The 43,718-nt window shown below is 61.7% G+C and carries 43 protein-coding genes (1 of these 43 cut by a window edge); 24 read left to right on the forward strand and 19 right to left on the reverse strand.

Annotated features, from left to right (window positions below):
- The 3 genes in view from mpl to ACXR0M_RS22875 are tightly spaced (each overlapping or abutting the next) and all read left to right on the forward strand, a layout consistent with a single transcriptional unit that may run on beyond the window.
- Positions 1–963, forward strand: partial view of a UDP-N-acetylmuramate:L-alanyl-gamma-D-glutamyl-meso-diaminopimelate ligase gene (mpl, locus tag ACXR0M_RS22865; RefSeq protein ID WP_458833947.1) — the 3' portion only. It extends 387 nt beyond the left edge of the window; the window shows 963 of its 1,350 coding nt (coding positions 388–1,350); its start codon lies off the left edge, out of view; it ends in the stop codon at positions 961–963.
- The gene (gene ubiX / locus ACXR0M_RS22870) at positions 960–1,607 is read left to right on the forward strand and encodes a flavin prenyltransferase UbiX (RefSeq protein WP_458833948.1); all 648 of its coding nucleotides are present in this window, start codon (positions 960–962) and stop codon (positions 1,605–1,607) included. The genes mpl and ubiX overlap by 4 nt, the downstream gene beginning before the upstream one ends.
- Positions 1,600–1,884, forward strand: coding sequence for a YceK/YidQ family lipoprotein (locus tag ACXR0M_RS22875; RefSeq protein ID WP_458833949.1), 285 nt, complete (start codon positions 1,600–1,602; stop codon positions 1,882–1,884). Before ubiX ends, ACXR0M_RS22875 begins: the two co-directional genes overlap by 8 nt.
- 196 nt (positions 1,885–2,080) lie before the next feature.
- Here the strand turns inward: ACXR0M_RS22875 and ACXR0M_RS22880 are convergent, their stop codons facing one another.
- The 3 genes from ACXR0M_RS22880 to ACXR0M_RS22890 all read right to left on the reverse strand — a co-directional run bounded on the left by ACXR0M_RS22880 (position 2,081) and on the right by ACXR0M_RS22890 (position 5,045).
- Positions 2,081–2,722, reverse strand: a complete 642-nt coding sequence (locus ACXR0M_RS22880) for an oxidoreductase (RefSeq protein ID WP_458833950.1) — start codon at positions 2,720–2,722, stop codon at positions 2,081–2,083.
- A gap of 27 nt (positions 2,723–2,749) precedes the next feature.
- Positions 2,750–4,477, reverse strand: coding sequence for a C13 family peptidase (locus ACXR0M_RS22885; protein WP_458833951.1), 1,728 nt, complete (start codon positions 4,475–4,477; stop codon positions 2,750–2,752).
- Between the two features lie 112 nt (positions 4,478–4,589).
- Positions 4,590–5,045 (reverse strand): MaoC family dehydratase, encoded by a 456-nt coding sequence (locus ACXR0M_RS22890; RefSeq protein ID WP_458833952.1) that lies wholly within the window; start codon positions 5,043–5,045, stop codon positions 4,590–4,592.
- Positions 5,046–5,224: 179 nt separating this feature from the next.
- Between ACXR0M_RS22890 and ACXR0M_RS22895 the strand changes: the two genes are divergently transcribed.
- The 3 genes from ACXR0M_RS22895 to ACXR0M_RS22905 are packed head-to-tail and all read left to right on the forward strand — an operon-like array spanning position 5,225 to position 6,904.
- Complete coding sequence (locus ACXR0M_RS22895; RefSeq protein WP_458833953.1) at positions 5,225–5,587, forward strand: CidA/LrgA family protein; 363 nt, start codon at positions 5,225–5,227, stop codon at positions 5,585–5,587.
- Positions 5,587–6,303 carry an LrgB family protein gene (locus tag ACXR0M_RS22900; RefSeq protein ID WP_458833954.1) on the forward strand — a complete coding sequence of 239 codons (717 nt, stop codon included), beginning with the start codon at positions 5,587–5,589 and terminating at the stop codon, positions 6,301–6,303. Before ACXR0M_RS22895 ends, ACXR0M_RS22900 begins: the two co-directional genes overlap by 1 nt.
- Positions 6,304–6,313: 10 nt before the next feature.
- Positions 6,314–6,904 (forward strand): LON peptidase substrate-binding domain-containing protein, encoded by a 591-nt coding sequence (locus tag ACXR0M_RS22905; RefSeq protein WP_458833955.1) that lies wholly within the window; start codon positions 6,314–6,316, stop codon positions 6,902–6,904.
- A 115-nt stretch (positions 6,905–7,019) separates the two neighbouring features.
- Here ACXR0M_RS22905 and ACXR0M_RS22910 read toward each other — a convergent pair whose 3' ends face one another.
- Together ACXR0M_RS22910 and ACXR0M_RS22915 are read right to left on the reverse strand one after the other, a co-directional pair.
- Positions 7,020–8,336 carry a bifunctional DedA family/phosphatase PAP2 family protein gene (locus ACXR0M_RS22910; RefSeq protein WP_458833956.1) on the reverse strand — a complete coding sequence of 439 codons (1,317 nt, stop codon included), beginning with the start codon at positions 8,334–8,336 and terminating at the stop codon, positions 7,020–7,022.
- 125 nt (positions 8,337–8,461) lie between these two features.
- A complete protein-coding gene (locus ACXR0M_RS22915; protein WP_458833957.1) occupies positions 8,462–9,157 on the reverse strand; it encodes a DNA-3-methyladenine glycosylase in 696 nt (231 codons plus the stop codon).
- 177 nt (positions 9,158–9,334) lie between these two features.
- Between ACXR0M_RS22915 and ACXR0M_RS22920 the strand changes: the two genes are divergently transcribed.
- The 13 genes from ACXR0M_RS22920 (at position 9,335) to ACXR0M_RS22980 (ending at position 21,869) form a co-directional block, all read left to right on the forward strand.
- Entirely contained in the window at positions 9,335–10,606 is a 1,272-nt protein-coding gene (locus ACXR0M_RS22920; RefSeq protein ID WP_458833958.1) for a glutamate-5-semialdehyde dehydrogenase, read from the forward strand.
- Entirely contained in the window at positions 10,575–11,297 is a 723-nt protein-coding gene (gene nadD / locus ACXR0M_RS22925; protein WP_458833959.1) for a nicotinate-nucleotide adenylyltransferase, read from the forward strand. Before ACXR0M_RS22920 ends, nadD begins: the two co-directional genes overlap by 32 nt.
- A gap of 72 nt (positions 11,298–11,369) precedes the next feature.
- Positions 11,370–11,864: a ribosome silencing factor gene (gene rsfS / locus ACXR0M_RS22930; protein ID WP_007960601.1), complete on the forward strand. Its 495-nt coding sequence runs from the start codon at positions 11,370–11,372 to the stop codon at positions 11,862–11,864.
- Between the two features lie 9 nt (positions 11,865–11,873).
- Positions 11,874–12,341 (forward strand): 23S rRNA (pseudouridine(1915)-N(3))-methyltransferase RlmH, encoded by a 468-nt coding sequence (gene rlmH, locus ACXR0M_RS22935; protein ID WP_003185785.1) that lies wholly within the window; start codon positions 11,874–11,876, stop codon positions 12,339–12,341.
- A 10-nt stretch (positions 12,342–12,351) separates the two neighbouring features.
- Positions 12,352–14,247, forward strand: coding sequence for a penicillin-binding protein 2 (gene mrdA / locus ACXR0M_RS22940; RefSeq protein ID WP_458833960.1), 1,896 nt, complete (start codon positions 12,352–12,354; stop codon positions 14,245–14,247).
- Positions 14,248–14,278: 31 nt separating this feature from the next.
- Positions 14,279–15,382 carry a rod shape-determining protein RodA gene (gene rodA, locus ACXR0M_RS22945; protein WP_458833980.1) on the forward strand — a complete coding sequence of 368 codons (1,104 nt, stop codon included), beginning with the start codon at positions 14,279–14,281 and terminating at the stop codon, positions 15,380–15,382.
- A 17-nt stretch (positions 15,383–15,399) separates the two neighbouring features.
- Positions 15,400–16,410, forward strand: a complete 1,011-nt coding sequence (mltB, locus tag ACXR0M_RS22950; RefSeq protein ID WP_458833961.1) for a lytic murein transglycosylase B — start codon at positions 15,400–15,402, stop codon at positions 16,408–16,410.
- On the forward strand, positions 16,410–17,420 hold the full coding sequence (locus ACXR0M_RS22955; protein WP_458833962.1) for a septal ring lytic transglycosylase RlpA family protein: 1,011 nt from the start codon (positions 16,410–16,412) through the stop codon (positions 17,418–17,420). Before mltB ends, ACXR0M_RS22955 begins: the two co-directional genes overlap by 1 nt.
- A 185-nt stretch (positions 17,421–17,605) precedes the next feature.
- Positions 17,606–18,763, forward strand: a complete 1,158-nt coding sequence (locus ACXR0M_RS22960) for a D-alanyl-D-alanine carboxypeptidase family protein (protein WP_458833963.1) — start codon at positions 17,606–17,608, stop codon at positions 18,761–18,763.
- 86 nt (positions 18,764–18,849) lie between these two features.
- Positions 18,850–19,125, forward strand: a complete 276-nt coding sequence (locus ACXR0M_RS22965; RefSeq protein ID WP_003228544.1) for a DUF493 domain-containing protein — start codon at positions 18,850–18,852, stop codon at positions 19,123–19,125.
- On the forward strand, positions 19,125–19,772 hold the full coding sequence (gene lipB, locus ACXR0M_RS22970) for a lipoyl(octanoyl) transferase LipB (protein ID WP_458833964.1): 648 nt from the start codon (positions 19,125–19,127) through the stop codon (positions 19,770–19,772). The genes ACXR0M_RS22965 and lipB overlap by 1 nt, the downstream gene beginning before the upstream one ends.
- A 25-nt stretch (positions 19,773–19,797) precedes the next feature.
- Positions 19,798–20,796: a lipoyl synthase gene (lipA, locus tag ACXR0M_RS22975; protein ID WP_160768663.1), complete on the forward strand. Its 999-nt coding sequence runs from the start codon at positions 19,798–19,800 to the stop codon at positions 20,794–20,796.
- Between the two features lie 125 nt (positions 20,797–20,921).
- Positions 20,922–21,869, forward strand: coding sequence for a S66 peptidase family protein (locus tag ACXR0M_RS22980; protein WP_458833965.1), 948 nt, complete (start codon positions 20,922–20,924; stop codon positions 21,867–21,869).
- A gap of 82 nt (positions 21,870–21,951) precedes the next feature.
- On the opposite strand, the gene ACXR0M_RS22985 is transcribed toward ACXR0M_RS22980, so the two are convergent.
- The 5 genes from ACXR0M_RS22985 to leuS all read right to left on the reverse strand — a co-directional run bounded on the left by ACXR0M_RS22985 (position 21,952) and on the right by leuS (position 28,052).
- Positions 21,952–23,274 (reverse strand): lytic murein transglycosylase, encoded by a 1,323-nt coding sequence (locus tag ACXR0M_RS22985; RefSeq protein ID WP_458833966.1) that lies wholly within the window; start codon positions 23,272–23,274, stop codon positions 21,952–21,954.
- A 61-nt stretch (positions 23,275–23,335) separates the two neighbouring features.
- Positions 23,336–23,500 (reverse strand): alternative ribosome rescue factor ArfA, encoded by a 165-nt coding sequence (gene arfA, locus ACXR0M_RS22990; RefSeq protein WP_458833967.1) that lies wholly within the window; start codon positions 23,498–23,500, stop codon positions 23,336–23,338.
- Between the two features lie 174 nt (positions 23,501–23,674).
- On the reverse strand, positions 23,675–24,712 hold the full coding sequence (holA, locus tag ACXR0M_RS22995; RefSeq protein ID WP_458833968.1) for a DNA polymerase III subunit delta: 1,038 nt from the start codon (positions 24,710–24,712) through the stop codon (positions 23,675–23,677).
- Between the two features lie 39 nt (positions 24,713–24,751).
- Positions 24,752–25,357, reverse strand: coding sequence for an LPS-assembly lipoprotein LptE (locus ACXR0M_RS23000; RefSeq protein WP_108183904.1), 606 nt, complete (start codon positions 25,355–25,357; stop codon positions 24,752–24,754).
- Between the two features lie 88 nt (positions 25,358–25,445).
- Positions 25,446–28,052, reverse strand: a complete 2,607-nt coding sequence (leuS, locus tag ACXR0M_RS23005) for a leucine--tRNA ligase (RefSeq protein WP_458833969.1) — start codon at positions 28,050–28,052, stop codon at positions 25,446–25,448.
- Positions 28,053–28,307: 255 nt separating this feature from the next.
- Here leuS and ACXR0M_RS23010 point away from each other — a divergent pair, with 255 nt between their 5' ends.
- Positions 28,308–28,631, forward strand: coding sequence for a hypothetical protein (locus ACXR0M_RS23010; RefSeq protein ID WP_458833970.1), 324 nt, complete (start codon positions 28,308–28,310; stop codon positions 28,629–28,631).
- 105 nt (positions 28,632–28,736) lie between these two features.
- A complete protein-coding gene (locus ACXR0M_RS23015; protein ID WP_458833971.1) occupies positions 28,737–29,516 on the forward strand; it encodes a YdcF family protein in 780 nt (259 codons plus the stop codon).
- Positions 29,517–29,612: 96 nt separating this feature from the next.
- Here ACXR0M_RS23015 and lnt read toward each other — a convergent pair whose 3' ends face one another.
- The 5 genes from lnt to miaB form a co-directional block, all read right to left on the reverse strand.
- The gene (lnt, locus tag ACXR0M_RS23020) at positions 29,613–31,136 is read right to left on the reverse strand and encodes an apolipoprotein N-acyltransferase (protein WP_458833972.1); all 1,524 of its coding nucleotides are present in this window, start codon (positions 31,134–31,136) and stop codon (positions 29,613–29,615) included.
- Between the two features lie 14 nt (positions 31,137–31,150).
- Entirely contained in the window at positions 31,151–31,990 is an 840-nt protein-coding gene (locus ACXR0M_RS23025) for an HlyC/CorC family transporter (RefSeq protein WP_064589378.1), read from the reverse strand.
- Positions 31,991–31,995: 5 nt separating this feature from the next.
- Complete coding sequence (gene ybeY / locus ACXR0M_RS23030; protein WP_458833973.1) at positions 31,996–32,490, reverse strand: rRNA maturation RNase YbeY; 495 nt, start codon at positions 32,488–32,490, stop codon at positions 31,996–31,998.
- Entirely contained in the window at positions 32,483–33,481 is a 999-nt protein-coding gene (locus tag ACXR0M_RS23035; RefSeq protein WP_458833974.1) for a PhoH family protein, read from the reverse strand. The genes ybeY and ACXR0M_RS23035 overlap by 8 nt, the downstream gene beginning before the upstream one ends.
- Before the next feature lie 283 nt (positions 33,482–33,764).
- A complete protein-coding gene (gene miaB, locus ACXR0M_RS23040) occupies positions 33,765–35,093 on the reverse strand; it encodes a tRNA (N6-isopentenyl adenosine(37)-C2)-methylthiotransferase MiaB (RefSeq protein WP_085732939.1) in 1,329 nt (442 codons plus the stop codon).
- A 133-nt stretch (positions 35,094–35,226) separates the two neighbouring features.
- On the opposite strand from miaB, the gene ACXR0M_RS23045 reads away from it, so the two are divergent.
- Entirely contained in the window at positions 35,227–35,556 is a 330-nt protein-coding gene (locus ACXR0M_RS23045; RefSeq protein ID WP_003185742.1) for a DUF1820 family protein, read from the forward strand.
- Between the two features lie 176 nt (positions 35,557–35,732).
- On the opposite strand, the gene ACXR0M_RS23050 is transcribed toward ACXR0M_RS23045, so the two are convergent.
- The 4 genes from ACXR0M_RS23050 to ACXR0M_RS23065 form a co-directional block, all read right to left on the reverse strand.
- Entirely contained in the window at positions 35,733–36,287 is a 555-nt protein-coding gene (locus tag ACXR0M_RS23050; RefSeq protein WP_003228518.1) for a tetratricopeptide repeat protein, read from the reverse strand.
- 225 nt (positions 36,288–36,512) lie between these two features.
- On the reverse strand, positions 36,513–37,796 hold the full coding sequence (hemL, locus tag ACXR0M_RS23055) for a glutamate-1-semialdehyde 2,1-aminomutase (protein ID WP_458833975.1): 1,284 nt from the start codon (positions 37,794–37,796) through the stop codon (positions 36,513–36,515).
- A gap of 15 nt (positions 37,797–37,811) precedes the next feature.
- Positions 37,812–38,435, reverse strand: coding sequence for a thiamine phosphate synthase (gene thiE, locus ACXR0M_RS23060; protein WP_458833976.1), 624 nt, complete (start codon positions 38,433–38,435; stop codon positions 37,812–37,814).
- Between the two features lie 18 nt (positions 38,436–38,453).
- A complete protein-coding gene (locus ACXR0M_RS23065) occupies positions 38,454–39,251 on the reverse strand; it encodes a hydroxymethylpyrimidine/phosphomethylpyrimidine kinase (RefSeq protein WP_458833977.1) in 798 nt (265 codons plus the stop codon).
- Positions 39,252–39,598: 347 nt separating this feature from the next.
- On the opposite strand from ACXR0M_RS23065, the gene ACXR0M_RS23070 reads away from it, so the two are divergent.
- Both ACXR0M_RS23070 and ACXR0M_RS23075 read left to right on the forward strand, forming a co-directional pair.
- Positions 39,599–41,953 carry a hybrid sensor histidine kinase/response regulator gene (locus ACXR0M_RS23070; RefSeq protein WP_458833978.1) on the forward strand — a complete coding sequence of 785 codons (2,355 nt, stop codon included), beginning with the start codon at positions 39,599–39,601 and terminating at the stop codon, positions 41,951–41,953.
- 97 nt (positions 41,954–42,050) lie between these two features.
- Complete coding sequence (locus tag ACXR0M_RS23075; RefSeq protein WP_458833979.1) at positions 42,051–43,700, forward strand: acyl-CoA dehydrogenase family protein; 1,650 nt, start codon at positions 42,051–42,053, stop codon at positions 43,698–43,700.
- Positions 43,701–43,718: the final 18 nt, after the last annotated feature.

The raw sequence follows: 43,718 nt of genomic DNA on the forward strand, positions 1-43,718 counted from the left end.
ATGAGCCCGGGCTTTCTGATCGGTGGCGTGCCGCAGAATTTCTCGGTGTCCGCGCGTCTGGGCGGCACGCCGTTCTTCGTGATCGAGGCGGACGAATACGACAGCGCATTCTTCGACAAGCGTTCGAAATTCGTCCACTACCGCCCGCGCACCGCGATCCTGAATAACCTTGAGTTCGATCACGCGGACATCTTCCCTGATCTGCCGGCGATCGAGCGGCAGTTCCACCATCTTGTGCGGACCATTCCGAGTGAAGGTCTGGTGATTCATCCGACCACCGAGCCGGCCTTGCAGCGCGTGATCGAAATGGGCTGCTGGACCCCGGTGCAGACCACCGGTGCCGGCGGTCAGTGGCAGGTCAAGTTGCTCAAGGATGACGGTTCGGCGTTCGAGGTAATGTTCGAGGGCGTGTCCCAAGGCACCGTCGAATGGGAGTTGACCGGTCAGCACAACGTCGCCAACGCCTTGGCTGCTTTGGCGGCGGCGCGGCATGTCGGTGTGGTGCCGTCGATGGGCATCGCCGGGTTGAGTGCGTTCAAGAACGTCAAACGGCGGATGGAAAAAGTCGCCGAGGTGCGCGGCATCACCATTTACGATGACTTCGCTCACCACCCGACCGCCATCGCCACCACCCTCGATGGCCTGCGCAAACGCATTGGCGACGCGCCGCTGATCGCGATCATCGAGCCGCGTTCCAACTCGATGAAGCTCGGCGCGCACCGTGACGGTCTGCCGGACAGCGTGGTCGATGCCGATCAGGTGATCTGGTACGCCCCGGCCAACCTCGGCTGGGATCTGGCGGGCACCGCCGCGCTATGCACGGTGCCGTCGATTGTCAGCGATTCGCTGGAAGGCATTATCGAGCGCGTGAAGAGCCAGGCCCAGCCCGGCACCCACGTGGTGATCATGAGCAACGGCGGCTTCGGCGGCCTGCACGGCAAACTCGCCGAGGCGCTGAAATGAACACGTATTCCCAGAACGGCGGGCCGGAACGCATCACCCTGGCGATGACCGGCGCGTCCGGCGCGCAGTACGGTTTGCGCCTGCTCGACTGCCTGGTACGCGAAGATCGCGAGGTACATTTCCTGATCTCCAAGGCCGCGCAATTGGTGATGGCTACCGAGACCGACGTCTCGCTGCCGGCCAAACCGCAGATGATGCAGGCGTTCCTTACCGAGTACACCGGCGCCGCCGCCGGGCAGATCCGCGTGTACGGCAAGGAAGACTGGATGTCGCCGGTGGCCTCGGGCTCCGGCGCGCCGGCGGCGATGGTCGTGGTGCCGTGTTCCACCGGCACCTTGTCGGCGATTGCCACCGGCGCTTGCAACAATCTGATCGAGCGCGCTGCGGACGTGACCCTGAAAGAGCGCCGGCAACTGATTCTGGTGCCGCGCGAGGCGCCGTACTCGAGCATTCATCTGGAGCACATGCTCAAGTTGTCGAACATGGGCGTGACCATCCTGCCGGCCTCGCCGGGCTTCTATCACCAGCCGCAGACCATCGACGACCTGATCGATTTCGTCGTGGCACGGATCCTCAATCTGCTGGGCATTGCGCAGGACATGCTGCCGCGCTGGGGTGAGCATCATCTGAGCAGCGATGAATAAGCTGCTGACGCTGCTGCTGGCCCTGCAACTGGCCGGCTGCGCCACCGCGCGCACCCTGGATGCGGCCAAGCCGGGCGCACCGGTGGTGTACTCCGGGACGCGTCTGGATCTGTATGCGATGAATGGCGGTTGCTGCTCGATGGACCGCTTCGGGGCCGAGGCGCCGAGCTATCCGGGAGTGGATCTGCCGGCCAGTGCCTTGCTCGATACGCTGTTGTTGCCGTTGTCGCTGCTGACCGTGATCGGCGTGGGATTTCAGGCGACTGGCGGATTGTAAAGATCAAAAGATCGCAGCCTTCGGCAGCTCCTACAGGGCTAACAGATATCCCCTGTAGGAGCTGCCGCAGGCTGCGATCTTTTGATTTTGGGAGTACTGCGCACTCCATTCGCGAGCAAGCCCGCTCCCACAGGGCGACGCGGTGCAAATGTGGGAGCGAGCTTGCTCGCGAAAGATTTTTGTGGATTGCAGGTGATTACTTGCCGAGCTTCCTCAGCTCATCCGACTCGACAATCCGCACGCCATCCTGCTCCTCAAGCGCCAGCCGCCACATCGCCCGCGCCAGTTGGCAGGCTTCGATGCCGCGGTATTTGCCGGGAATCAATTTCGACAGCGGCCCGGCCAGTTGCTCGGCCAGGCGTGGTTCGGTGCGTTCGCCCAGCAGCAGCGACGGCCGGCAGATGGTCAGTTGCGGCCAGTTCTGCGCGCGCAGCGCCTGTTCCATTTCGCCTTTGACGCGGTTGTAGAAAATCGATGATTGCGGATCGGCACCCAGCGCACTGATCACGATCAGGTGCCGTGCGCCCATCTCCCGCGCGCGTTTGGCGAATGCCACGACCATGTCCAGATCGACCGCGCGGAACGCCGCTTCCGAGCCGGCCTGTTTGATCGTGGTGCCGAGGCAGCAGTAGGCGATATCGACGCGACCACTGAGTTGCGGCAAAAACGCCTGGGGGTCGCCCACCGGGTTTTCCAGGTGTGGATGTTCGGCCAACGGCCGCCGCGACGGGGCGAGCACGCGGGTGATCGTCGGCTCGTTGAGCAAACGGTCGAGCAGGTGTTCACCGGTCAGTCCGGTGGCTCCGGCAAGCAATACGTGCTGAGGCGTCAAGTACATAGTGTCTCTCCCTTGATACTGTTCAGCTTAGTTGCTGTTTATCGCTCCGTCGTTCAATGCAGCACTTTGCAACGCTTTTCGGGCTTGCTGTTTGCGCAGCAGTTGCCAATGTGACAGCACGGTTTTCGGCGCCCAGATCTGCGGCTCCGAGGCTTCGAAATTGTCCGCCAGTTCTCGTTCGGCAACCGTGGCCTTGGCCAGTTTGAACGCCTGTTCGAGGTCGTCGGTCTGGTTCAGCGCCTGGGCAAACAAGGCATCGCCGAAGTAAGTGAAGTTGGCTTCTTCCGAACAGCCGAACGACACCCGATCGGCCCGCGAGGCGGTCATGATCAGGGTACGCTCATCTTTCAGCGCGGGGATGAAACCGCCGGAGTAGCACGATGAAATCACGATCACCTTGTCGCGGTTTTTCAGCGGCGCGAGCACAGCGGCGAGTTCATCAGCGGGCAGGTCGGCCAGCTCCATGCGCGGCTGATCGAGCACCAGTTCGTGTTCAGCGGTGCCGTGGCTCGTCAGGTAAATGAAGATCAGGTCTTCCGGCCCGCTGCGTTCGGCCAGGGTCTGCGCGGCGCGGCGCAGGTTTTCGCGGGTGGCCATCGGCCGGTCGGCGAGATGGTCGCGGTGGTTGACCAGACGAATCTGGCCGTAGGCACCGAAACGCGTGGTGAGCATGTTGGCGACGTAGTCGGCCTCGCGCAGAAAGACGCTTTGCTTGCCGTCGCCGCCCAGGGTCAGGGTGTACAGCTCCACCGCCGGGGTCGAGGCGGGCACGGCGGCCAGTGCGTCATCCAGCAGGCGGCCTTGGGCCAGCAGGCCGAGTTCGAGGGTGTCGGGCAACAGCTTGCCATCGGCATCCCGTACGCGCTGGCCGTTGATCCAGGTGCCGCTGAGCACGCTGCCATCGGTCAGCACCAGCGTGCCGCGCCCGGAGTAGCTGTCGCTGTCGAATCCGCCGATGTAGAAACTGCCGTCGGACAGGTTCAAGCGACCCTGACCGCTGAAGCGCCAGTCATTGAAGTAACCGGTGTAATGGCTGCCGTCGGCGCCGATCAGTTCGCCCTTGCCGGTCAGCGCGCCTTCCTTGAACTGGCCGAGCCAGACATCGCCGTCGGCGTTTTCATAGCGGCCCTTGCCGTGCAACTGGCTGTTCTTGAAGCCGCCGACATAGATGTCGCCGTCGGCGCTGTTGAAAGTGCCGTTGCCTTCGAGCTGACCGTTGACGAAGTGACCGCTGAACGTATTGCCGCTGGCGTCGCCGCGCTGGCCTTCGCCGTTGGGTTTGCCGTGGGCGAACTGGCCCTGATAGGAACTGCCGTCGTCCATTTCCAGCCGGCCCAGCCCGGAATACTGGTCAGCCTTGAACTCGCCACGGTAGGTCATGGCGTTTTCCTTGAGGGTGCCTTCGCCATCGCGCCGGCCCTGTTTGAAGCCGCCGGTGTAGCTGCTGGCGTTGGTGGTCAGGCTGCCCTGGCCATCGAACAGTCCCTGCTGGAACTGGCCACGATAGACCTCGCCATTGCTGCCGTGCCACTCACCCTGGCCATGCCATTGACCCTTGTCGAACTGCCCGGCGTACCAGCTGCCGTTGGGGTAGTCGACGCGGCCCTGGCCTTGCAGCAAGCCGTTGACCAGCTCGCCACGATAGCGTCCGCCGTCCGGCAGGCGCGCGTCCGGCGGCAACAGCGATTCGCCGTCGCCGCACGCGGAGAGCATCAGGGTCAGGGCAAGCGGTGCAAGAGTAGCGAGTGGGCGCATAGCGGGATCCGGGCAATTAGGCGACCGAGTATGCCGCAGCTATGTGACCTATTGCAGCCGGTAAAAGCAGTGTTGACGCGAAACAGCGTGCGCTGCTTCGCATCCAGAACCCTCAGACGAAGCACAGCGACAGCGGTTCGGCGATATAGGCCGGTTTCTCCGAGCCCTCTATCTCCAGCGTGGCGGTGGCCTTGAGCAGCCATTGACCGGGTTTCTTTTCGGTCACTTCGGCCAGATCGACCTTCAGCCGAACCCTGGAATCGACCTTCACCGGCTGGATGAAACGCACGCTGTCCAGCCCATAGTTGACCACCATCTTCAGGCCTTGCGGCAGCACGAGGATGTCTTCCATCAGCTTCGGGATCAGCGACAGCGACAGGAAACCATGAGCAATGGTGCTGCCAAATGGCGTTTGCGCGGCTTTGACCGGATCGACGTGGATGAACTGATAATCCCCGGTGGCTTCGGCGAACAGGTTGATGCGCGCCTGATCGATGGTTAGCCATTCGGAACGTCCGAGTTCCTTGCCGACATAATCTTTGAGCTCTGCAACGGGAACATAGGGCATTGAGACTCTCCTTGGGTTCATCGGTTTTATAGTTTTTCAGGTGGGCATTCGCCCGCCCTGCGAACCACTGTAGATCATCATGGCGATTTGCTCCGGTCAACCGACCATGCTGTTGGCGAATGCCGATCCATAGCGCTGGCGTGCTTATAATGCCGGGGACTTGCGCGGGGAGATGTCTGATGTTGTTACGTGGCCTGACCATGCTGGTGCTGTTCCAACTGCTCGGCACGGCACTCAACCATTTGCTGTTGCCGGTGCTGCCTGGGCCGATCATCGGCCTGCTGCTGTTGCTGGGGTTTCTGATCATTCGCGGTGAAGTCGGTGAACCGTTGAATCTCGCGGCCGGCAGTCTGCTGCGCTATCTGCCACTGCTGCTGGTGCCGCCGGCGGTGGGTGTGATGGTGTATGCGAAAGATATCGCCGCAGATTTCTGGGCGATTGTCGGCGCGCTGGTGTTGTCGCTGATTCTGTCGATGGCCTTCGCCGGGGTGCTGATGCAGCGCCTGGTCAAGCGCCACACGCACCGGTCGGAGGAGTCCTGATGCTGTTCGACTGGCAAGGGGCGTGGGCCTCGGTGATTCATCATCCGCTGTTCGGCATCGGCATCACCCTCGGTGCCTATCAACTGGTGCTGGCGGCGTTCGAGAAAACCCGCTGGATCTTTCTGCAACCGGTGCTGGTCTCCATGCTATTGCTGATCGGCGTGCTGGTCGGCTGCGGCCTGACCTACGCCGAGTACCGCAAGAGCACCGAGATCCTCAGCATTCTGCTGGGCCCGGCGACGGTGGCGCTGGCGGTGCCGCTGTATCTCAACCTCAAGCGTATCCGCCAATTGTTCTGGCCGATTTTTACTACGCTGGTGATAGGCGGGGTGGTCGCCACGGGCATGGGCGTGTTGCTCGGCTGGTGGTTCGGTGCCGAGCATATGATTCTGATGACCATGGCGCCGAAATCGGTGACTTCGCCGATTGCCATGCTGGTGGCCGAGCAGATCGGCGGTGTCGCGGCGCTGGCGGCGGTGTTCGTGTTGATCACCGGGGTGATCGGCGCGATCTTCGGTCCGGCGCTGCTGACCCGCCTTGGCGTGCACAGCCCGGAGGCGCGCGGCATGGCGCTGGGGATGACTGCACACGCGGTCGGTACCTCGGTGGCGCTGCAGGAAAGCGATGAGTGCGGCGCCTTTGCGGCGCTGGCGATGAGTCTGATGGGCGTGGCCACGGCGGTGTTCCTGCCGTTGGCGGTGTCGATGGTGGTTTAAGGAAATGTCTATGAGTCTGCCGCTGTTCCCGCTGAACACAGTGCTGTTTCCCGGCTGCAACCTCGACTTGCAGATTTTCGAGGCGCGCTACCTGGACATGATCGGCCGCTGCATGAAGCAGGGCGTCGGTTTCGGTGTGGTGTGCATCCTCGACGGCCACGAAGTCGGCGTCGCGCCGGAAGGCTTCGCCCTGGTCGGTTGCGAAGCGCGGATCACCGATTTCCAGCAGCAGGACAATGGTCTGCTGGGGATTCGGGTGCAGGGCGGGCGCCGCTTCACGGTGTTGCGTACCGAGGTGCAGCGCGATCAGTTGATTCTCGCCGACGTCGAGTGGCTGGACGACGAGCCGGAGCAGCCGTTGCAGGATGAAGACGCCGATCTGGTAGCGCTGCTCAAGGCCTTGGCCGAGCATCCGATGGTCGAGGCGTTGGACATGGGCAACGAGGCGCTGGGGCAGCAGTCACTGGCTAATCAGTTGGCGTATCTGCTGCCGTTTGCCGAGGAAGACAAGATCGACCTGCTGCAACTCGACGATCCGCAGCAGCGGCTGGATGCGATCCAGGCGCTGCTGGATGAGCTGCAGGGCGAACTGTTCGCCTGATTGAAAAGATCGCAGCCTGCGGCAGCTCCTACAGGTTTCATCTCACACCCGCGTCATCGTACGCATGTGAAACCGAACCTGTAGGAGCTGCCGAAGGCTGCGATCTTTTCGCTTTTCAATAGGCGTAACGCAGCAGGGTGTTCGGCAAATAACGCAGCACGAACAGACTGAACAGCACCAGCAGCGCTGGCAGAATCAGCCACCAGATCTTGTACGGCATCGGCGGCAGCGGCGTCTGCCGCTGGCTCAGCCACAGACCCGACGCACACACGCACGCCGCGAGCATCGCACCGGCCAGAATATCGGTCGGCCAGTGCGCTCCCAGATAAACCCGTGACAAGGCAATCGACAACGCCGGAATACAGCCGAGCAGCAGCCAGGTCAGGCGCATGCGCGGCGGCTGGCCGCGACCGGCGAGGACCGCAAGTACCAGAAACAGCGCGAACGAACCTGAGGCATGGCCACTGGGCATGCTGTAACTGGTCAACGGATCAGTCAGCACTTCCGGACGTACCCGGGCGAAAAACTGTTTGGTGACGGTGTTGAGCAGCGCGGTGCACAGCAGCGTGCCACCGGCGAAAATCGCCTGACGCCATTGCCGGCACAACAGCAACAGACCGGTAAGCAGGGCGCTGAACATCAGCATGTTGCGGAATTCACCGATCAGGGTGAACGTCACGGCGATTTCATCCAGCATCGGCTGACGATGTTCCTGCACCAGGGTCATCACCCCCTGATCGAGGGCGGTCAGGTGTGGGTAGCCAACGAACAGGCCGATCAGTATCAACAGGCTCATGCTGCTGATCCAGACCGTCGCCCGACGATGCCGGCGCAAACTGCTGTTGACGCTGAGGCCGACCATCGCCGCGATGCTGCCGGCGACAATCCCGGCCTGCAGCCAGAAACCTTCCGGCAGCGGCAGGCGGATCGCCGCGCCCGTGGCCCAGCCCGGCAGCAGGTAGGCGACGCTCCAGCCGGCTGCGGCCAGCAGGCTGACGGCGGCAAAGCGCGGGACGGGCATGTCGCACATCCCGGCGACCATTGGCAGCATCGGCCGCAGCGGGCCAATGAAGCGGCCGACCAGCAGGCTGGCGACGCCGTAGCGCTGGAAGTAGGCTTCAGCGCCGGCCATCCACTCCGGATGGTGACGCAGTCCGGGCAGGCGGCGGATGTTCTGATGGAAATGGCGGCCGAGGTAATACGACACCGCATCGCCCAGCAACCCGCCAAGAAAGCCCAGCAAAAGGGTTTCGCTCAACGACAAGGCGCCGCTGCCGGCCATGACGGCCACGGCAAACAACAGCACCGTGCCAGGCACGATGATCCCGGCAATCGCCAGACATTCGACGAAGGCGACAATGAACACCGCCGCCGCCAGCCACTGCGGATTGGCGGCCAGCCAACCGGTCACGCTATCGAGCCATGGGCCCATACCAAAAAACTCCAAACCATTGATGATCCCCATGTAGGAGCTGCCGAAGGCTGCGATCTTTGCTTTTTAAAAGATCAAAAGATCAAAAGATCGCAGCCTTCGGCAGCTCCTACACGGGGTTGGATTTACAGCAGGAAATAATCGCGGCCTTCGACCTGACCCCGGCGCAGCGGGTTCCGCGTGCACCACTGCGCATAATCGGCGTCGACGAAGCGGTACATCAGGTGTTCGTCGCGGCCCTGGGGGATGCCCAGCCGCGTGGTCTGGATGATCTGTGAGGGCGCCGGGCCGGTGTCTTCCACCAGCAGCAGTTCGTGGTCGAAGCGCTTGGCGTCCCACACCGGCACCTTCAAGCCCAGCGCCTTGCACAGCAAGGTCTGGCCGGCGCAGAGCTTTTGCGGCGGACGCGGACGACCCTGCGCATCCGGGTTGTTCAGCAGCATCTGCGCCAGACTCGCCGGCCCGCTGATTTCATCGACCCACGGATACGCGGATTTGATCAAGACGGCGTTGCCTGGCCCTTGCGCGCTGAAGTTCAGCGAGTCGCCGCCGCGGGCGTAATACATATAGATGTGCCCGCCATCCAGAAACAAAGCCTTACGCTTTTCCGTGTAGCCGAGGGACGCGTGGCTGCCTTTTTCTGCGCAGTAATAGGCTTCGGTTTCAATGATCCGGGCGCTGAGCCACAGATCGCCGACCCGATGGCGGATGACTTTGCCGAGCAGATCGCGCGCCAGCACTTGTGCGTCACGGTCGAAAAAAGCGTCCGCAAGGCCCTGTGGCAGGCGCTCGGCGGTGGCGCGAACGGTCAGGTTGGACATGGCAAACACTGTTTATCCAGAAGGAGGAGGTCGTGATGATAACAATCCGCGGCTTAATTACGGCTGAACGTCGGCAAATTGCAGTCCATTTCGACCATCCGCCTGTCACCGCTGTTAGTCCCGGGACGCGACAGCTATAATCTGCCGCTTTCCTCTTTGCCAAGACCCCAGCAGACCATGACTGAGTCCGTTCTTGACTACATGACCCGATTGGGTCGCGCCGCCCGCGAAGCTTCCCGGGTCATCGGCCGTGCCAGCACCGCGCAGAAAAACCGCGCCCTGCAGGCCGCGGCCAATGCCCTGGACGCTGCGCGCGCCGAGCTGGCCGCAGCCAATGAACAGGACCTTGCCGCCGGTCGCGCCAATGGCCTGGAGCCGGCACTGCTGGAGCGTCTGGAACTGACCCCGGCGCGCATCGACGGGATGATCGTCGGCTTGCGCCAGGTCGCGGCACTGCCGGACCCGGTCGGCGCGATCCGTGACATGAGCTTTCGCCCGTCCGGGATTCAGGTCGGCAAGATGCGCGTGCCGCTGGGTGTGATCGGGATCATCTACGAATCCCGTCCCAACGTGACCATCGATGCCGCCAGCCTGTGCCTGAAGTCAGGCAACGCGACCATCCTGCGCGGTGGCTCCGAGGCGATTCATTCCAACCGGGCGATTGCCGCGTGCATCCAGCGCGGTCTGGCCGAGGCCGAATTGCCCGCCGCCGTGGTGCAAGTGGTCGAAACCACCGACCGCGCCGCGGTTGGCGCGATGATCAGCATGCCCGAGTACGTCGATGTGATCGTGCCGCGCGGTGGCCGTGGCCTGATCGAGCGCATCAGCCGCGATGCCCGCGTGCCGGTGATCAAGCATCTGGATGGCATCTGCCACGTCTACGTCAGTGCCCACGCCGATCTGGCGAAAGCTCAACGCATCGCCTTCAATGCCAAGACTTATCGTTATGGCATCTGCGGTGCGATGGAGACGTTGCTGGTCGATCAAACAGTTGCCAGGGATTTCCTGCCGACCATGGCGACGCAGTTCCGCGAAAAAGGCGTCGAACTGCGTGGCTGCGAGCGGACCCGGGCGATCATCGACGCGCTAGCCGCCAGCGAAGACGACTGGAACACCGAGTATCTGGCGCCGATCCTGTCGATCCGCGTGGTCGACGGGCTGGACCAGGCCATTGAACACATCAACCATTACGGCTCGCACCACACCGACTCGATCGTCAGCGAAAATCTTGCGGACACCCGGCGTTTTGTCGCCGAAGTCGATTCGGCGTCGGTGATGATCAACACCCCGACCTGCTTTGCCGACGGATTCGAATACGGATTGGGTGCCGAGATCGGCATTTCTACTGATAAGCTGCACGCCCGCGGCCCCGTGGGCCTCGAAGGACTGACCTGCGAGAAGTACATCGTGGTCGGTGATGGCCAGTTGCGTGGCCAGGCGACGGTCTGACTTGACCGACCTCAACCTGACAGCGCCGCTGCCTGCCAGCGAACATCAGCCCCGGCGCATCGGCGTTCTGGGTGGCACGTTCGATCCGGTGCACATCGGCCATTTGCGCGGTGCGCTGGAAGTGGCGGAAGCGCTGCTGCTCGACGAAGTGCGCATGATGCCCAGCGCCCGGCCGCCGCACCGCGATACGCCGCAGGTGTCGGCGCAGGACCGGCTGGCAATGGTTGAATGTGCGGTGGCCGGCGTGGCGCCGCTGGTGGTGGACGCCCGCGAATTACAGCGGGACAAACCGTCCTACACTATCGATACCCTGGAGTCGATGCGTGCCGAAATGGCCGCCGAGACCCAGGTTTTTCTGCTTTTGGGCTGGGACGCATTTTGCGGCCTGCCCACTTGGCACCGCTGGGAAGAGTTGCTCCAGCATTGCCATATCCTGGTGCTACAGCGCCCGGACGCCGACAGCGAACCGCCGGATGCCTTGCGCAACCTGCTGGCAGCGCGTTCGGTGAGCGACCCGCTGGCCCTGAAAGGGCCGAGCGGACAGATTGCATTCGTCTGGCAGACACCGCTCGCGGTTTCCGCCACCCAGATCCGTCAACTGCTGGCCAGCGGTAAGTCGGTACGTTTCCTGGTGCCCGACGCGGTCCTGGCCTATATCGATGCGCACGGACTGTACCGTGCGTCGAACTGAACAAGGCGTGCTTCACTGATACGAATCCACGTATCGCCAAGCCGCCGAATACATGAGCAAAACGAGTTTTATATGACTGACAAAGATGTAAGCAAAGTTAAGCGCAAAGGCACGTTCAAGAGCGCGCCGCTGCCGGAAGTCGCCAACACCAACGAGCCGCTCAAGGGCGACGAGCTGGTCAAGGTTGCTGTCGCAGCCCTGGAAGACGTCAAGGCGCAAGACATCCAGATCATCGATGTTCGCGACAAGCAGAGCATCACTGACTACATGATCATCGCCACCGGTACCTCCAATCGCCAGATCAACGCGATGCTGGACAAGGTCCGTGAAGAAGTGAAAAAGCAGGGCGCCAAGCCTCTGGGCGAAGAAGGCAAGGGCGACAGCGACTGGGTGCTGCTGGACCTGGACCTGGTAATCGTGCACATGATGACCGCCTCGGCGCGTCAGTTCTACGACCTGGAGCGCCTGTGGGCCGGTGCCGAGCAAAGCCGTGCGGCGGACGCCAAGCACCACAGCCCGGAAAATACCCACGAGCATTTCACCAAGCTCAACAAAGACCAGCTGTAAGGGATTGCTGTGCGACTGCGACTGATCGCCGTCGGTTCACGCATGCCCAAGTGGGTGGAAGAAGGCTGGCATGAATATGCCAAGCGTCTTCCGTCCGAGCTGGCGCTGGAACTGGTGGAAATTCCGCTCAATACCCGTGGCAAGAACGCCGACGTGGCCCGTTTCATCCGCCAGGAAGGCGAAGCCATGCTGGCCAAGGTCGGGCCGAACGAGCGGATCGTCACGCTGGAAGTCCACGGCAAACCGTGGAGCACCGAGCAACTGGCGGTCGAGCTCGATCGCTGGCGGCTGGATTCGCGCACGGTCAACTTCATGGTCGGCGGTCCCGAAGGGCTGGCGCCGGAGGTTTGCGCCCGTGCCGATCAGCGCTGGTCGTTGTCGCCGCTGACCCTGCCGCACCCGCTGGTGCGGATCCTGATCGGCGAACAGCTGTACCGTGCCTGGACCGTGCTGTCCGGTCACCCTTACCACAAGTAGTCCTGCCCTCATGTCTCAGCCGATCCGCATCAAGGACCACGAAAAGGACGCCCGCCTGGTGCGCAGTCGCGTCGTGTTCGGGGCCGTTGCGGTCATGCTGTTGATCGGCGTGCTGATTGCGCGGCTGTACTACTTGCAGGTGATCCAGTACGAGTACCACTCGACGCTTTCGGAAAACAACCGCGTCCATGTGCAGCCGATTCCGCCGACCCGCGGGCTGATTTTCGACCGCAACGGCGTGGTGGTGGCGGACAACCGCCCCAGCTTCAGCCTGAGCATGACCCGCGAGCGCTCCGGCGACTGGCAACAAGTGCTCGACGTGATCGTCGAAGTGCTGCAGCTGACGCCGGATGACCGGGTGATCTTCGAGAAACGCATGCGTCAGGGGCGTCGGCCGTTCGAGCCGGTGCCGATCCTGTTCGAGCTGACCGAAGAGCAGATCGCGCGGATCGCGGTAAACCAGTTCCGCCTGCCCGGCGTGGAAGTGGTTGCGCAACTGGTACGTCACTATCCGCAGGGCGCGCATTTTGCGCACTCGGTGGGTTACATGGGGCGGATCAACGAGAAAGAGCTGAAGACCCTCGATCCGGTCAACTACAGCGGCACCCATCACATCGGCAAAACCGGTATCGAGCGTTTCTACGAGCCGGAACTGCACGGCCAGGTGGGTTACGAGGAAGTCGAGACCAACGCCCGGGGTCGCGTATTGCGTGTACTCAAGCGCACCGATCCGATTCCCGGCAAGGACATCGTCCTGAGCCTCGACATCAAACTGCAGGAAGCGGCGGAAGCCGCGCTCGGCGGGCGTCGTGGTGCGGTAGTGGCGCTGGATCCGAAGACCGGTGAAGTGCTGGCGATGGTCAGTCAGCCGAGTTTCGACCCGAACCTGTTCGTCACCGGCATCAGCTTCAAGGCCTATGCCGAGCTGCGCGATTCCATCGACCGGCCGCTGTTCAACCGGGTGCTGCGCGGTCTGTATCCGCCGGGTTCGACGATCAAACCGGCGGTGGCGATTGCTGGCCTTGATGCCGGTGTGGTGACGGCGTCAAGCCGGGTGTTCGACCCCGGCTACTACATGCTGCCCAACTACGATCACAAATACCGCAACTGGAACCGCACCGGTGACGGCTTCGTCGACCTCGACACGGCGATCATGCGTTCCAACGACACCTACTTCTATGACCTGGCGCACAAGCTGGGCATCGATCGGCTATCGGCCTACCTGAACAAGTTCGGCATTGGCCAGAAGGTCTCGCTGGACATGTTCGAAGAGTCGCCGGGCCTGATGCCGTCCCGCGAGTGGAAGCGCGCAACCCGCAAGCAGGCGTGGTTCCCCGGCGAAACCCTGATTCTGGGGATCGGCCAGGGCTACATGCAGTCCACGCCGCTGCAACTGGCGCAGGCCACCGCGCTGGTGGCCAACAAAGGCGTCTGGAACCGGCCGCATCTGGCCAAGACCATCGAAGGCGCGAAACCGGTGGACCAGAACCCGATGCCGGATATTGTCCTGCGCGATCCGTCGGACTGGAACAAGGTCAACCACGGCATGCAGCAGGTGATGCACGGTGCCCGGGGTACCGCGCGCAAAGCGGCGATCGGTGCGCAATACCGGATCGCCGGCAAGTCCGGTACGGCTCAGGTGGTAGCCATCAAGCAGGGTGAGAAATACGACCGCTCCAAGGTTCAGGAGCGCCACCGCGACCACGCCTTGTTCGTCGGTTTTGCCCCGGCCGACAACCCGAAAATCGTGGTGTCGGTGATGGTCGAGAACGGTGAGTCCGGCTCCGGCGTTGCCGCCCCCGTCGTGCGTCAGGTCATGGATGCCTGGCTTCTGGACCAGGATGGTCGATTGAAGGCCGAATACGCTGGCCCTATCAGTGCGGAGGCTACGGCCCGTGATGAATAACTTTGATCGCATGCTCTCCAGCGAGGATGTGATGCGTCGCCGGGCGACGCTGCTGCAACGTCTGCATATCGATGGGCCGCTGTTGATCCTGCTGTTGATTCTCGCCGCCGGCAGTCTGTTCGTGCTGTATTCGGCCAGCGGCAAGAGTTGGGATCTGCTGGGCAAGCAGGCCACGTCTTTTGGCATCGGCCTGGTGTCGATGATCGTCATCGCCCAGTTCGAGCCACGGTTCATGGCGCGCTGGGTGCCGCTCGGTTACGTGGTCGGCGTGGTGTTGCTGATGGTGGTGGACATCATGGGCCACAACGCCATGGGCGCCACGCGCTGGATCAACATCCCCGGGGTGATCCGCTTTCAGCCCTCGGAATTCATGAAGATCCTGATGCCGGCAACAATTGCCTGGTACCTGTCCAAGCGCACCCTGCCGCCGCAGCTCAAACACGTCGGCATCAGTCTGATGCTGATCGGCGTGCCGTTCATTCTGATTGTGCGCCAGCCCGACCTCGGCACCTCGCTGCTGATTCTGGCCGGCGGGGCGTTCGTGCTGTTCATGGGCGGGCTGCGCTGGCGCTGGATCCTCAGCGTGCTGGCGGCGGCGGTGCCGGTGGCGATCGCCATGTGGTTCTTCATCATGCACGACTATCAGAAGCAGCGAATCCTGACCTTCCTCGACCCGGAAAGCGATCCGCTCGGCACCGGCTGGAACATCATTCAGTCGAAGGCCGCCATCGGCTCCGGCGGCGTGTTCGGCAAGGGCTGGCTGCTGGGTACCCAGTCGCACCTGGACTTCCTGCCGGAAAGCCACACCGACTTCATCATCGCCGTGCTGGGCGAAGAGTTCGGTCTGGTGGGCATCTGCGCGCTGTTGCTGATCTATCTGCTGCTGATCGGTCGCGGGCTGGTGATTACCGCCCAGGCGCAGACGCTGTTCGGCAAATTGCTCGCCGGCTCGCTGACCATGACGTTTTTTGTTTATGTTTTCGTCAACATCGGTATGGTCAGTGGCCTGTTGCCGGTGGTGGGGGTGCCGTTGCCCTTCATTAGCTACGGAGGAACTTCGCTGGTGACACTGCTGTCAGCGTTTGGGGTTTTGATGTCGATTCATACGCATCGCAAGTGGATCGCACAGGTTTGAATAAGGTGAAGAGTTCAATGCAAGTCTTGCGCAGCTGGGCGACTCGTTACGCGCCGTGGGTCGGCCTGGTCGGCATTCTTGGCAGCGCGCAGGAAGCGCTGGCCGGCGATTACGAAGGCTCGCCCCAGGTGGCCGAATTCGTCGGTGAAATGACCCGCGATTACGGTTTTGCCGGCGAGCAGCTGATGGCGGTGTTTCGCGAGGCGCAGCGCAAGCAGGCGATTCTCGACGCTATCTCCAAACCTGCCGAGCGGGTCAAACAGTGGAAGGAATATCGCCCGATGTTCCTCACCGACGCGCGCATCGCCCGTGGTGTGGACTTCTGGCGTCAGCACGAGGCGGTGCTGGCGCGGGCCGAGCAGGAATACGGCGTGCCGGCACAAGTCATCGTGTCGATCATCGGCGTCGAGACCTTTTTCGGACGTAATACCGGTAATTATCGGGTGATCGATGCCTTGTCGACCCTCGGTTTCGACTATCCTCCCCGTGCCGAATTTTTCCGCAAGGAACTGCGTGAGTTCCTGCTGCTGGCCCGCGAAGAGCAGGTCGATCCATTGACCCTCAAAGGCTCCTACGCCGGGGCGATGGGTTTGCCGCAGTTCATGCCGAGCAGCTTTCGCGCCTATGCGGTGGATTTTGACGGGGACGGCCATATCAATATCTGGACCAATCCGGATGATGCGATCGGCAGCGTCGCCAGCTACTTCAAGCGGCACGGCTGGGTCGCCGGCGAGCCGGTGGTCAGTCGCGCCGATGTGCGTGGCGAGCAGGTCGACGAGGGCCTGACCAGCGGGATCGAACCGACCAAGACGGCAGGAGAGTTGCGGGCGCTGGGCTGGTCAAGTCATGATGCGCTGCGCGATGATATGCCGGTTACTGCATTTCGCCTTGAAGGCGACAACGGCCCTGAATACTGGATGGGCCTGAAGAATTTCTACGCGATCACGCGTTATAACCGCAGCGTGATGTACGCCATGGCCGTATATCAACTGTCTGAAGAGCTGGTAAAAGCACGGGGCGTCAAGTAATGCGGGCATTGCCTATGAATAAACCCCTGAAGCTGGTGGCTTTCGCGGCATTGGCGGCGCTGGTCGTCAGTTGTTCGACCAGTCGCGCGCCCACTCAGAAAAACTCCTCTACTGTCGTGCGTGCGCAGCCGGGTCTGGACATCAACCGTGCGCACAAAGATGGCGCGCCGTGGTGGGACGTGGATGTTTCGCGCATCCCGGACGCGACGCCGACCCTGCACACCGGCCCGTACAAGGCCAACCCGTACACCGTGTTGGGCAAGACCTATTTCCCGTTGCAGGAATCCAAGACCTACGTGGCTTCGGGCACGGCGTCCTGGTACGGCACCAAGTTCCACGGCCAGAACACCGCCAACGGTGAGGTCTATGACCTTTACGGCATGAGTGCCGCCCACAAGACATTGCCACTGCCAAGTTACGTTCGGGTGACCAACCTGGACAACAACCGCAGCGTGATCCTGCGGGTCAACGATCGCGGGCCGTTCTACTCGGACCGGATCATCGACTTGTCCTATGCGGCGGCGAAAAAACTCGGGTATGCCGAAATCGGCACCGCGCGGGTCAAGGTCGAAGGCATCGATCCGCAGCAATGGTGGGCCGCCAAGGGCCGTCCGGCGCCTTTGATGCTCAACGAGCCGCAAGTCGCGCAGAATAGCGCCCCGGTGATCACCGCCTCTGCCGGTACCATCGAGCAGTGGACTCCGCCGCCGCAGCAACATGCCTCTGACACTGTCCCGGTACAGATCAGCGCAAAAAAAAACGCTTCTGCACCAGCGTCTGGCCAGTATCTGCAGGTGGGCGCGTTCGCCAACCCGGACGCTGCAGAACTCCTGAGGTCGAAGCTCAGCGGGATGGTGAGCGCTCCGGTGTTCATCAGCTCGATCGTGCGCAATCAGCAGACCCTGCATCGGGTCCGCATGGGGCCGATCGGTTCGCCGGGTGAAGTCGCCCAGGTGCAGAACAGTGTGCGCCTGGCCAACCTCGGCTCGCCGAGTGTGGTCACCGAGTAATACGTAGCACTTGATTGACGGTTCACTTGCGGTTTTGGGGGCTGAACCAGGTTGTTGGCTCGTCGAAGAACAAAAGCCCGGCAAGGGTGACTGGAGTGAGCAACTGAACACGCGATGGCCCGTTAGAAGGCTGTCTGAATAGTTTTGCCTTCGGGCAAGTTTCCATTAGCGATTTCGAGAGACGGATGAACATCACCACCTTTGCCAAACGCCTGTGTCTGCTAGTCCCGCTGCTCCTCTCGCCAGCCGCCTTCGCGGCCGAGATGATGCCGTCGCCACCTCAACTGGCCGCCAAAGCCTACGTGCTCATGGACGCCAGCAGCGGCAACGTGCTGGTGGAAAACAATGGTGACCAGCGTCTGCCGCCAGCCAGCCTGACCAAACTGATGACCGCGTACATCGCTACGCTGGAAATCCGTCGCGGCCAGATCGGCGAGAACGATCCGGTGACCGTCAGCGAAAACGCCTGGCGTACCGGCGGTTCGCGGATGTTCATCAAAGTCGGCTCGCAAGTGACCGTCAGCGACCTGCTGCACGGCATCATCATCCAGTCCGGCAACGACGCCAGCGTTGCGCTGTCCGAGCACATCGCCGGTAGCGAAGATGCCTTCGCCGACCTGATGAACAAGACGGTCGCCGAGCTGGGCATGACCAACTCGCACTTCATGAACCCGACCGGTCTGCCAAACCCTGAGCACTACTCGTCGGCTCACGACATGGCGATCCTGGCCCGTGCGATCATCCACGAAGACCCGGCTCACTACGCGATCTACTCGCAAAAGGAGTTCTTCTGGAACGGCATCAAGCAGCCTAACCGCAACCTGCTGCTGTGGCGCGACAAGACCGTGGACGGTCTGAAAACCGGTCACACTGACGAAGCCGGCTACTGCATGGTGTCCTCGGCTGTACGTGACGGCCAGCGTCTGATCGCGGTGGTGTTCGGCACCAACAGCGAAGCGGCGCGTGCTGCTGAAACCCAGAAACTGCTGACCTACGGCTTCCGTTTCTTCGAAACCCAGACCTTCTATCAGAAGGGCACCGAGCTGGCTCAGGCCCCGGTGTGGAAGGGCACTACCAGTCAAGTCAAGGCCGGCCTGGCTGAAGACCTGACCATGACCCTGCCAAAAGGCCAGCTGAAGAAGCTCGCTGCCAGCATGACCATGAACCCGCAACTGACCGCGCCAATCGCCAAGGGCGACGTGATCGGTAAAGTCGAAGTGAAACTGGACGACAAGGTGGTGCACAGCGCCGACCTGATCGCCCTGGACGCTGTCGAGGAGGGTGGTATCTTCCGCCGCATGTGGGATAGCATCCGTCTATTCTTCTACGGCTTGTTCAACTGATTTTGTGTTGACCTGCATGGCCCCGCCCCGATCCGGTGCGGGGCCATGTGCGTTATCACGGCTTGCGCTCAAGAGGCCGTTACGCCATGACCGATACCGAAGTAAAGGCGCCAAAAATCGAATTTCCCCAGGTTGATTATCCGGTTAAGGTAATCAGCGACACGGGTGTGGGTCACAAGGACAAGATCATCGAGATCGTGAAGAAATTCGCGACCATCAACGATGAGCGTGTCGACGAACGATCCAGCAGCAACGGCAAGTACACCACCATCCAGTTGCACATTGTCGCCACCGATCAGGATCAGCTGTACAACATCAACAGCGAATTGCGGGCGACCGGTTTCGTGCACATGGTGTTGTGATGCCGGGCACGCTGGGCTTTCGCGAACTTGGCCAGATGGCTTACGAGCCGGTCTGGCATGCCATGCAACGCTTCACCAACGAACGCGGCAGCGATGTCGCCGACGAGATCTGGCTGGTCGAGCACCCACCGGTGTTCACCCAGGGCCAGGCCGGCAAGGCCGAACACCTGCTGCTGCCAGGAGATATCCCGGTGGTGCAGGTCGATCGCGGCGGGCAGGTGACTTATCATGGCCCCGGCCAGTTGGTCGCCTACCTGTTGCTCGACGTGCGCAAGCTGGGTTTCGGCGTCCGTGATCTGGTCACGCGCATGGAGCAGTGCCTGATCGAACTGCTGGCCAGCTACGGCGTGACCGCCGCCGCCAAGCCAGATGCTCCGGGCGTGTACGTCAACGGAGCAAAAATCGCTTCTCTGGGTTTGCGCATTCGCCGCGGCTGTTCCTTTCATGGCCTGGCGCTGAACGTGGATATGAACCTGGAGCCGTTTCGACGGATTAATCCCTGCGGCTATGCCGGGCTGGCGATGACCCAGCTGAGCGATCACGCAGGATCGATTGAATTTGCCGAGGTAAGTGCCCGGCTGCGCGCGCAGCTCGTCAAACACCTCGACTATGCTGAGCAGACGACCCTGACGGGCGGAATCGACTGATATGACTACTGATGCAGTGCAAACCATGATCCCGACGCTCGACGTGACCGAGCGCCCGGCCCCGCGTCCCAAGGTTGAAGCCGGCGTCAAGCTGCGCGGCGCCGAGAAGGTTGCACGCATCCCGGTAAAGATCATTCCGACTACCGAACTGCCGAAGAAACCCGACTGGATTCGCGTGCGCATCCCGGTGTCGCCGGAAGTCGACCGCATCAAATCCCTGCTGCGCAAACACAAGCTGCACAGTGTCTGCGAAGAGGCGTCCTGCCCGAACCTGGGCGAGTGCTTCTCCGGCGGCACCGCGACCTTCATGATCATGGGCGACATCTGCACCCGTCGCTGCCCGTTCTGCGACGTCGGCCACGGTCGTCCGAAGCCACTGGACGTCAACGAGCCGGAAAGCCTGGCAATCGCCATCGCTGACCTCAAGCTCAAGTACGTGGTGATCACCTCGGTTGACCGCGACGACCTGCGTGACGGTGGTGCCCAGCACTTTGCCGACTGCATCCGCGAAATCCGCAAGCTGTCGCCGAACGTGCAGCTGGAGACTCTGGTCCCGGACTACCGTGGTCGCATGGACATCGCCCTGGAAATCACCGCCGCCGAGCCGCCGGATGTGTTCAACCACAACCTGGAAACCGTACCGCGTCTGTACAAGGCTGCGCGTCCGGGTTCGGACTACCAGTGGTCGCTGACCCTGTTGCAACGCTTCAAGCAGATGATGCCGCACATCCCGACCAAATCCGGGCTGATGCTCGGTCTGGGCGAGACCGACGAGGAAGTCATCGAAGTCATGAAGCGCATGCGCGAACACGACATCGACATGCTGACCCTCGGCCAGTACCTGCAGCCGTCCCGCAGCCACTTGCCGGTGCAGCGTTTCGTGCACCCGGACACCTTCGCCTGGTTCGCCGAGGAAGGTTACAAGATGGGCTTCAAGAACGTCGCTTCCGGCCCGCTGGTGCGTTCGTCGTACCACGCTGACGAGCAGGCGAAACTGGTCAAGGCCGAATTGCTGGGTTCCTGATCTCACGCGCACTGCTGCAAAAAATACCCGCTTCGGCGGGTATTTTTATTTGGGGGTGACGCCCTTTTGTTTGCGCGCTTTCCTGACTACTGTGTGAGCATGATTTTATGCACGGAGATCCATGGATGACTGTTCGACCAACCCACACACTTTGTCCGCACCGAACCGTGCCCGCGTTGGCCGCCGAGGGCACGTTCGGCGTCATCGCGCCTGCCGGACCCGGTGCGCTGGACACCGACAAGGCCGTGCAGTGGATGCGTGCCCGTGGTTATGGGTTGAAGGTGTTTCCCGGGGTCTACGAGAAGGACGGCTACCTGGCCGGCAGTGACGAGGTTCGTCTCAATGACCTGCACGCGGCGTTCGCCGACCCCGAGGTCGACGCGATCATCTGCCTGCGCGGTGGCTACGGCACGCCGCGTCTGCTGGACCGGATCGACTTCGATCTGCTGAGCCGCCACGCCAAGCCGTTTGTCGGCTACAGCGACATCACTGCGCTGCACTTGGCGATCAGTCGCTACGCCGGATTTGTGACCTTTCACGGCCCGCTGTTGAACGCCGACCTGCTGGGTGACAAGGAACCGCCGACCGTCAGCTCATTCTTCGCCATGCTGCGCGGGCAACTGAAAGCGGGGAGTGTGCTCAGCCATCCGGTGGCTTATCCGCTGACCACGGTCGAACCCGGCATCGCCCATGGGCGGCTGCTGGGCGGCAATCTGGCGATGATCGCTTCGACACTCGGTACGCCTTACGAGATCGACGTGGAGGGCGTGATTCTGCTGATCGAGGACGTTAACGAGCCGCTGTATCGCATCGACCGCTTGCTCACGCAAATGCGTCTGGCCGGCAAACTGACCAAATTGCGTGGGGTGCTGGTCGGTGATATTGCCGGCGTGGAGGTCGAGGCGTTGAACCGTTTGCTCAAGCAGACTTTCGAGCCGTTGCGGATTCCGGTGCTGTCGAGTTGGCGCAGCGGGCATTGCGATCCGAACCTGACGTTGCCGCTGGGGGCGTTGGTGCGGTTGGACGCCGGTAGGCAGGAACTGATGCTCGAACAGGATGTGGTAACGCGATAAGCAAAAAGATCGCAGCCTGCGGCAGCTCCTACAGAGAACCCACTGTAGGAGCTGCCGCAGGCTGCGATCTTTTGATCTTGCCTTACTGGGTACGCAAGCTCTCAAGCAACTTATGCGTCGGGTACCCATCCGCCGGCCAGCCAAACGCCTGCTGCGCGCTGCGAATCGCCTTGCGCGTATTGGCACCGATAATCCCGTCCGCCGTGCCCGCGTCGTAGTTGCGCGCGCTCAGCAAGGTCTGCAATTCGATCCGCTCGGTGCGGCTCAATGGCAGATCATCCTTTGGCCAGGTGCCACTGATCAGCCCGCCACCGTTGAAACGCTCGGACAGCAGGCTCACCGCCAGCGCATAGGAGGATGAGTTGTTGTACTTGAGGATCGCCCGGAAGTTATCGAGGATCAGGAACGCCGGGCCGCGATAACCGGCTGGCAGCAGCAGGGCAGCGGACAGCTGTTCCGAACCGACCGGGGCTTGACCAGCATTGGGCAGAATCACACCGAGTTGACGCCATTCGGCAACGCTCTTGCGAATCGCGCCGTCGGCCAGGGTGTAATTGAAGCCGCCGGGCAATTGCACTTCAAAGCCCCACGGCTGACCGCGCTGCCAGCCGGAGCTTTGCAGGTAATGCGCGGTGGAGGCCAGGGCGTCGGCCGGGCTGCCCCAGATGTCACGGCGACCGTCACCGTCGAAATCCACGGCATGGGTGTTGTAGGTGGTCGGAATGAACTGGGTCTGGCCCATCGCGCCGGCCCACGAGCCCAACATTTTCTCCGGGGTGATATCGCCCTGTTGCAGGATCTGCAGCGCCGCGATCAATTGCGCATGGGCAAAGCCCGGACGACGGCCTTCGTAGGCCAGGGTCGCGAGCGAGTTGATCACCGACTTGGTGCCCTGGAACTGGCCGAAATTGCTTTCCATGCCCCACACCGACACCAGTGCCTGACGATCCACGCCATAACGCTGTTCGATGCTTTGCAGGATATCGGCGTACTGATTGATCAAAGCCTGGCCCTTGCGCACGCGCAACGGCGAAAGAGCGCCATCAAGGTATTCCCACACCGGACGCGAGAACTCCGGCTGACTGCGGTCGGCGCGGATCACGCTGTCATCGAAACTGACATTGGCGAAGGCGCGGTCAAATACATCCGCGCGAATTCCGGCAGCCAGAGCATCCCTGCGAAAACCTGCCTGCCATTCAGCGAAAGTCTGGGTCGGTTGGATATCCAGTGGGTCAGCTGACGGCACTACCGGCGGGATGATTGCTGGGGCCGTGGCGACTGGGGCGGCTTGAAGGGGTTGCGCATCTGCGGCGGTGGGTTTCTCCGCGCAGGCGACAAGCAGAATGAAGCTGGAGGCAGCGATCAGTTGGCGGACGGGCCAACGACGGGAAAGACTGAAGGGCATGCACGGTTCCAGGGGATACGAATCAAGTGCAGACCTTAACATGAGCGAGGGGTGCTGCGCTTCAGGCAGCCAGAAAGTAAGAAGCCTCCCAGCTGTCAGACTGGAAGGCTTCGCGGCGGTAGCTGCCTTTGCCCTTGTTCGGTCGTTCCTGGCGGCTGCGGAACAGGGGCTGGGCGATGATGGATTTGGCCTTGTTCGGGCCATGTTTCGCTGGCTTTTTGCTCATGATGGATCTCTCGATGGATGGGTGTTGCGGGGCGAATAATCTGCCGATATCAGGCGTCTGTCTATAGGACGGATGTCGAGGCGACAGGTAGGAAAAAAGATCAAAAGATCGCAGCGTGCCGCAGCTCCTACAGGGATTGGTGTAGGAGCTGCCGAAGGCTGCGATCTTTTGCCTTTATTCGGCAGGTAACGTGAGGCGCTGGCCAGCCATCAATAGCGCCAATCGGCTCAGGCTCATCCACGGCGAACCGGCGGCCTGGCCCTTGATTTGCGCGTCGATGCGCTGGGCTTCGAGCAACAGTTGCGCCCAGCGTGGCGCCGAGTAGCGTTGCAGGGCTTTGCTCATCAGCGGTTTGCGTTTGTCCCACACCGGCGGTTTCGCCTGGCTGAAGCATTTGTCCAGCGGCGTGCCCTGGCTGTACTGCAACGAGATATTGGCCAGCAGGCGCAACTCCCGTGCCAGCGCCCAGAGAATCACCGGTGGCTCGACGCCTTCACCGCGCAAACCTTCAAGCATGCGCAGGGCGTGGGCCGGTTCGCCGTTGAGTACGGCATCGGTCAGGCCGAATACGTCAAAACGCGCACTGTCAGCCACGGCGGCCTGCACGGTTTCGACGGTGATCTGTCCGCCTTCGGCCATCAGCTTGAGCTTTTCGATTTCCTGCGCGGCGGCGAGCAGGTTGCCCTCGACCCGTGCGGCTATCAGTTCGACAGCGTCCTGACTGGCCGACAAGCCAGCTTGCGACAGACGCTGACGAATCCAGCTCGGCAGTTGGTTGGCATCCACTGGCCAGATCTGGATGAACTGGGTCTGCTGACCTTCGACCAGCGCCTTGCCCCACTTGGTTTTCTGCGCGCTGCCATCGAGTTTGGGCAGGCTTATCAGCAGCACCGTGTCTTCGGCGGGGCGTGAGCAGTATTCGATCAGTGCGGCCGCGCCCTTGTCGCCGGGCTTGCCCGAGGGCAACCGCAGTTCCAGCAGGCGTTTTTCGGCGAACAGCGACATGCTGGCACCGGCCTGCAGCAACGTGCCCCAATCGAAATTGGCATCGGCGGCGAACACCTGACGTTCGTCGAAACCTTGCTGGCGGGCAGCACTGCGGATGGCGTCGGCGGCTTCCTGGCACAGCAGCGGGTCATCGCCACTGATGATGTAGACGGGCGCCAGCGCGCCTTGCAGGTGTTTGCCGAGTTGAGCGGGAGCGAGCTTCATAAGAAAGGGCGAACGGGGCGCCTTAGCGCCCCGTACGTCTTACTGCTGCGGCAGTTCGAGCGGCGACTGGCGCGGGGTTTCCGCTTCAGCCTTCTGTGCCGCTTTCAGTGCGTCGGCTTCAGCCCGGGCACGGTCGTTGGCAGCTTGCTGCAATTGCTGCAGTTGACCCGGGGTCAGCTGTTGCAGGCGCAGCATCATGCGCTGAACCAGCTCGCGACGGGTTTCGCGACGGGCGTCGTTGGCTTCCTGATCGGAGCCGACGAGGTTATTGCCGTCATGAATGAACACCTTCTGCACTTCTAGCTTGTCGCTCAGCAGGTTCAGGTTGTGTTCGCCGACGATGTCGTAGTTCAGCACAGTGCTGACCTGATATTCACCGGTCCGGCCGGCCCCGGCGTAGCTGAGGATGCGCTGGTTTTCCTGTTCGTCAGCCAGATACAGCTTGTACGGTGCACCGCTGTAGACCTTGACGCCGCTGGATTCCAGTACCTGACGCAGTTGCGTGACGGTCTCGCCATAGGCGTTGCGGGCGCTCAGATCGAGCTCCTTGATCGACAGTTCGTTGGTACCGGTGCCACGCAGCTGGAAACCGCAGGCGCTCAGCAGAACGGCGAGGCCCATCACCAGCAGATTGCGTTTGATCATTGTGTTGCTCCCCTTGAAACCATGTGGGCCGATCTTGCGGCCCGAAAGGTTTTACAGAGCGCCAGGCACACCTGGCGCTCAATCCGATTTAGCTGGCGACGATGTTGACCAGTTTGCCTGGCACGACGATCACTTTGCGAATGGTCAGGCCGTCGACGAAACGCAGGACGTTTTCGTTTGCACGGGCAGCCGCTTCAACCTCTTCACGTGTGGCGCTGGCCGGCATGTCGATCTGACCGCGCAGCTTGCCATTCACTTGAATGACCAGTTGCAGGCTGTCCTGTACCAATGCGCTTTCGTCGACGGTTGGCCAGTTGGCATCGATCACGGCGTCGGCATGCCCCAGTTGCTTCCACAGCTCGTGGCTGATGTGCGGGGTGATCGGCGCCAGCAGCAGCGTGACCGCTTCCAGGCCTTCGTGAATCAGCGCGCGATCCTGTTCGGTGGCTTGCGCAGCTTTTTCCAGCACGTTCATCAGCGTCATCACCTGGGCGATGGCGGTGTTGAATTTGTGATTCTGGCCGACGTCGTGGCTGGCCTGCTTGATGGCCAGGTGAATGGCACGGCGCACGGCTTTCTGCTCGTCGTTCAGACCATTGACGTCCAGTTTGCCCGGCAGGCCCTGAGTCACATGGGCCTGCGCCAGACGCCAGACTCGCTTGAGGAAGCGGTGCGAGCCTTCAACGCCGGAGTCGGACCATTCGGCGCTCATGTCAGGCGGCGAGGCGAACATCATGAACAGACGGCAGGTGTCGGCGCCGAACTGGTCGATCATCGACTGCGGGTCGACGCCGTTGTTTTTCGACTTGGCCATTTTCTCGGTGCCACCGATTTCCACCGGCAAGCCGTCGGATTTCAGTTTGGCGCTGATGACCTTGGCCTTGCTGTCGCGCTCCAGTTCCACGTCCGCCGGGTTGAACCAGGTGTAGGCACCGTTGGCTTCGCGACGATAGTAGGTTTCGGCGATCACCATGCCCTGGGTCAGCAGGTTCTTGAACGGCTCGTTGGAGCTCACCAGGCCTTCATCACGCATCAGCTTGTGGAAGAAGCGCGCGTACAGCAGGTGAAGAATCGCGTGTTCGATACCGCCGATGTACTGATCAACCGGCAGCCAGTGGTCGGCCGCCGATTTTTCCACCAGACCGCCTTCAAAGTGCGGCGAGGCGTAGCGGGCGTAGTACCACGAGGACTCGACGAAGGTGTCCATGGTGTCGGTTTCACGCTTGGCAGGCTGGCCGCATTTCGGGCAGTTGCACTCGTAGAATTCCGGCATGCGTGCCAGCGGCGAACCGGCGCCGTCCGGCACCACGTCTTCCGGCAGGACGACTGGCAACTGGTCTTCCGGCACCGGTACATCACCGCAGGTGTTGCAGTGGATGATCGGGATCGGGCAGCCCCAGTAGCGCTGACGGCTGATGCCCCAGTCGCGCAGGCGGAACTGGGTGCGCGAGGCGCCGAGGTTTTTCTTGATCAGGGCGACTTCGATGGCGTCGAACGCGCCGCTGAAGTCCAGGCCGTCGAACTCGCCGGAGTTGATCAGCGTGCCGTGCTCGCCGTAGGCGTCCTGCCACGGGGCCGGGTTGCTGTCACCGGAGCTGGTGCGCACCACTGATTTCACCGGCAGGTTGTACTTGTGGGCGAATTCGAAATCGCGCTCGTCGTGCGCCGGTACCGCCATTACAGCGCCGTCGCCGTAATGCATCAGTACATAGTTGGCGACCCACACCGGCAGTTTTTCACCGGTCAGCGGGTGTTCGACGAACAGGCCGGTCGGCAGGCCTTTCTTCTCTTGAGTGGCAACGTCGGCTTCGGCCACGCTGCCGCCCTTGCATTCAGCGATGAACGCCTGCAGCTGAGGATTGTTCTGCGCCGCCTGGGTTGCCAGCGGGTGCTCGGCGGCCACGGCCACGTAAGTCGCGCCCATCAGGGTGTCCGGACGGGTAGTGAAGACCTTGAGGGTGCCTGCTTCGCCGATCGACTCGACGTTGTACGGGAACTGCACTTCCATGCCGCGGGATTTGCCGATCCAGTTGCGCTGCATGGTCTTGACCTGTTCCGGCCAGCCCGTCAGTTCGTCGAGGCTCTCCAGCAGCTCATCCGCGTAAGCGGTGATCTTGAAGTAGTACATCGGGATTTCGCGCTTTTCGATCAGCGCACCGGAACGCCAGCCGCGACCATCGATCACCTGTTCGTTGGCCAGAACGGTCTGGTCGACCGGGTCCCAGTTCACGGTGCCGTTCTTGCGGTAGATCACGCCTTTTTCGAACAGGCGGGTGAACAGCCATTGTTCCCAGCGGTAGTAGTCCGGCTTGCAGGTGGTCACTTCACGGGACCAGTCCACCGCCAGGCCCAGGCTGCGCAGCTGGGACTTCATGTAGGCGATGTTTTCGTAGGTCCACTTGGCGGGCGCCACGTTGTTCTTCATCGCGGCGTTTTCCGCCGGCATGCCGAAGGCGTCCCAACCCATCGGTTGCAGAACGTTCTTGCCTTGCATGCGCTGATAGCGGGAGATCACGTCGCCGATGGTGTAGTTGCGCACGTGCCCCATGTGTAGCTTGCCGCTGGGGTAAGGGAACATCGACAGGCAGTAGTAGGTTTCCTTGCCTGGCTGTTCGCTGACTTCAAAGGACTTTTGCTCATCCCAGAAAGACTGGGCGGCGGCTTCGATTTCACGGGGCTGATATTGTTCGTGCATGGCTACTTTTGTACTGGATAGGGGTGGCCTAATCCTCTTCAACGCGCCATCCGGGGAGGCTCCGGACACGCTGGAAGTGGAATGACAGGAAGCGCCGTAGCATACATGACCGCGCTTGGCCTAGGGAAACCCTGATTACAGCTGTCTGGCCCCGGAAAAGCGTGGCGAGGGCCGTTGGTCGCGGCATGCAGCCGGTTTGTGCAGCGAAGCTAAGCTCTTATTGGGGAGTGAGTCTTATCTTCAATGAGGTGAGGGATGGTGGAACAACGGCAAGAAAACCTGACGAAACCCGAGTTGTACGAACGGTTGATGGACCGTCTGGGCATGGCTCTGGACGCTGCAAAAACCGCTGGCCGGCTGCGCGACGAGCGCCCCGTGGAACTGGAATTGCGTGGCTTGAGCCCCGCCGAGTTCAAACTGGTCAAGGCCTATCTGGATCGCAGTGAGCGTGAAACGCATGGATACCTGTCGCAGGCAGTGAAACAGCTCGATGCAGCACATTCAGCCAAGGTCATCTGGCTCAAGGACAAGGCGCCCGGCACGGACACCGACAAGGTGCGTTCGGTGCGGGCCAAGTAAGCGCATGGCAGGTCAAAAAACGGATCTTTTTCCACAGGATCCTACCTATCGGTTGTAACGCGTTATCAACACTCTTAGGCTTCGGGCATCTTTGGAGATGCCCCGATGCCTTTGCGTTACCTCATCAAACAATTTCTTTTGCCGCCCGGCATTCTTTTGCTCCTGTTGCTGATTGCGTGGTGGTTGCGCCGCTCCCGTCCGCGGTTGGCCGGCCTGTGTTTTGCCCTCGGCCTGGGCGGTTTCTGGCTGATGAGCCTGCCGGTGGTGGTGCAGTGGGGCGCCAAAGCGCTGGAACGTGAACCGCCGCTGCCGCGTGATGCGTGGACGGCGCTGGCGCAACGGGCTGATGCCATCGTGGTGCTGGGATCGGGCCGTGAGCGCGGCGATCTGGCCTGGGGCGAGGATCAGCCGACTGGCGTGGGTCTGGAGCGTCAGCGCTATGCCGCGCGGCTGGCCAAGGCCTCCGGGTTGCCGATCCTCACCAGTGGCGGCTTGCATTACGGCACGCCGCCGACCGAAGCGAAGCTGATGGCCGATTCGCTGCTCGACGATTTCGGCGTGGCCACGCGCTGGCAGGAGGGCGAAAGCCGTACCACCTGGGAGAATGCCAAACTCAGCGCCGACATCCTGTTGCCCCAGGGCGTCAGGCGCGTTGTGGTGGTGACGCAGGCCTGGCACATGCCTCGCGCCGTGTGGTGTTTTCAGCAGGCAGGGTTTGAAGTGGTGCCGGCGCCTGTAGGGTTTCTTGGCACCGATAATGCGCGACCGTTTGGTGGCTGGCTGCCGGAGTTCAAGTCGATCTGGCAGAGCGGGCAGTTGCTCAATGAAGCGGTGGGGCAGGTGGGGTATTCGCTTTTTTACCGAGGTGAAGCAGTACCTGATTGAGTGCTGCTGATGTCCCCTTCGCGAGCAAGCCCGCTCCCACAGTAGATTTGCGAGCACTGCAGATCTACTGTGGGAGCGGGCTTGCTCGCGAAGCTTTTAAAGGGTTTTCGACATCCGGCTGGCCATCAGCGCCCAGCCAAACAGCAATACGCACAGGATGATCAGCGGCCACGACCGCCACTGCAGGTACGGCGTCAGGTTGTGCATCGGCACCACCTCGCCATACAGGATGCCCTGTTCGAACTGCGGAATCTGCTCGGTGATCTGCCCGAACGGGTTGATCAGCCCGGTCACGCCATTGTTGGTGGCGCGGATCATCCAGCGGCCCGCCTCCAGTGCGCGCATCTGTGCCATCTGCAAGTGCTGCAGCGGCCCGATCGAGGTGCCGAACCAGGTGTCGTTGCTGATCGTCAGCAGCAGATCACTGCGTGCCGACAGGCCGGCGGCGAATTCCGGATAGACCACTTCGTAGCAGATGAACGGCGCAATCTGATAACCCTTGGCCTGCAGCAATGGCTGATCCGCCGGGCCGCGAGCGAAGTCGGACATCGGCAAATCAAAGAACGCAATCAAACCGCGCAGCAGCTCCTGCAACGGCACGTATTCGCCGAACGGCACCAGTTTCTGCTTGAGGTAGGTGCCATCGCCTTCGCCGACCACGGTAATGCCGTTGAAGAAGCGTTTTTCGTGACGGACCATTTCGCGGATCGGCACGCCGGTGATCAGCGCCGATTTACGCTCGGCGGCGAAGTTGCCCATCATGTTCAGGTAGCCCTCGGCGGACTCCTTGAGTACCGGCACCGCGGTTTCCGGCCAGATCAGGAGGTCCACTCGCTTCGAACGGAAGCTCAGGTCGCGGTACAGCGCCAGTTGCGCGTTGAGTTGCGCCGGGTCCCACTTCATGCTTTGCTCGACGTTACCCTGAATCGCGGCCACGCTCAGTGCCGGGCCGGACGGACTGGTCCAGGCGTGGCCCTTGAGCGCAATACCGGCGACCCAAGGCCCGATCAATAACACCAGGCCCGCCGCGATAAAGCCTTTGCGACCGGATTGCAGCAAACGCGGCGTGTTGTAGATCAGTGCCGCAGTCAGCGCCAGAACGAACGACACCAGCCACATGCCACCCAGTGGCGCGAGCCCGGTCAATGGACCGTCGAGCTGGCTGTAACCGGAATAAAGCCACGGAAAACCAGTGAGGAACCAGCCGCGAAAGGCTTCCTGGCCGACCCACAATGCGGCAAACGCCAGTGCGTCGGCCAGCGGTGCCTCGTTGCGGCGCAACCAGCGCGCCCAGACCCAGGCGGGCAGGGCGAAGAAAAACGCGATCGCGGCGGTGAACAGCAGCATCAGGAATCCGGCCAGCAGCACCGAGGCGCCACCGAAATGGTGGATGCTGTAATAAATCCAGCTGGTGCCGGCGCCGAACAGGCCAAAACCGAAGCACCAGCCACGGCCCAGCGCCTGACGCGGTTTCAGCTCGCGCAGACCGGCGTAGAACAGGCCGACTGCCAGCAAGGCCAGCGGCCAGATGTTGAACGGCGCCAGGGCGAAGGTGGTGATTGCACCGGCCGCCACGGCCAGCAGGTTACCGGGCCAGCCGGGGCGGGTTGTCCAGCGCATTTCAGTCCTTAAATTTACCGGGCGATTGGGGTCAGTCGCAGCAAATGAATGCGACGGCTGTCGGCATTCAGGATGCGGAAACGATAGGCGCCGATTTCAGTGATTTCGTTGCGTTTTGGCAAGTGCCCGAACGCGCTCATCACCAGGCCGCCGACGGTGTCGAATTCGTCATCGGAGAACTCGCTGTCGAAAAACTCGTTGAAGTTCTCGATCGGCGTCAGCGCCTTGATCAGGAAGTCACCGCTGGGCAACGGCTTGATGTAGCTGTCTTCTTCGACGTCGTGCTCGTCTTCGATGTCGCCGACGATCTGTTCCAGCACGTCTTCAATGGTCACCAGGCCAGCCACGCCGCCGTACTCGTCGATGACGATGGCCATGTGGTTGTGGTTGGCGCGGAATTCACGCAGCAACACGTTCAGGCGCTTGGACTCCGGCACGAAGGTGGCCGGGCGCAGCAGGTCCTTGATGTTGAAGCTGTCGCCGTTTTCCTTGAGGATCAGCGGCAGCAGATCCTTGGCCAGCAGCACGCCCATCACGTCGTCATGGCTTTCGCCAATGACCGGATAGCGCGAGTGGGCCGAGTCGACCACCGCCGGCAGGAATTCACGCGGGGTCTGGTTCGCCTTGATGCTGACCATCTGCGAGCGCGGAACCATGATGTCGCGCACTTGCAGGTCAGCCACCTGAATGGCGCCTTCGACGATGGCCAGCGCTTCGCTGTCCAGCAGTTTGTTCTGATGTGCATCACGCAGCAGCTCAAGCAGCTCCTGACGGTTCTTCGGCTCGTGGGCAAAAGCCTGGGTCAGTTTACCCAGCCATGACTTTTGCCCGTTGCTCGATCGATCTTCGCTCATAGCGATTACTCTGAATCCTTTGTCGTAACGATAGGGGATGTTTCGGCTTCGTCGTCCGCGTACGGATCGGGATAGCCCAATTCGGCAAGCAACTCGCGTTCCAATGCTTCCATTTCTTCGGCTTCGTCGTCATCTATATGGTCGTAACCCAACAGATGCAAGCAGCCGTGAATGACCAGATGTGCCCAGTGCGCTTTTAGTTCCTTGCCTTGTTCGGCGGCTTCGCGTTCGACCACGGCCACGCAGATCACCAGATCGCCGAGCAGTGGAATGTCGAGAAACTCGTCGGGCACTTCCGCCGGGAACGACAGAACGTTGGTCGCGTAATCCTTGTGGCGCCAGGTGTGATTGAGCTCACGACCTTCTTCCTCATCTACCAGACGAATGGTCATTTCCGAGTCAGCGGTGCGCTGGCGCAGGGCCAGTTCGCACCATTGACGGAACTCGGCTTCGCTCGGGGCGCTCGCTTCAGTAGCAATCTGCAGATCCAGCTCAAGCATCGCGCGGAGTGTCCTTGGCGGCATCGGCGCGGGTTTCAAAGCGCTCGTAGGCTTCGACAATCCGCTGCACCAATGGGTGGCGCACCACGTCTTTGGGCTGGAAGTGGGTGAAACTGATCCCCGGAACATCCTTGAGCACTTCGATCACATGATGCAGGCCGGACTTGGTGCCGCGTGGCAGGTCGACCTGGGTGATGTCACCGGTGATGACTGCGGTGGAGCCGAAGCCGATCCGGGTCAGGAACATCTTCATCTGCTCGACCGTGGTGTTCTGGCTTTCGTCGAGAATGATGAAGCTGTTGTTCAGCGTACGACCGCGCATGTAGGCCAGTGGTGCGACTTCGATCACCTGCCGTTCGATCAGCTTGGCCACATATTCGAAGCCGAGCATTTCGTAGAGTGCGTCGTAGAGCGGGCGCAGGTACGGGTCGATCTTCTGCGCCAGATCGCCCGGCAGGAAACCGAGTTTTTCACCGGCTTCAACTGCCGGACGCACCAGCAGGATGCGGCGGATCTGCTCGCGCTCCAGCGCATCGACCGCACAGGCTACGGCCAGATAGGTCTTGCCGGTACCGGCCGGGCCAATGCCGAAGTTGATGTCGTTGCCGAGGATTTCCTTCACGTAGCGCAACTGATTCAAGCCGCGTGGGCGAATCATGCCTTTTTTGGTGCGCAGGGCGACGGAAGCTTCGGCGGGAGCGTGATTGTCAAGCTCGACCACAGCGGATTCCTGGAGGAACAGATGCACCATGTCCGGCGACAGCTCGGTGCCCTTGGTTTCCCGGTACAGGCGGCGCAGCAGGTTTTCCGCAGACGTGGTGTGCTTGGGATCGCCGATCAGCTCGAACTGGTTTCCGCGGTTGCGGATCTCGATGGCCAGGCGCTGTTCGATCAAGCGCAGATGCTCGTCGAATTGCCCGCACAGATTGGCGAAGCGGCGAGCCTCAAAAGGCTCGAGGATAAAACGATGTGGTTCTATGGGTGCGTTCAAGGTCGTATTTAGCCGCCCTGGGGCAATTGAGGTGAAATCAAGGATAACGCCAGTGGCGTGGGTGCGAAAGCTCTTAAATAGGGATGCTGATTTCGACCCCGTGCTCTGTGGCCGTCGAGGGCTTTTGTGGTGAGGGGATTTATCCCCGATGGTTGGCGCAGCCGACCCGAAACCTGCAATCCCGGTGTGTCAGATACACCAGGTAGAAAGGTTTCAGGGCCGCTTCGCGCCCCATCGGGGATAAATCCCCTCACCACAAGCCCCATCCACAATGCGGATGGTGTTACTGAACCAGCGACCCGCGCAGCGAGTGCGGTTGCGCCGCGTCGATGTGCACATCGGCGAACTGGCCGATCAGAGTCGGATTATCGCAGCGGAAGTTGACGATACGATTATTCTCGGTGCGCCCTTGCAGCTCGCCCGGGTCTTTCTTCGAATAGTCGGTGACCAGAATGCGCTGGATCGAACCGACCATTTGTCGGCTGATCTCGAAGCCTTGCTGATTCAGGCGGTGCTGCAAGGCGTTGAGGCGTTCTTTTTTCAGTTCTTCCGGGGTGTCGTCGGCCAGATCGGCGGCCGGGGTGCCTGGACGCTGGCTGTAGACGAACGAATAGGAGAAGTCGAAGCCGACATCGGCAATCAACTTCATGGTCTGCTCGAAGTCTTTTTCGGTCTCACCGGGGAAGCCGACGATAAAGTCCGAGCTGATGCAGATGCCCGGCACCGCCGCGCGCAGTTTGCGCAGCTTGGACTTGTACTCCAGCGCGGTGTGGTTGCGCTTCATCGCCGCCAGAATCCGGTCCGAACCCGACTGCACCGGCAAGTGCAAGTGCTTCACCAGTTCCGGCACTTCGGCGTGGGCCTGGATCAGGCTGTCGGAGAACTCCAGCGGGTGCGAGGTGGTGTAGCGGATGCGGTCGATGCCGTCGACGGCGGCCACCACGCGGATCAGCTCGGCCAGATCGGCCAGACGACCATCATGGGTCAGGCCGCGATAGCCGTTGACGTTTTGCCCGAGCAGGGTCACTTCGCGCACGCCGTTTTCGGCGAGGTGGATGATTTCGGCGATCACGTCATCGAACGGCCGGCTGACCTCTTCGCCACGGGTGTAAGGCACCACGCAGAACGTGCAGTACTTGCTGCAGCCTTCCATGACCGAGACGTAGGCGCTCGGGCCATCGATACGCGGCTCGGGCAGGTGGTCGAACTTTTCGATTTCCGGGAACGACACGTCCACCTGCGGCAACTTGCTGATGCGGGCGGCGTCGATCATTTCCGGCAGGCGATGCAGGGTCTGCGGGCCGAACACCACGTCGACGTACGGCGCGCGATCACGGATGGCTGCGCCTTCCTGGCTGGCCACGCAGCCACCGACGGCGATCACCATGTCCGGGTTGGCCAGTTTCAGTTCGCGCCAGCGCCCGAGCTGCGAATACACCCGGTCCTGGGCGCGCTCGCGGATCGAGCAGGTATTGAGCAGAATCACGTCGGCGTCTTCCGCGCGGGCGGTCACTTCCAGGGCCTGATGTTCGCCCAGCAGATCGACCATGCGCGAGCTGTCGTACTCGTTCATCTGGCAACCGTGGGTTTCGATGTAAAGCTTCTTGGCCATGGAGTAGGGTCGTCACGTGATTCAAAGAACCGCGCATTATAGGGAACAAGCCCTCAGGTTCCTACCGCTGCGCGTCCGGTGGCTATGCTATAGTTTGCGCCCTCATTTTTATCCCCGATGTTATCTCCCCGCCATGACCAAACGCGAAGCTCCAATCTATAAGGTGATTTTCCTCAACCAGGGCCAGGTGTTCGAAATGTACGCCAAGCAGATCTATCAAAGTGATCTGTGGGGTTTTCTGGAAGTGGAAGAATTCGTCTTTGGCGAGCGCACACAGGTGGTGGTCGACCCGAGCGAGGAGAAGCTCAAGGCACAGTTCGAAGGCGTGGTGCGCAGCTTTGTACCGATGCATTCGATCGTGCGCATCGACGAGGTGGAACGTCTGGGCACCCCGAAAATCAGCGAAGCCCGCGGCGCGGTCGGCAATGTGATGCCGTTTCCGATGCCGATGCCTGAGAAGTAACAGCAGATTCTGGATTGGAATGAATTTGTGGCGAGGGGATTTATCCCCGATCGACTGCGAAGCAGTCGCAAGACCATTCGGCAAGGCGTATCAGACAGAACCGGGTTGCAGGTTTTTGGGCTGCTTCGCAGCCCATCGGGGATAAATCCCCTCGCCACAATTTAATCATCACACTATCAGGGAAGCGGCGAAAACGGCGTACGCCCATCGGCGCTCTGCAGTTCCATCAGGTATTTGCGGAAGATCTGCCCAAGCACCTGGGTCGCGGTTTCGAGGTCTTCGCGGGACATTTTTTCCGAGACTTCGTCGGCGGTGTCCAGCGCATCTTCAGCGCCATTGACCGCGGCCATCTTCAGCACGATGTACGCCTGAATGTTGTTGGCCTGCACGCCTTCGCCGTGGAAGAACATGGTGCCGAGTTTGAACTGCGCCTGAGCGTGGCCTTGCAGCGAGGCCTTTTCGAAATAGCTCAGGGCTTGATTGAGGTCGCGTGGCGCATTCTTGCCGTCGTAGTAGAACTCACCCAACTCGTATTGCGCTTGCGCATCCCCTTCGTCCGCCGCTTTCTGGCAGGCAGCCAGTGCCTGCGTGACGTCTTGCGGCTGAGTATTGAGGGTGCAACGACCCATCGCCGGGATCAACAACGAGTTGCCGCCTGCTTGTGCATGCGCGAGCAGGGGCTGAAGGAGCAACAGGCAGCCCAAGGCAAGGGTGCGGCCGGTGCGGTTCATGGGAATCGACTTACCTCTGAAGGGCACGCGGACCCATCGAGGGATCCAATAAGCGCGCATTATGAAATAAGCGAGGCCAACCTTACAAAGTCTTTACTCGTTTTTCTGCTGCGCGGGGACTATATCGGCCACTTTGCGGCGGATTTTTAGCAGAGGTGTGGGAAAAAACGCGTGGATGTAGGTGAAAGCTGACGCTGGCAATGGCCAACGTCAGCGTTACGTCCCTTACTTCAGTGCAGCGAAGGCGCGCTCGGCAGCGTCCAGGGTAATTTTCAGCTCGGCTTCGCCGTGGGCGATCGAGGTGAAACCGGCTTCGAAGGCGCTTGGCGCCAGGTACACGCCGCCTTCCAGCATCAGGTGGAAGAAGCGCCCGAACAGCGCGGCGTCGCTGGCCATCACGTCGTCAAAGGTGACGATGTCGTCGGCACCGCTGAAGTACAGGCCGAACATGCCGCCCGCCTGGGTGGTCACGAAGGGAATGCCCGCCGCATCGGCGCGTTGTTGCAGGCCGTCGAGCAGACGCGTGGTGTAGTCGGTCAGTTCGGCGTGGAAGCCCGGACGGCTGATCAGGCGCAGGGTGGTCAGACCGGCAGCCATCGCCAGCGGGTTACCCGACAGGGTGCCGGCCTGATACACCGGACCCAGCGGCGCGATGCGCTGCATGATTTCGCGCTTGCCGCCGAAGCAGCCGACCGGCATGCCGCCGCCGATGATCTTGCCGAAGGTGGTCAGGTCCGGGGTCACGCCGTAGTAAGCCTGGGCTCCACCGAGGGCAACGCGGAAACCGGTCATCACTTCGTCGAAGATCAGCACCACGCCATGCTTGTCGCACAGCGAGCGCAGGCCTTCGAGGAAACCCGGCGCCGGCGGTACGCAGTTCATGTTGCCGGCCACCGGCTCGACAATAATGCACGCTACGTCCTGGCCAACTTCGGCGAGCATCTTCTCGACGGCGTCGATGTCGTTGAACGGCAGGGTCAGGGTGTGTTTGGCAAACGCGGCCGGCACGCCGGCGGAGCTTGGCACGCCTTGAGTCAGAGCACCGGAGCCGGCCTTGACCAGCAGGCTGTCGGAGTGACCGTGGTAGCAGCCTTCGAATTTGATGATGCTGTCACGCCCGGTGTAACCACGGGCCAGACGGATTGCGCTCATGGTCGCTTCGGTGCCGGAGCTGACCATGCGCACCATGTCCATCGACGGCACCAGCGAGCAGACCAGATCGGCCATCTCGGTTTCCATCGCGGTCGGCGCGCCGTAGGACAGACCGTGTTGCAGCTGATTGCGTACCGCGTCGAGCACGTCCGGGTGGCTGTGGCCGAGGATCATCGGCCCCCACGAACCCACATAATCCACGTAGCGCTTGTCGTCTTCGTCAGTGACGTAGGCACCTTCGGCGTGCTTGAAGAACAGCGGCGTGCCGCCCACGCTCTTGAACGCGCGAACCGGCGAGTTCACGCCTCCGGGAATGTGTTTCTGGGCATTGGCAAACAACGTTTCGGAACGAGACATGGTCGGGCTCTCAAATCAGATTTTCAGAAGGTCGTTGAAGGCGCGGGCGCGGCGGGTCACTTCGGTGGTGCTTTCGGCACCGAACAGGCCGTGGACCACTGCCAGCAGGTCGACCCCGTGGGCCACCAGCGGCGCGGCGTTGTCGAGGGTGATGCCGCCAATCGCGCAGACCGGCAGGTGCAGTGTGCGTTTGGCTTCGTCGAGCAGATCGAGGCTGCAGCTTGGCGCGCCGGGTTTGGTGTTGGAGTTGAAGAAGCGGCCGAAGGCGACATAGCTCGCGCCTTCCTTGGCGGCTTGCTCGGCCAGCGCGAGTTGCGCATGGCAGGTGGAGCCGATGATGGCTTTCGAGCCGAGCAGGGCGCGGGTCGGTGACAGCGGGCCGTCGGTCTGGCCCAAATGTACGCCGACGTTGAGGCGCGCGGCCAGCTCGGCGTCATCGTTGATGATCAGTTGCGTCTTGTAGCGTGCGCACAGGTCGCGCAGTGCTTCGGCCTCGCGCAGACGGCGGGCCTCGTCGCTGCTTTTGTCGCGGTATTGCAGCAGGGTGACGCCGCCTTCCAGCGCCGCCTCCACGTACGACAGAAACTTGCCCGCCAGCAGGGTGCTGTCGGTGATGGCATACAGGCCACGTAGTTTCATCAGGCAGACCTCACGACGTTACGAGCAAAAATCCAGCGGCAGGCGACGCGGCACGAACTGGCCTTTGCCCAGTTGTTCGGCATCGCGCAGGGTACGCCAGGTGTAATCCAGCGCGGTGCGTACGGCGCTGGCGAGGTGTTCACCCTGAGCCAGACGACCGGCAATCGCGCTGGCCAGGGTGCAACCGGAACCGTGATAGCTGCCGGGCAAACGCTGGCAATAAAAGGTTTCACGCAGGCCGTCGCGGCTGTACAGGCGATTATGAATTTCAGTTTCGTCGCCGTGGCCGCCGGTGATCAGCAGGTTTTTGACGAACGGCAGGAGTTTGTCCGCGCACTCGTCCGCAGTGCCTTCGGGCAGTTCGGCGAGGATCCGCGCTTCAGGCAGGTTGGGGGTGGCAATGATCGACAGCGGCAGCAGCCGCTCGCGCATCGCGTAACCGACTTCGTCCTTGCCCAGACGCCCACCGCCGCCGGCACGCAGCACCGGATCGCAGACCACCGGCAGATGCGGGTGCGCTGAAAGCAGTTCGACCACGGTGTCGACCATTTCCAGCGAACCGAGCATGCCCAGTTTGACCGCGGCGACTTCGGAGTCGTTGAGTACGGCATTGGCCTGCGCCAATACCCACTCACGGTCGAGGACGCGGAAATCCGTGACGTTGACGGTGTCTTGCACGGTCAGGGCGGTGACGGCCGGAGCCGCATGGCAACCCTGCGCGAGCAGGGCTTCGATATCTGCCTGCAAGCCGGCGCCACCACTGGGGTCGTGGCCGGAGAGACAGAGGACAACGGGGCGGGAGCTGTAGATATTCATGGTGCGCGAGCTTACCACCAAACCCGTTTTACGGGTGGGAGGCGGTGGAGCAAGATCAAAAGATCGCAGCCTGCGGCAGCTCCTACAGGGATGGCATTTCCATGTAGGAGCTGCCGCAGGCTGCGATCTTTTGATCTTCTTGACCAACTCAACAGCTCTAGTCCGCGACTTTCCTCTGAAACGCCCGTTCTAGAGCCTTTGTAGGAAAAGTTTCGATGGTGCACAATGGCCATCAACGGCTATGCTAGGCTGGATCCAAACCAATAACAGGTAATACCGGTTTTACGTCTACTCAAAGGGAATGGGGGGCTTCCTGACACAACCGGACGAGCCACGCTGGGGCTTCAATGCGCTATTTGCTGATGTTGCTGTTCTGCTTGCCCCTCCTCGCAAGCGCCGTCGAGTTCGACGAAAATACTCAAAGCCTGCCCTTGGGCCGCGCCCTGCAGGTGTTCGAAGACCCGAGCGGTCAGGCGAGCATCGCCGATGTCCGTGCCCAAGCGGCGGCAGGCAATTTCAAAACCCACGATAAAGCCACGCTCAATGCCGGGTACTCGCGTTCGGCGTTCTGGCTGAAGATCGACCTGCATTACCGGCCGAACAATCCCGCCGCGCAACGCACCTGGCTGCTGGAGCTGGCGTACCCGCCGCTCGATCATCTGGATCTGTATCTGGCCGACGCCAGTGGCGACTATCGCCTGGTCCGGCAGACGGGTGATGCCTTGCCGTTCGCCAGTCGCGAGATCCGTCAGAACAACTATCTGTTCGACCTTGAATTCAAGCCCGATCAACAGCGCACGGTGTACCTGCGCCTTGCGAGCGAAGGTTCGATCCAGGCGCCGGTGACGTTGTGGTCGAGCACCGCGTACCTTGAAGATCAGCCGGTGCGCCTGTATGTGCTGGGGATCATTTATGGCGTGCTGCTGGGGATGCTGGTCTACAACCTGTTCATCTACCTGAGCGTGCGTGATACCAGCTACCTCTATTACATCTTCTATATTGCCTCGTTCGGCTTCTATCAACTGTCGGTGAACGGCGCGGCGGTGCAGTACTTCTGGCCGGACAATCCGTGGTGGACCAACGCTTCCACGCCTTTTTTCATCGGCTGTGCGGGGCTGTTCGGCAGCCAGTTCGCCCGCAGTTTCCTGCAGACCAGAACCCACAGCCGCTGGCTCGACCGGCTGCTGATTGCGCTGATTGCATTCGGCGCGCTGGTGGTCGGTCTGTCGCTGATGACCAGTTATGCGCTGTCGCTGCGCCTGGCGACCGTGCTGGCGCTGACCTTCACCGTGGTGATCTTCGCCGCCGGCATCCTCGCCTGGTGGCGCGGTCTGCGGGTGGCGCGTTATTTCATCATTGCCTGGTCGGCGTTTTTGCTCGGCGGCATCGTCAATACGCTGATGGTGCTCGGCCTGCTGCCAAACGTGTTCCTGACCATGTACGCCAGCCAGATCGGCTCGGCGATTGAAGTGGCGCTGTTGTCGCTGGCGCTGGCCGACCGCATCAATGCCATGCGCGAGCAGCAGGCGCAGACCCTGTTCGATGCCGGGCAGAAGCTCGAAGTGCTCAACCAGCAACTGGCCCACAGCAACAAGCTCAAGGACGAATTCCTCGCAACCCTGACCCACGAATTACGCACGCCAATGAACGGGGTGATCGGTTCGCTGGAGCTGATGCAGACCGTCGAGCTGGAGCCTGAACTGGAGCAATACCAGCAAACCGCCGCCGGATCCGCCCGGGACATGATGCGCATGGTCAACGGCATCCTGACCCTCACCGAACTGCAGGCCGGCAAGCTCAAGGCAACGCCGGGCAGCTTCAGCCTGCGTGGGGTGGTCGAGGCGTTGCGCGTGCAGTTCGACGGCAACGCGGCGAGCAAGTCGCTGGAGTTCAAAGTCGAGGTGCAGCCGACGCTGCCGGACCGTTTGCACGGCGACAGCGCGAAACTGGCGCAGTGCCTGGAATGCCTGCTGGACAACGCGATCAAGTTCACCCGGGTTGGTGGCCTGGCACTACGGGTCACCGGCAAGCAGACGGCGGACCACCGCCTGGCGCTGTCGTTTGCGGTGATCGACACCGGCATCGGCTTCACCGATCTGGGCGAGGCGACGATGTATCAGCGTTTCTTCCAGCTCGACGGCTCGATGACCCGCGAATACGGCGGGCTGGGCGTAGGGCTGGCGATCTGCCGGCAACTGGTCGAGCTGCTCGGCGGCAAGCTCACCCATCGTTCCGAACCCGGAAGCGGCAGCCGCTTTCAGCTGGATGTCGAATTCGAACTGCCAGCACTTGATGCGGCACCGAATCCGGCGTCGCAGGCCGAGCGCATCCGCGCGCCGCAGGACTGCACGGTGTTGCTGGTGGACGACAATAGCGTCAATCAGCTGGTGATGCGTGGCATGTTGCTCAAGCTCGGTTTCCGCGTGCGCACGGCGGACCACGGCACGGCGGCACTCGACTGTCTGCAGCGGGAAAGTTTCGACGCGGTGCTGATCGATTGCCAGCTACCGAGCCATGAAGGGGCATCGCTGTGCTGCCAGATCCACGCTTTGCCGGGCTGTGCGCAGTTGCCGGTGTTCATGCTGGCTCAGGGCTCGAATCGCGAGCACTGCGCGCCTGGCACGCGCATCGATTATCTGAGCAAACCGGTGAAGTTCGAGGACCTGCAAACGGCGCTGGAGCGTCGGGTGCTCAGCGCCTGACAGGGTGAAAGCGCCGCCAATTCGGCGCATATGACACTTTGATCAGTCACGGGCCGGTGCTTAACTGAATCCCCTGGCTGACCAGAGGAGCCCCGTCATGAACCTGCATCAGTTCGCCGAAACCCACGAAGTCACCAACCAGCCACCGGCGCTGGACGGTGCCAACCTGTACCGCATCGACCTGCCGTTGCAGGAGTGGTCGCGGCGGTTCGGCGCTGGTTGGGCCGAGTCGCGGATCGATGCCTACGGGGCGCTGGCCGGCGGGCCGCTGATGGCAGCCGGGTTTCTCGCCAATCAGAACAAGCCGGTATTTGTCAGCCATGACCGCTACGGCCATCGCCTCGATCTGGTGGAGTTTCACCCGGCCTACCACGAGCTGATGCGCACCGCGATTGAACATGGCCTGACCTCGTTACCCTGGAGCCATCCACAGGACGGTGCGCATGTTGCCCGCGCCTCGATGAGCTATCTGCACAGTCAGGCCGAGGCCGGCAGTGGTTGCCCGTTGACCATGACCTTTGCCAGCGTCCCGGCGATGCGCCTGCAACCGGATCTGGCCGAGCAGTGGCTGCCGAAAATCCTCGCCACCGCATACGACCCGCGCAACGTCGGCATGGCGCACAAGGCCGGCGTGACCATCGGCATGGCGATGACCGAGAAGCAGGGCGGCACCGATGTGCGCGCCAACACCACCAAGGCTTATCCGGTTGGCGCCAGTGGCCCGGGCCAGGCCTATGAACTGGTCGGACACAAGTGGTTTTGCTCGGCGCCAATGTGCGATGCGTTTCTGACGCTGGCGCAGACCGACAAGGGCCTGACCTGCTTTCTGCTGCCACGCCATCGCCCGGACGACACGCGTAATCAGTTCTACATCCAGCGTCTGAAAAACAAACTCGGCAACCAGTCCAACGCTTCCAGCGAAGTCGAGTTCCGTGGCGCGCTGGCGTGGATGGTCGGCGAAGAAGGCCGCGGGGTGCCGACCATTATCGAGATGGTGGCGATGACCCGTTTCGATTGCATGGTCGGCTCCAGCGCGCTGATGCGTCAGGCGCTGACCCAGGCCAGCCACCACTGCGCGCACCGCAAGGTCGGCGGCAAACTGCTCAGCGAGCAACCGTTGATGCAGAACGTGCTGGCCGATCTGGCGCTGGAAAGCGAAGCCGCACTGGCCTTGAGCCTGCGCATGGGCAAGGCGCTGGATCATCTGGATGATCGCCACGAAGCGCAATTCGCCCGGCTGGTGACGGCGGTGGGCAAGTACTGGATCTGCAAGCGTGCGCCGGGAATGATCAACGAAGCCGCCGAATGCATGGGCGGTGCCGGCTATGTCGAAGAAAGCATCCTGCCGCGGCTGTACCGCGAAGCACCGGTCAACTCGACGTGGGAAGGCTCGGGCAACGTACAGTGCCTGGACGTGTTGCGCGCACTGTCGAAGGAGCCGGGCGTGCTCGATGTGCTGTTCAGCGAATTGGGCGACGGCCATGGCGACAAGCGTCTGGCCGCGCATATCCAGCAACTGCAGGCGCAGTTCAAGGACACCAGCGATATTCAGTACCGTGCGCGGCAGCTGACCGAAGACATTGCCTTGGGGTTGCAGGCGAAGCTGTTGCTGGAGGCAGGGAATTCGGCGGTCAGTGATGCGTTTATCGCCAGCCGGCTGAACGGTGGCGGCCGGGTTTACGGCGCCTTACCGCGCGGCCTCGATGTCGAAGCCCTCGTCACCCGCGCAACCCCGCAAAATTTCTGAAACCCAACACAATTACCC

It is taken from the genome of Pseudomonas sp. Eth.TT006 (genome assembly GCF_054456575.1).

Excerpts from the sequence above, each read along its gene's own strand:
- mltB (WP_458833961.1), top strand. The coding sequence starts at position 15,400 with ATGCAAGTCTTGCGCAGCTGGGCGACTCGTTACGCGCCGTGGGTCGGC.
- ACXR0M_RS23045 (WP_003185742.1), top strand. The coding sequence starts at position 35,227 with ATGACCAAACGCGAAGCTCCAATCTATAAGGTGATTTTCCTCAACCAG.
- ACXR0M_RS22875 (WP_458833949.1), top strand. The coding sequence starts at position 1,600 with ATGAATAAGCTGCTGACGCTGCTGCTGGCCCTGCAACTGGCCGGCTGC.
- ACXR0M_RS23065 (WP_458833977.1), bottom strand. The coding sequence starts at position 39,251 with ATGAATATCTACAGCTCCCGCCCCGTTGTCCTCTGTCTCTCCGGCCAC.
- leuS (WP_458833969.1), bottom strand. The coding sequence starts at position 28,052 with ATGCACGAACAATATCAGCCCCGTGAAATCGAAGCCGCCGCCCAGTCT.
- nadD (WP_458833959.1), top strand. The coding sequence starts at position 10,575 with ATGGCCAGTTGCGTGGCCAGGCGACGGTCTGACTTGACCGACCTCAAC.
- ACXR0M_RS23075 (WP_458833979.1), top strand. The coding sequence starts at position 42,051 with ATGAACCTGCATCAGTTCGCCGAAACCCACGAAGTCACCAACCAGCCA.
- ACXR0M_RS22915 (WP_458833957.1), bottom strand. The coding sequence starts at position 9,157 with ATGTCCAACCTGACCGTTCGCGCCACCGCCGAGCGCCTGCCACAGGGC.
- ybeY (WP_458833973.1), bottom strand. The coding sequence starts at position 32,490 with ATGCTTGAGCTGGATCTGCAGATTGCTACTGAAGCGAGCGCCCCGAGC.
- rsfS (WP_007960601.1), top strand. The coding sequence starts at position 11,370 with ATGACTGACAAAGATGTAAGCAAAGTTAAGCGCAAAGGCACGTTCAAG.
- ACXR0M_RS22895 (WP_458833953.1), top strand. The coding sequence starts at position 5,225 with ATGTTGTTACGTGGCCTGACCATGCTGGTGCTGTTCCAACTGCTCGGC.
- ACXR0M_RS22890 (WP_458833952.1), bottom strand. The coding sequence starts at position 5,045 with ATGCCCTATGTTCCCGTTGCAGAGCTCAAAGATTATGTCGGCAAGGAA.
- ACXR0M_RS23000 (WP_108183904.1), bottom strand. The coding sequence starts at position 25,357 with ATGATCAAACGCAATCTGCTGGTGATGGGCCTCGCCGTTCTGCTGAGC.
- ACXR0M_RS22960 (WP_458833963.1), top strand. The coding sequence starts at position 17,606 with ATGAACATCACCACCTTTGCCAAACGCCTGTGTCTGCTAGTCCCGCTG.
- ACXR0M_RS22955 (WP_458833962.1), top strand. The coding sequence starts at position 16,410 with ATGCGGGCATTGCCTATGAATAAACCCCTGAAGCTGGTGGCTTTCGCG.
- ACXR0M_RS22980 (WP_458833965.1), top strand. The coding sequence starts at position 20,922 with ATGACTGTTCGACCAACCCACACACTTTGTCCGCACCGAACCGTGCCC.
- ACXR0M_RS23010 (WP_458833970.1), top strand. The coding sequence starts at position 28,308 with ATGGTGGAACAACGGCAAGAAAACCTGACGAAACCCGAGTTGTACGAA.
- ACXR0M_RS22965 (WP_003228544.1), top strand. The coding sequence starts at position 18,850 with ATGACCGATACCGAAGTAAAGGCGCCAAAAATCGAATTTCCCCAGGTT.
- ACXR0M_RS22920 (WP_458833958.1), top strand. The coding sequence starts at position 9,335 with ATGACTGAGTCCGTTCTTGACTACATGACCCGATTGGGTCGCGCCGCC.
- lnt (WP_458833972.1), bottom strand. The coding sequence starts at position 31,136 with ATGCGCTGGACAACCCGCCCCGGCTGGCCCGGTAACCTGCTGGCCGTG.
- ACXR0M_RS22910 (WP_458833956.1), bottom strand. The coding sequence starts at position 8,336 with ATGGGCCCATGGCTCGATAGCGTGACCGGTTGGCTGGCCGCCAATCCG.
- holA (WP_458833968.1), bottom strand. The coding sequence starts at position 24,712 with ATGAAGCTCGCTCCCGCTCAACTCGGCAAACACCTGCAAGGCGCGCTG.
- lipA (WP_160768663.1), top strand. The coding sequence starts at position 19,798 with ATGATCCCGACGCTCGACGTGACCGAGCGCCCGGCCCCGCGTCCCAAG.
- miaB (WP_085732939.1), bottom strand. The coding sequence starts at position 35,093 with ATGGCCAAGAAGCTTTACATCGAAACCCACGGTTGCCAGATGAACGAG.
- ACXR0M_RS23070 (WP_458833978.1), top strand. The coding sequence starts at position 39,599 with ATGCGCTATTTGCTGATGTTGCTGTTCTGCTTGCCCCTCCTCGCAAGC.
- ACXR0M_RS22900 (WP_458833954.1), top strand. The coding sequence starts at position 5,587 with ATGCTGTTCGACTGGCAAGGGGCGTGGGCCTCGGTGATTCATCATCCG.
- lipB (WP_458833964.1), top strand. The coding sequence starts at position 19,125 with ATGCCGGGCACGCTGGGCTTTCGCGAACTTGGCCAGATGGCTTACGAG.
- ACXR0M_RS23025 (WP_064589378.1), bottom strand. The coding sequence starts at position 31,990 with ATGAGCGAAGATCGATCGAGCAACGGGCAAAAGTCATGGCTGGGTAAA.
- hemL (WP_458833975.1), bottom strand. The coding sequence starts at position 37,796 with ATGTCTCGTTCCGAAACGTTGTTTGCCAATGCCCAGAAACACATTCCC.
- ACXR0M_RS23015 (WP_458833971.1), top strand. The coding sequence starts at position 28,737 with ATGCCTTTGCGTTACCTCATCAAACAATTTCTTTTGCCGCCCGGCATT.
- ACXR0M_RS22905 (WP_458833955.1), top strand. The coding sequence starts at position 6,314 with ATGAGTCTGCCGCTGTTCCCGCTGAACACAGTGCTGTTTCCCGGCTGC.
- ACXR0M_RS22885 (WP_458833951.1), bottom strand. The coding sequence starts at position 4,477 with ATGCGCCCACTCGCTACTCTTGCACCGCTTGCCCTGACCCTGATGCTC.
- ACXR0M_RS23050 (WP_003228518.1), bottom strand. The coding sequence starts at position 36,287 with ATGAACCGCACCGGCCGCACCCTTGCCTTGGGCTGCCTGTTGCTCCTT.
- ACXR0M_RS22880 (WP_458833950.1), bottom strand. The coding sequence starts at position 2,722 with ATGTACTTGACGCCTCAGCACGTATTGCTTGCCGGAGCCACCGGACTG.
- mrdA (WP_458833960.1), top strand. The coding sequence starts at position 12,352 with ATGTCTCAGCCGATCCGCATCAAGGACCACGAAAAGGACGCCCGCCTG.
- rodA (WP_458833980.1), top strand. The coding sequence starts at position 14,279 with ATGCGTCGCCGGGCGACGCTGCTGCAACGTCTGCATATCGATGGGCCG.
- ubiX (WP_458833948.1), top strand. The coding sequence starts at position 960 with ATGAACACGTATTCCCAGAACGGCGGGCCGGAACGCATCACCCTGGCG.
- arfA (WP_458833967.1), bottom strand. The coding sequence starts at position 23,500 with ATGAGCAAAAAGCCAGCGAAACATGGCCCGAACAAGGCCAAATCCATC.
- thiE (WP_458833976.1), bottom strand. The coding sequence starts at position 38,435 with ATGAAACTACGTGGCCTGTATGCCATCACCGACAGCACCCTGCTGGCG.
- ACXR0M_RS22985 (WP_458833966.1), bottom strand. The coding sequence starts at position 23,274 with ATGCCCTTCAGTCTTTCCCGTCGTTGGCCCGTCCGCCAACTGATCGCT.